The sequence below is a fragment of the Shimia aestuarii genome, assembly GCF_900114635.1.
Classification (GTDB): domain Bacteria; phylum Pseudomonadota; class Alphaproteobacteria; order Rhodobacterales; family Rhodobacteraceae; genus Shimia; species Shimia aestuarii.
This window is the reverse complement of record NZ_FOTQ01000001.1, coordinates 832,148-886,540: the sequence shown is the minus strand read 5'-3', so window position 1 is coordinate 886,540 and position 54,393 is coordinate 832,148. Positions and strand designations below refer to the sequence as shown.

58 protein-coding genes, 1 other RNA gene and 1 pseudogene (2 of these 60 only partly in view) are annotated in these 54,393 nt (G+C 62.5%); 19 read left to right on the top strand and 41 right to left on the bottom strand.

Annotated features, from left to right (window positions below; genetic code table 11):
* The 18 genes from BMZ35_RS04515 to BMZ35_RS04430 form a co-directional block, all read right to left on the bottom strand.
* Positions 1–202: the start of a thiolase family protein gene (locus BMZ35_RS04515; protein WP_165609973.1), read on the bottom strand. Its footprint begins 968 nt before the window's first position; only the first 202 of its 1,170 coding nucleotides appear in the window; its start codon is at positions 200–202; its stop codon lies off the left edge, out of view.
* Entirely contained in the window at positions 183–1,667 is a 1,485-nt protein-coding gene (locus BMZ35_RS04510) for an AMP-binding protein (RefSeq protein WP_093091280.1), read from the bottom strand. Before BMZ35_RS04510 ends, BMZ35_RS04515 begins: the two co-directional genes overlap by 20 nt.
* A 37-nt stretch (positions 1,668–1,704) precedes the next feature.
* Positions 1,705–2,241, bottom strand: coding sequence for a biotin transporter BioY (locus tag BMZ35_RS04505; RefSeq protein ID WP_093091278.1), 537 nt, complete (start codon positions 2,239–2,241; stop codon positions 1,705–1,707).
* Between the two features lie 88 nt (positions 2,242–2,329).
* Complete coding sequence (locus tag BMZ35_RS04500; RefSeq protein WP_093091276.1) at positions 2,330–2,926, bottom strand: energy-coupling factor transporter transmembrane component T family protein; 597 nt, start codon at positions 2,924–2,926, stop codon at positions 2,330–2,332.
* On the bottom strand, positions 2,926–3,600 hold the full coding sequence (locus BMZ35_RS04495) for an energy-coupling factor ABC transporter ATP-binding protein (protein WP_093091274.1): 675 nt from the start codon (positions 3,598–3,600) through the stop codon (positions 2,926–2,928). Before BMZ35_RS04495 ends, BMZ35_RS04500 begins: the two co-directional genes overlap by 1 nt.
* A 141-nt stretch (positions 3,601–3,741) precedes the next feature.
* Positions 3,742–5,142 carry a TRAP transporter large permease gene (locus tag BMZ35_RS04490; RefSeq protein ID WP_093091272.1) on the bottom strand — a complete coding sequence of 467 codons (1,401 nt, stop codon included), beginning with the start codon at positions 5,140–5,142 and terminating at the stop codon, positions 3,742–3,744.
* 3 nt (positions 5,143–5,145) lie between these two features.
* The gene (locus BMZ35_RS04485) at positions 5,146–5,787 is read right to left on the bottom strand and encodes a TRAP transporter small permease subunit (RefSeq protein WP_093092556.1); all 642 of its coding nucleotides are present in this window, start codon (positions 5,785–5,787) and stop codon (positions 5,146–5,148) included.
* Positions 5,788–5,990: 203 nt separating this feature from the next.
* Positions 5,991–7,001: a C4-dicarboxylate TRAP transporter substrate-binding protein gene (locus BMZ35_RS04480; RefSeq protein ID WP_093091270.1), complete on the bottom strand. Its 1,011-nt coding sequence runs from the start codon at positions 6,999–7,001 to the stop codon at positions 5,991–5,993.
* 98 nt (positions 7,002–7,099) lie between these two features.
* Positions 7,100–7,735: an urease accessory protein UreG gene (ureG, locus tag BMZ35_RS04475; RefSeq protein WP_093091268.1), complete on the bottom strand. Its 636-nt coding sequence runs from the start codon at positions 7,733–7,735 to the stop codon at positions 7,100–7,102.
* A complete protein-coding gene (locus BMZ35_RS04470; RefSeq protein WP_242654693.1) occupies positions 7,732–8,400 on the bottom strand; it encodes an urease accessory protein UreF in 669 nt (222 codons plus the stop codon). Before BMZ35_RS04470 ends, ureG begins: the two co-directional genes overlap by 4 nt.
* The gene (gene ureE, locus BMZ35_RS04465) at positions 8,366–8,836 is read right to left on the bottom strand and encodes an urease accessory protein UreE (RefSeq protein ID WP_093091264.1); all 471 of its coding nucleotides are present in this window, start codon (positions 8,834–8,836) and stop codon (positions 8,366–8,368) included. The genes BMZ35_RS04470 and ureE overlap by 35 nt, the downstream gene beginning before the upstream one ends.
* Positions 8,837–8,858: 22 nt before the next feature.
* Positions 8,859–9,083, bottom strand: a complete 225-nt coding sequence (locus BMZ35_RS04460) for a DUF1127 domain-containing protein (protein ID WP_093091262.1) — start codon at positions 9,081–9,083, stop codon at positions 8,859–8,861.
* Positions 9,084–9,205: 122 nt separating this feature from the next.
* The gene (gene ureC / locus BMZ35_RS04455; RefSeq protein WP_093091260.1) at positions 9,206–10,918 is read right to left on the bottom strand and encodes an urease subunit alpha; all 1,713 of its coding nucleotides are present in this window, start codon (positions 10,916–10,918) and stop codon (positions 9,206–9,208) included.
* A gap of 46 nt (positions 10,919–10,964) precedes the next feature.
* Positions 10,965–11,459, bottom strand: a complete 495-nt coding sequence (locus tag BMZ35_RS04450; RefSeq protein WP_093091258.1) for a hypothetical protein — start codon at positions 11,457–11,459, stop codon at positions 10,965–10,967.
* A gap of 23 nt (positions 11,460–11,482) precedes the next feature.
* The gene (locus tag BMZ35_RS04445) at positions 11,483–11,791 is read right to left on the bottom strand and encodes an urease subunit beta (protein WP_093091256.1); all 309 of its coding nucleotides are present in this window, start codon (positions 11,789–11,791) and stop codon (positions 11,483–11,485) included.
* Positions 11,788–11,973, bottom strand: coding sequence for a hypothetical protein (locus BMZ35_RS04440; RefSeq protein WP_093091254.1), 186 nt, complete (start codon positions 11,971–11,973; stop codon positions 11,788–11,790). The genes BMZ35_RS04445 and BMZ35_RS04440 overlap by 4 nt, the downstream gene beginning before the upstream one ends.
* Positions 11,970–12,272: an urease subunit gamma gene (locus BMZ35_RS04435; protein WP_093091252.1), complete on the bottom strand. Its 303-nt coding sequence runs from the start codon at positions 12,270–12,272 to the stop codon at positions 11,970–11,972. Before BMZ35_RS04435 ends, BMZ35_RS04440 begins: the two co-directional genes overlap by 4 nt.
* Position 12,273: 1 nt before the next feature.
* Complete coding sequence (locus BMZ35_RS04430) at positions 12,274–13,083, bottom strand: urease accessory protein UreD (protein WP_242654692.1); 810 nt, start codon at positions 13,081–13,083, stop codon at positions 12,274–12,276.
* Positions 13,084–13,451: 368 nt separating this feature from the next.
* Between BMZ35_RS04430 and rpe the strand changes: the two genes are divergently transcribed.
* Positions 13,452–14,141: a ribulose-phosphate 3-epimerase gene (gene rpe / locus BMZ35_RS04425; protein WP_093091248.1), complete on the top strand. Its 690-nt coding sequence runs from the start codon at positions 13,452–13,454 to the stop codon at positions 14,139–14,141.
* Between the two features lie 23 nt (positions 14,142–14,164).
* Here rpe and BMZ35_RS04420 read toward each other — a convergent pair whose 3' ends face one another.
* Positions 14,165–14,668, bottom strand: coding sequence for an SH3 domain-containing protein (locus tag BMZ35_RS04420; protein WP_093091246.1), 504 nt, complete (start codon positions 14,666–14,668; stop codon positions 14,165–14,167).
* Positions 14,669–14,784: 116 nt separating this feature from the next.
* Between BMZ35_RS04420 and BMZ35_RS04415 the strand changes: the two genes are divergently transcribed.
* The 5 genes from BMZ35_RS04415 to BMZ35_RS04395 are packed head-to-tail and all read left to right on the top strand — an operon-like array spanning position 14,785 to position 20,031.
* Positions 14,785–15,771 carry a 2-hydroxyacid dehydrogenase gene (locus BMZ35_RS04415; protein WP_093091244.1) on the top strand — a complete coding sequence of 329 codons (987 nt, stop codon included), beginning with the start codon at positions 14,785–14,787 and terminating at the stop codon, positions 15,769–15,771.
* A 17-nt stretch (positions 15,772–15,788) separates the two neighbouring features.
* A complete protein-coding gene (gene thpR / locus BMZ35_RS04410; RefSeq protein WP_093091242.1) occupies positions 15,789–16,352 on the top strand; it encodes an RNA 2',3'-cyclic phosphodiesterase in 564 nt (187 codons plus the stop codon).
* 42 nt (positions 16,353–16,394) lie between these two features.
* Positions 16,395–18,164 (top strand): gamma-glutamyltransferase, encoded by a 1,770-nt coding sequence (ggt, locus tag BMZ35_RS04405; protein WP_093091240.1) that lies wholly within the window; start codon positions 16,395–16,397, stop codon positions 18,162–18,164.
* Positions 18,165–18,221: 57 nt separating this feature from the next.
* Entirely contained in the window at positions 18,222–19,619 is a 1,398-nt protein-coding gene (locus BMZ35_RS04400; RefSeq protein ID WP_093091238.1) for an FAD-binding oxidoreductase, read from the top strand.
* A 7-nt stretch (positions 19,620–19,626) separates the two neighbouring features.
* Complete coding sequence (locus BMZ35_RS04395; RefSeq protein ID WP_093091236.1) at positions 19,627–20,031, top strand: DUF1801 domain-containing protein; 405 nt, start codon at positions 19,627–19,629, stop codon at positions 20,029–20,031.
* Positions 20,032–20,049: 18 nt separating this feature from the next.
* Here BMZ35_RS04395 and panB read toward each other — a convergent pair whose 3' ends face one another.
* A complete protein-coding gene (panB, locus tag BMZ35_RS04390) occupies positions 20,050–20,859 on the bottom strand; it encodes a 3-methyl-2-oxobutanoate hydroxymethyltransferase (RefSeq protein ID WP_093091234.1) in 810 nt (269 codons plus the stop codon).
* Positions 20,856–21,701 (bottom strand): pantoate--beta-alanine ligase, encoded by an 846-nt coding sequence (gene panC, locus BMZ35_RS04385; protein WP_093091232.1) that lies wholly within the window; start codon positions 21,699–21,701, stop codon positions 20,856–20,858. The genes panB and panC overlap by 4 nt, the downstream gene beginning before the upstream one ends.
* Positions 21,702–21,934: 233 nt before the next feature.
* Here panC and BMZ35_RS04380 point away from each other — a divergent pair, with 233 nt between their 5' ends.
* Positions 21,935–22,945 (top strand): hypothetical protein, encoded by a 1,011-nt coding sequence (locus tag BMZ35_RS04380; RefSeq protein WP_131814326.1) that lies wholly within the window; start codon positions 21,935–21,937, stop codon positions 22,943–22,945.
* A gap of 134 nt (positions 22,946–23,079) precedes the next feature.
* Complete coding sequence (locus tag BMZ35_RS04375) at positions 23,080–25,587, top strand: GcvT family protein (RefSeq protein WP_093091228.1); 2,508 nt, start codon at positions 23,080–23,082, stop codon at positions 25,585–25,587.
* A gap of 47 nt (positions 25,588–25,634) precedes the next feature.
* On the opposite strand, the gene BMZ35_RS21080 is transcribed toward BMZ35_RS04375, so the two are convergent.
* The 8 genes from BMZ35_RS21080 to BMZ35_RS04345 form a co-directional block, all read right to left on the bottom strand.
* A complete protein-coding gene (locus tag BMZ35_RS21080; protein ID WP_242654691.1) occupies positions 25,635–25,862 on the bottom strand; it encodes an EF-hand domain-containing protein in 228 nt (75 codons plus the stop codon).
* The gene (locus tag BMZ35_RS21075) at positions 25,849–26,070 is read right to left on the bottom strand and encodes a hypothetical protein (protein WP_242654690.1); all 222 of its coding nucleotides are present in this window, start codon (positions 26,068–26,070) and stop codon (positions 25,849–25,851) included. The genes BMZ35_RS21080 and BMZ35_RS21075 overlap by 14 nt, the downstream gene beginning before the upstream one ends.
* Before the next feature lie 97 nt (positions 26,071–26,167).
* Positions 26,168–26,428 carry an EF-hand domain-containing protein gene (locus tag BMZ35_RS21290; RefSeq protein ID WP_423227749.1) on the bottom strand — a complete coding sequence of 87 codons (261 nt, stop codon included), beginning with the start codon at positions 26,426–26,428 and terminating at the stop codon, positions 26,168–26,170.
* Between the two features lie 12 nt (positions 26,429–26,440).
* A complete protein-coding gene (locus BMZ35_RS20860; protein ID WP_165610000.1) occupies positions 26,441–26,593 on the bottom strand; it encodes a hypothetical protein in 153 nt (50 codons plus the stop codon).
* 40 nt (positions 26,594–26,633) lie between these two features.
* Positions 26,634–26,972, bottom strand: a complete 339-nt coding sequence (locus BMZ35_RS04360; protein ID WP_093091224.1) for a carboxymuconolactone decarboxylase family protein — start codon at positions 26,970–26,972, stop codon at positions 26,634–26,636.
* 113 nt (positions 26,973–27,085) lie between these two features.
* A complete protein-coding gene (locus BMZ35_RS04355; RefSeq protein ID WP_093091222.1) occupies positions 27,086–27,748 on the bottom strand; it encodes a DUF938 domain-containing protein in 663 nt (220 codons plus the stop codon).
* Positions 27,748–28,824, bottom strand: coding sequence for an NAD(P)/FAD-dependent oxidoreductase (locus tag BMZ35_RS04350; protein ID WP_093091220.1), 1,077 nt, complete (start codon positions 28,822–28,824; stop codon positions 27,748–27,750). The genes BMZ35_RS04355 and BMZ35_RS04350 overlap by 1 nt, the downstream gene beginning before the upstream one ends.
* 188 nt (positions 28,825–29,012) lie before the next feature.
* Positions 29,013–29,594 (bottom strand): VOC family protein, encoded by a 582-nt coding sequence (locus tag BMZ35_RS04345; RefSeq protein WP_093091218.1) that lies wholly within the window; start codon positions 29,592–29,594, stop codon positions 29,013–29,015.
* 332 nt (positions 29,595–29,926) lie between these two features.
* Here BMZ35_RS04345 and BMZ35_RS04340 point away from each other — a divergent pair, with 332 nt between their 5' ends.
* From BMZ35_RS04340 to BMZ35_RS04330, 3 genes are all read left to right on the top strand, one after another.
* Complete coding sequence (locus BMZ35_RS04340; RefSeq protein ID WP_093091216.1) at positions 29,927–30,376, top strand: hypothetical protein; 450 nt, start codon at positions 29,927–29,929, stop codon at positions 30,374–30,376.
* Between the two features lie 3 nt (positions 30,377–30,379).
* Complete coding sequence (locus BMZ35_RS04335) at positions 30,380–31,618, top strand: HlyD family secretion protein (protein ID WP_093091214.1); 1,239 nt, start codon at positions 30,380–30,382, stop codon at positions 31,616–31,618.
* Positions 31,619–31,733: 115 nt separating this feature from the next.
* A complete protein-coding gene (locus BMZ35_RS04330; protein ID WP_131814325.1) occupies positions 31,734–33,230 on the top strand; it encodes an amidase family protein in 1,497 nt (498 codons plus the stop codon).
* A 53-nt stretch (positions 33,231–33,283) separates the two neighbouring features.
* Here BMZ35_RS04330 and BMZ35_RS04325 read toward each other — a convergent pair whose 3' ends face one another.
* Genes BMZ35_RS04325 through BMZ35_RS04310 form a run of 4 tightly spaced genes read right to left on the bottom strand, consistent with a single transcriptional unit; the run spans position 33,284 to position 37,926 of the window.
* Positions 33,284–34,357: a BMP family ABC transporter substrate-binding protein gene (locus BMZ35_RS04325; RefSeq protein WP_093091210.1), complete on the bottom strand. Its 1,074-nt coding sequence runs from the start codon at positions 34,355–34,357 to the stop codon at positions 33,284–33,286.
* Between the two features lie 43 nt (positions 34,358–34,400).
* Positions 34,401–35,321: an ABC transporter permease gene (locus tag BMZ35_RS04320; protein ID WP_093091208.1), complete on the bottom strand. Its 921-nt coding sequence runs from the start codon at positions 35,319–35,321 to the stop codon at positions 34,401–34,403.
* Entirely contained in the window at positions 35,321–36,400 is a 1,080-nt protein-coding gene (locus BMZ35_RS04315) for an ABC transporter permease (protein ID WP_093091206.1), read from the bottom strand. The genes BMZ35_RS04320 and BMZ35_RS04315 overlap by 1 nt, the downstream gene beginning before the upstream one ends.
* Entirely contained in the window at positions 36,397–37,926 is a 1,530-nt protein-coding gene (locus tag BMZ35_RS04310) for an ABC transporter ATP-binding protein (RefSeq protein WP_093091204.1), read from the bottom strand. Before BMZ35_RS04310 ends, BMZ35_RS04315 begins: the two co-directional genes overlap by 4 nt.
* Before the next feature lie 475 nt (positions 37,927–38,401).
* Between BMZ35_RS04310 and dnaE the strand changes: the two genes are divergently transcribed.
* Entirely contained in the window at positions 38,402–41,920 is a 3,519-nt protein-coding gene (gene dnaE / locus BMZ35_RS04305) for a DNA polymerase III subunit alpha (protein ID WP_093091202.1), read from the top strand.
* Between the two features lie 255 nt (positions 41,921–42,175).
* Here dnaE and BMZ35_RS04300 read toward each other — a convergent pair.
* Positions 42,176–42,955 (bottom strand): annotated as a pseudogene (locus tag BMZ35_RS04300) (pseudouridine synthase); the annotation flags it as partial.
* A gap of 78 nt (positions 42,956–43,033) precedes the next feature.
* Here BMZ35_RS04300 and BMZ35_RS04295 point away from each other — a divergent pair.
* Positions 43,034–43,489, top strand: coding sequence for a nucleoside deaminase (locus BMZ35_RS04295; RefSeq protein WP_093091198.1), 456 nt, complete (start codon positions 43,034–43,036; stop codon positions 43,487–43,489).
* A 17-nt stretch (positions 43,490–43,506) separates the two neighbouring features.
* On the opposite strand, the gene BMZ35_RS04290 is transcribed toward BMZ35_RS04295, so the two are convergent.
* Genes BMZ35_RS04290 through BMZ35_RS04265 form a run of 6 tightly spaced genes read right to left on the bottom strand, consistent with a single transcriptional unit; the run spans position 43,507 to position 49,265 of the window.
* Positions 43,507–44,682 carry a M24 family metallopeptidase gene (locus tag BMZ35_RS04290; RefSeq protein WP_093091196.1) on the bottom strand — a complete coding sequence of 392 codons (1,176 nt, stop codon included), beginning with the start codon at positions 44,680–44,682 and terminating at the stop codon, positions 43,507–43,509.
* Positions 44,682–45,656, bottom strand: a complete 975-nt coding sequence (locus tag BMZ35_RS04285) for a nuclear transport factor 2 family protein (protein ID WP_131814324.1) — start codon at positions 45,654–45,656, stop codon at positions 44,682–44,684. Before BMZ35_RS04285 ends, BMZ35_RS04290 begins: the two co-directional genes overlap by 1 nt.
* The gene (locus tag BMZ35_RS04280; protein ID WP_093091192.1) at positions 45,653–46,624 is read right to left on the bottom strand and encodes an adenylate/guanylate cyclase domain-containing protein; all 972 of its coding nucleotides are present in this window, start codon (positions 46,622–46,624) and stop codon (positions 45,653–45,655) included. The genes BMZ35_RS04285 and BMZ35_RS04280 overlap by 4 nt, the downstream gene beginning before the upstream one ends.
* Positions 46,621–47,595: an adenylate/guanylate cyclase domain-containing protein gene (locus BMZ35_RS04275; protein ID WP_093091190.1), complete on the bottom strand. Its 975-nt coding sequence runs from the start codon at positions 47,593–47,595 to the stop codon at positions 46,621–46,623. Before BMZ35_RS04275 ends, BMZ35_RS04280 begins: the two co-directional genes overlap by 4 nt.
* Positions 47,592–48,566 carry an adenylate/guanylate cyclase domain-containing protein gene (locus BMZ35_RS04270; RefSeq protein ID WP_093091188.1) on the bottom strand — a complete coding sequence of 325 codons (975 nt, stop codon included), beginning with the start codon at positions 48,564–48,566 and terminating at the stop codon, positions 47,592–47,594. Before BMZ35_RS04270 ends, BMZ35_RS04275 begins: the two co-directional genes overlap by 4 nt.
* Before the next feature lie 6 nt (positions 48,567–48,572).
* Entirely contained in the window at positions 48,573–49,265 is a 693-nt protein-coding gene (locus tag BMZ35_RS04265; RefSeq protein WP_093091186.1) for a metal-dependent hydrolase, read from the bottom strand.
* A 71-nt stretch (positions 49,266–49,336) separates the two neighbouring features.
* Here BMZ35_RS04265 and BMZ35_RS04260 point away from each other — a divergent pair, with 71 nt between their 5' ends.
* The 6 genes from BMZ35_RS04260 (at position 49,337) to rnpB (ending at position 54,014) form a co-directional block, all read left to right on the top strand.
* Entirely contained in the window at positions 49,337–49,987 is a 651-nt protein-coding gene (locus BMZ35_RS04260; RefSeq protein WP_093091184.1) for a ceramidase domain-containing protein, read from the top strand.
* 199 nt (positions 49,988–50,186) lie between these two features.
* On the top strand, positions 50,187–50,474 hold the full coding sequence (gatC, locus tag BMZ35_RS04255; RefSeq protein ID WP_093091182.1) for an Asp-tRNA(Asn)/Glu-tRNA(Gln) amidotransferase subunit GatC: 288 nt from the start codon (positions 50,187–50,189) through the stop codon (positions 50,472–50,474).
* Positions 50,474–51,961 carry an Asp-tRNA(Asn)/Glu-tRNA(Gln) amidotransferase subunit GatA gene (gatA, locus tag BMZ35_RS04250; protein WP_093091180.1) on the top strand — a complete coding sequence of 496 codons (1,488 nt, stop codon included), beginning with the start codon at positions 50,474–50,476 and terminating at the stop codon, positions 51,959–51,961. Before gatC ends, gatA begins: the two co-directional genes overlap by 1 nt.
* A gap of 43 nt (positions 51,962–52,004) precedes the next feature.
* Positions 52,005–52,868, top strand: coding sequence for a hypothetical protein (locus tag BMZ35_RS04245; RefSeq protein WP_093091178.1), 864 nt, complete (start codon positions 52,005–52,007; stop codon positions 52,866–52,868).
* A 4-nt stretch (positions 52,869–52,872) separates the two neighbouring features.
* Entirely contained in the window at positions 52,873–53,532 is a 660-nt protein-coding gene (locus BMZ35_RS04240) for an N-acetylmuramoyl-L-alanine amidase (RefSeq protein WP_242654689.1), read from the top strand.
* An 89-nt stretch (positions 53,533–53,621) separates the two neighbouring features.
* Positions 53,622–54,014: RNase P RNA component class A (rnpB, locus tag BMZ35_RS04235), an RNA gene on the top strand.
* 27 nt (positions 54,015–54,041) lie between these two features.
* Here rnpB and BMZ35_RS04230 read toward each other — a convergent pair.
* Positions 54,042–54,393, bottom strand: partial view of an alpha/beta hydrolase gene (locus BMZ35_RS04230; RefSeq protein WP_165609999.1) — the end only. 668 nt of this gene lie beyond the right edge of the window; only the last 352 of its 1,020 coding nucleotides appear in the window; its start codon lies off the right edge, out of view; it ends in the stop codon at positions 54,042–54,044.

Below are 54,393 nucleotides of genomic sequence, written 5' to 3'. Positions count from 1 at the left end.
TTCCGCCCGGACCGGCCGCGTTGCCAAGGATCACGTCGTCAATCTCGTTGGCGCCGATCCCGGCGTCTTCGATCACGGCGCGCAAGACCGGGGCGGCGATGTCTTCAATCTCCAGGCCGGAAAACATGCCCCCGGCCCGGCCGATGGCGCTGCGCCGGGCGGCGATGATGACGGGTTGGCGATCAGGCGGACAGGCGGACAAGGCGGTCGTCCTTTTTGTCGATCCAATCCAGCAGAGTCTGGCGGGCAATCTTGCCGCTGCTGGTCTGCGGCCAGCTTTCAATCCGGTAGAATTGTCGCGGCAGCTTGTAGCGCGGCAGGCTGAGCGCGAGGCGGGCGCGGATTTCATCGAGCGGTGTTGTTCCGTCGAAAATGGCGATCACCTCCTGTCCGCGCGTGGGATGGGTGTGGCCAAGGACAACCGCGTCCTGGATGCCGGGCACGTCGGCAAGCGCCGTTTCGATTTCCTGAGGATAGACATTGTAGCCCGAGGTGATGACCATGCCGCCTTCGCGCCCGAGAATGGAAAGGCTGCCGTCATAGTTCAGGCGACCAATGTCACCGACAGTGGCCCAGGGACCCTCGCGGCGGAACCCGCTGTTGCGTCCGCCCCAGAGATAACCGTCGATCGCGAGGTCGCCGCGCACGAAGATTGTGCCGGGGGTGCCTTGGGGGACTTCCTCACCGTCTTTGCGCAGGGAAAGGGACACATGCGGAAACGGGTGGCCGACGCTGTCGGGGGGCGCCGAGGAACTGGTGCGGCCATGGGTGTTGAGGCTGACGAAGCCAAGCTCGGATGCGCCGTAATATTCATGCACACGGGCGCGGGGAAAGGTGCTGCGAGCCCTGTCCAGAAGGGCGGGCGGCAACTTGGCACCGGCCGTCGTGATCTCGACGATCTGGTCCTGTGGGGTGCCTCGGGTCAGCGCATCAAGCAGGGTCGGGACAGACACGATGCGGCGCACATTGGTCATGGCGCGATGGGCGCCGCCGAGGTCGAAGCGGGTAATGCCGTGGAATGCCGCGCCAAGGTCGAGCGTTTCGGCCAAAGCATAAAGAGTGATGCCATGGGCCAGCGGACCGGGTGCAAACGTATGGCTTTGATCGGTGAGGGCAAAAGCGACGCGGCTGGCGTCCAGAGAGGCTCGCCATGAGTGGCGCGCGCGAGCAAATGCCTTGGGGCGGGACGTGGTGCCGGATGTGAAACCGACTAGGAAGATGTCGGCGGGATCACCCCAAGGGAGCGGTTCGGGTGCGGCATTGAGAAAGTGGGCGAGGTCCGGCGTATCGACGCGGATGACGGGGATGTTGAGCCGCTCGGCCGCTGTGATCAGGCCGGTTTGTGATGCAAGGCAGAACAGCGCATCGGGCGGGAGCTTGACCAGCATCTGGTGATGCAGGTCTTCGGGCCATTGCGGGTCAAGCAGGGCGACGGCGTGGGGGGTGGACATGGCTGCGGTGAGCAACACTGACGCGCTGGGATGGTTGCCCGCGGCGAAGGCGTAGAGACGTCCCTCTAGGGGCAATGCGGGCGCGGGACGGGTGCGTTTGGGCAAAGCGACAAGCGCGCCATGCAAACAGGCAATGCGGGTGTGCAGGTCGCCGTATGTCAGGCTGCTGCCGGAAATGTCGATCGCCAGCGCATCGGGGCGCTGGCGGGCGTGCATTTCTATCGCGTTGCGAAGCGGCAAGCGGTGTCCCTTGTCACAGGTTCGGATAGGCGCGGCGCAGGCCGCGGGCCACGATCGTGGCCAAAACCACCTTTACCAGATCACCCGGGATATAGGCCACCATGATCGTGAGTGACTTCATCAGGCCGAGTTTGCCGACAAAGGCCATCCACGGGATGCCGACGGCATACATCAGGACAAGCCCGCCAAGCGCAATCGAGACGGCCATGGGCACAAAGCCTGCGTTGGGTGCCTTGGCGACAAGAATGCCGATGACCGCAGCGCAGATGGGCCAGGACAGAATGAACCCGCCAGAGGTGCCGAGGATCACGCCGATCCCGCCACGCCCGCCTGCCAGAAGGGGCAAGCCGGCTGCAACAAGGGCAACGAACAGGAGCAGCGCCAACCCGCCCCGGCGCGGACCGGCCACGGCCCCGGCCAGCATGACGCCAAGCGATTGCGCGGTGATCGGAGGCAGCGCAAGCCCGGCAAAGCTGATCGGGGGCATGAGGCCGAGCGCTGCGGTCAGCGCCGCAAAAAGGGCGATGTAGACGATGCTTTTGGTGTCCATCGGGGTGTCCTCGTGACTTTGTTCGTTTGCGCGGCTGGTAGAAAGCGGTCCTTGGCCCTGCAAGCGAGGGGGCAGAAATCGCGGCAAACTAGGGACGATATCCTCGGGATTCGATGGCATCCGAAATATCGTCCGCCATCTTGATGGTGCGGATCGCCACGGGCATGGCAACGGCCAGCACCGAACGCTCCAGTCCGCGCGCCTTTTGCGCCTCGCGCACCTCCTGTGCGATCTGGGCCAGAACCGGGATGAACCGCAGGGCCAGAGAGATCGCGAGGCCGACCTTGGCGGGGTTGACGCCCAGCGGGCGGAGAAAGCCCAAGGCCCAGGTCATGGTTTCGATCATATCGCTGGAGCGGGTGGTCAGCGTCACGAGGCTGGCCAGCAGGATCAGCGCGGCGAGGCGCAGCACCACATAGGCGGCAAGCGCTATCCCCGAGAACCACCATTGCAGGGCAAAGAACAGGGCGAAGATCCACAGGAGCGGGCGGATCTGTTGCCATGCCTGCTTCAGTGTCAACTGGGCCACCGGGTAGAGCAATAGAACGCCGCAGAGTGCGCCGACCGTGATGGGCAGGCTTTCATTCAGGAACAGGGCCGTCGCGCCGATCATCAGGACCAGCATCTTGGGGCCGGGGGAGAGGCGATGCAGGGGCGAGGTGCCGGGCGAATAGAGGTCCAGCATCAGCTCATCCGGTTTACGTAGAAGGGGATTGCCTTGCCGGGCACGTCATCCGCGACAATACCGCCTTCATCGAAGACGATGACGCGGTCGTAGTCCCCGAGCAGGTCAAGATCATGGCTTGCGATGATCACGGTCTGGTCGAGCGCGTCGATGGCACGGGTGATGCGGCGCTTGTTGCGCAGGTCGAGCAGGGTGGTGGGTTCATCAAGCACGACATAGGCGGGGTCCATCACCAGCACGCCGGAGATGGCCAGAAGCTGTTTCTGCCCCCCCGACAGGAGATGCGCCGGGTGCTCGCGCAGGTCGAGCATGTCATAGCGGGTCAGGATTTCCGTAGTCTTCGCGGCAATGGTATCCTTGGTAAAACCAAGGTTCTTCATGCCGAAGGCGAGGTCTTCTTCAACGACGGGAAATACGATCTGGTTGTCGGGGTTCTGAAAGACGAAACCGACCTTGCGGCGCACGTCCTTGCCGTGGCTCCTGGTGTCCAGACCGTCCACTTTCACGGTGCCTTCGCTGGGCAGGAGCAGGCCATTCAGCAGGCGGGCAAAGCTGGATTTGCCCGAACCATTGGCCCCGACGATGGCGATGCGGCGCTCGGACAGGGTGAGCGAGATGTCCCGCAGCACGGTCCGCTGGCCATAGGCAAGGCTGACATTGGTGATCTCGATCATGGGCGGTTCCCGTGGCTGGCCTTGGGCGCTCTTAACGCAAATCGCGGGGCGGTTGAAGATGCCATGGCAGGGGCGCCGACGCCCCGTAAAAGGCGCGTCGGTATCACGTCGGCAAAACGTCGGTATTGCGTCGGTGCGGAGTCAGGCGAGGCTGGGCAGCCACAAGACGATCGCCGGGAACGCCACCAGAAGGGCGATCGTGATCGCATCGGCGATGAAGAACGGGGTGACGCCCTTGAACACATCCTGCACCGAAAGATCATCACGCACGCCCGCCACCACGAAACAGTTCAACCCAATTGGTGGGGTGATCAGGCAGAACTCGGCCATTTTCACCACGAGGATGCCAAACCAGATCGCGCACATGGGTCCGGACATGCCAAATGTGCTGTCCGCCGCCGAGACGAACTCGCCCCCGTTGAGCGCCATGACTGCCGGATAGACCACGGGCAGGGTCAGCAACAACATCCCGATAGCGTCCATGAACATGCCCAGCACCGCATAGGCGAGCAGGATCATGACGAGGGTCAGCATAGGGGATTGGTCGAGCCCGGTGATGAAATCGGAGAACGCGCCGGGGAGGTCGGCAAAGCCGAGGAAGCGGACATAGATCAGCACGCCCCAGATGATCGTGAAGATCATCACCGCCAGTTTCGCGGTCTCCAGCAGGGCGTCGCGGAATTGCCTCCAGCGCATGCCCTTCCAGACGGCCATTAGGAAGACCACGAAGGCGCCGAGCGCACCGCCTTCGGTTGGCGTGCCCCAGGCATCGCCGCCAAACGGGTTGTAGATGAAGAAAATGATGATGAAGACGACGAAGAAGATCGGCATCGCGGGGGGGAGCGCGCGGAAACGCTCACCCCAAGTGAAACCGCGCACCGGTGGGCCGAATTTCGGCAGGGTCATGGCCAGGGTGACGATCAGCAATCCGTAGATCAGCGCCGAGAAAGCGCCGGGGATGAAGCCTGCCAGCAGGAGCTTGCCTACGTCCTGTTCGACGATAATGGCGTAGATCACGAGGATCGCCGAAGGCGGGATCAGGCTGGCGAGCGTGCCGCCGGCAGCAACGACGCCTGCGGCAAAGCGTTTGTCGTAACCGATCTTGAGCATTTCCGGGATGGCGATGCGCGCGAACACGGCCGAGGTTGCGACCGATGCGCCGGACACTGCAGCAAAGCCTGCGGTGGCAAAGACGGTCGACACCGCAAGCCCCCCCGGAAGCCAGCCCACCCATTTCTTGGAGGCTTCAAACAGGGCCTTCGTGAGGCCCGCGTAATAGGCGAGATAGCCGATCAGGATGAACGTGGGGATCAGGGACAGCGCCTGTGAGGAGACCTTGGAATGGGGAACCTGCCCGGCGGTTTTCACGGCGACGGTGAGGGCCCAGCCGAAATCCTCGGGGTCGTAGCCCTTCTTGGCCCAAAAGATCCAGATAAGTCCCAGCAACCCCGCCATGCCCGCGGCAAAGGCGACGCGCATGCCAAGGACGACGAAGAGCACCATGACGCCGGAAACGATCAGGCCGATCTCGATAGGTTCCATGGATCAGCCTCTCTCGCCGTTGGTGTCTTCAAGAATTGCAGCTTCGTCGGCAGCCTGCTGCGCAGCGGATTTGATCAGCGGGATCGCCACGGGTTCGGACAGGCCGAGCACGAAGGCACGGCCATAGCCCCAGAGCTGCAATGCAAAGCGCAGGCAGAGAATCGAAAAGGCAACCGGGACAAGCAGCTTCGCCGGCCAGAGCGGCAGGGCGATGTCGATCGAACTGTCGCGGCTCCACCACGGAGCAGCAAAATCGAAGCTGCGCTGAAAATGCGACCAGCTGCCCCAGACGAGCAGGATCATCAGGATCAGCGCGGCAAGGGTGGTGATGAACTCGGCGGCCCAGAGCGCACGGCCCGAAAGCCGCCCGATCAGGATGTCCATGCGGATATGGGTGCCGTCTCGCTGGGTATAGGCGATGCCCATGAAGGCGATGAGGGGCATGAGCTGTTCGATCCAGTCCACATATCCCGGCACCGGCGCGTTTAACGCGTTGCGGCCCGATACGGAGACCACGGCGAAGACCATGATCGCGAAAACCGCGAGGCCGGAGATCAGCGCCAGAAATCGTTCGATCCGGTAGAGGTTTTGGTCGAGCCGGCTGAGCAGGCTGTCATTTTCCAGAACGGATGCCCCAGTGGCCATGTCTGTCTCCGCGATGTGGTCAAGTCGCGCGCCTGCGGCGCCCATGTCTTGCGCCCCGTTGGGGCGCGGTTGGCGAGGCGCTGCCTCGCGCTCCGGGGTATTTGGGGAAAAAGAAAAGTCCTTGTCCCGGAGAATACCCGAACCGCGTGGCTGTTGTCGGCAGGGGAGGGCGAGGGATTGGCTTCGCCCTCCTTGATGCGTGTTTACATGCGCTGTTTCTTCAGTGTGTCCATGACGAGGTCATAGAGTTCCTGGGCGGGAAGGCCCTGAGCGCTCATGTCTGCGATCCATTGTTCGCGGATCGGGTCGGCGGCGATTTCGCGGAACTTCGCGAGCTCGGCCTCGTCGATCATGACCTTCTGCACGCCTTTTTCCTCGAGCACGCCATCCCATTTCTTCAACAAGGCGCCGTAGTTTTCGAGATAGTGGGCGATGGCTTCGTCAACCGAGCTGTCCAGTGCGGCGCGGTGATCGTCCGAAAGAGCCTCGTAAGCGTCGACATTCACGACGACAGGGCAGTTCACCGTGCCGGGGTTGAGGTTCGCCGTCCACCATTCGGCCTGGTCGATGGTGCGGAACGACAGGTGGGCGTGCTGGGCAAAGGCCACCGTGTCGACCACGCCGGATTCCATTGCCTGGTAGGCTTCGGTGGCGGTCACCGAGGTGGGAACGGCGCCAACGGCCTTGAACGCGTTGCCGATCCCGCCGGTGGCCCGCACGCGCATGCCGTCCATCTTGGCCAGCGTGTCGCGCGGCTCACCCGTGCCGACAATGTTGTACTGTGGCATTGGCGAGGTCATCAGCAGCTTGGCATTCCAGCGGGCCAGATCGGCCTGGGCGGCGGGGTGGGCATAGACCGCGTGGCTGACGGCCACTTCCTCTTCCAGCGTGTTGACGCCGAGGAACGGCAGTTCGAGCACGGTGATGGTGGGGTTCTTGTCGCGGTGATACCCGGCGCAGAACTGGGCCATTTCAAAGGCACCGATCGAGATGCCGTCGAGGTTCTCGCGGTTTTTGCTGAGGCCACCATAGCTGACGTTCATAGTGAATTCGCCGCCGGTTTTCTCGCTGACCAGTTCGGCGAGCTTTTCGACATGTTCGGTAAAGGCGCGGCGTTTGCCCCAGACCGAGACGTTCCATTCGGTTGCCATGGCTTCTGTTGCAAAGCCAAGTGCCAGCGCCGCCACGGCGGCGCGTCCAAAGAGTTTAGTCATCTTTCCTCCCTATGCGCAGCTTTTTTGCCGCGTCCGGAGGAAGCCTAGCCCAGAGTTCGCGGGTCTGGGTATCCGTATTTTTGGGTATGTTGCTAAGTTCAGGTGGCCGAGTTCATGAGGGCGGGGATGCCGCCGATCTCTCCGATCAGCGGCAACAGTGTTTCGACGCCCTTGCCATGACGCAGGGCCGTGAAGACAAAGGGGCGTCCGGCGCGCATGCGCGTGGCGTCGCGCTCCATCACCTCGAGCGAGGCGCCCACGTGGGGGGCGAGGTCGGTCTTGTTGATGATGAGCACGTCGGAACGGGTGATTGCCGGGCCGCCCTTGCGGGGGATTTCCTCGCCTGCGGCGACGTCGATCACGTAGAGCGTCATGTCGGCAAGTTCCGGGCTGAACGTGGCGGAGAGGTTGTCGCCGCCGCTTTCGATCAGCACCACGTCAAGGTCGGGAAAAGCGTCATTCAGTTCCGCGATGGCGGCGAGGTTGATGCTGGCGTCTTCACGGATGGCGGTGTGCGGGCATCCGCCGGTTTCCACACCCTTGATCCGCTCAAGCGGTAAAACCTGCTGGCGCATCAGTTCCTCGGCATCTTCGCGGGTGTAGATATCGTTGGTTACCACGGCGATGGAGAGTTTGTCCCGCAGGGCGCGGCAGAGGTTGGCGGTCAGGGTGGTCTTGCCGGCACCGACGGGGCCGCCGATTCCGATGCGCAGGGGGCCGTTCAGAGCAGTCATGAGCGGAAAAGCCTTGAATATTGGGTTTCATGGTTCATCGACGCGACGTCGGTGGCAAAAGCCGAAGCGGCGATGGCGTCGAGCGGTTCGGTGATCGCCTGATCCGATACGGACTGGCAAAGGGGCGCAAGATCGTGCAGCGCCTGTTGGCCGGCGGTTTGGCCAAGGGGCACAAGGCGGATCGCTGCGGATGTCAGGTTGGCGGCGAAGGCGTGCAGGAACAGGCGCGCCGTTTCAGGCAGGGGCAGGTTTTGCAGGCTGGCCGCGCGGCCCACCGCGACCGGGTAGGTCAAGGCGGATAAATCCTGTTTGAATACGGTCGCAGTGGTTTGGGCAAACGCGGCGCCCTGTTGATCGGTTTCCAGAAGGCGTTCGGCGCTGGGTGCGAGGGCGCGGGCGAACTCATCCAGACCTTGCAGGCTGTCTTCGTCCGTTGCCTCGTAGGCGGCGGTAAGCAGGATCACGTCATTGCGTCCCGCGCCATGTTCGACAACATCCGACAGCCAGTCACGGAAACTGTCGGCATCCTGCACCATGCCGGTCTGCACGGCCCATTCCAGGCCGTGCGAATAGGTGTAGGCCCCAACCGGATAAGTGGGAGCCAGCCATTGCGCGAGGATGAGGACCGGATCAATGGTCATGGGAATGCGAGTGATCATGGCCATGCGTGCGCCCATGGCCATAGGCCCCGCCTTCGGGCGTGAAGGGCTCGGTCACGTCCGTGACCGTGGCGCCGAGCAATTCGAGCATCTCGCGTATGACGTGATCGGGCTGGATCAGCAGGCGACCGGCTTCGATCTGGCAGGGCGTGTGCCGGTTGCCGACGTGCCATGCTATGCGGGTGAGATCGGGGGCGGTGATCTGCAGGAGCGGTTCCGGTGCGGCCCGTACTTCGACTTCGCGCCCATCCGTGAGAATCAGAACGCCGCCATGATCGAGCGAAGTGGTCTTGGGGAGGTCGACGAGAATCCGCTCCCCGTCAGCCAGCACAAGAGTCTTGCGCCGCAGGAAACGGTCCTCGTAAGTCAGCGCGACATGCCCGGTGGCCGGGCCGTGTGTGTGGCTGTGGTAGCGTTGGGCGGTCGGCAGGGAGATCGTCATGCGACGGTCCCCCTTGCCGGGATCAGAGATACATGTAGTCGCGGAAGACGTGACGTACGATGTCTTCGCGGGCAAGCCCGAGCCGTGCCAGCTCGGCATCGCTCATGTCGTTGAGGCGCTGCACGGTTTTTGCGCGGCTGTTGGCCTCGCCCAGTTTCACAAGAAAGTTGCCGATAGCCACGAACGGCTTTGCCAGAACCTTGCCAAGCGAAATGTGTGCGTATGTGTTGGTTGCGATATGTGCCATTTGGACCCTCGAATTGGTTCAAGTCGTTGGTCCTCCCTTGTTCGTGAATATGGGTCATCATTGTTGACGTGTGTAGGTCATCTTTGGTCATGGCCGGATTGCGCTGCTCGCAAGGCTTTGGCTCAGAACATGAAGTAGCGCTGTGCCATGGGCAGCACCTCGGCGGGCTGGCAGGTGAGTAGCTCGCCATTGGCGCGGACTTCGTAGGTCTCGGGGTTGACCTCGATTTCCGGCGTGGCGTCGTTGAGTTTGAGAGCGGATTTTCCGATTGCACGAGTGTTGCGCACGGCCACCGTGGTCTTGGCGAGGCCCAGTGTCGTGGCGATACCTGAGCTTTGGGCCGCTTCGGACACGAAGGTTACGGCGGAGTTTTCAACCGACCGGCCATAGGCGCCGAACATGGGGCGGGAATAGACGGGCTGTGGCGTGGGGATCGAAGCGTTGGGATCGCCCATCTGGGCCATGGCGATGGTTCCGCCCAGAAGCACCATGTCCGGTTTCACACCAAAGAAGGCGGGGCTCCAGAGAACGAGGTCGGCGCGCTTGCCTTCTTCGACAGAGCCGATTTCGTGGCCGATCCCATGCGCGATGGCCGGGTTTATCGTGTATTTCGCGATGTAACGGCGCACGCGGAAATTGTCGTTGTTGCCGGTTTCTTCGGGCAGCGCGCCGCGTTGTTTCTTCATCTTGTCGGCGGTTTGCCATGTACGGATGAGGACTTCACCCACCCGGCCCATTGCCTGGCTGTCGGACGCGATGATCGAAAAGGCACCCATGTCATGCAGGATGTCTTCGGCGGCGATGGTTTCGCGGCGGATGCGGCTTTCGGCAAAGGCGACGTCCTCGGGAATGGATTTGTCGAGATGATGACAGACCATGAGCATGTCGAGATGTTCATCGACGGTGTTCACGGTAAAGGGGCGTGTGGGGTTGGTCGAAGAGGGCAGGACATGCTCTTCGCCGCAAATCCTGATGATGTCAGGGGCGTGGCCGCCACCGGCGCCCTCGGTGTGGAAGGCATGGATCGTGCGCCCTTTCATGGCGGCGACGGTGTTTTCGACAAATCCGCTTTCGTTGAGCGTGTCGGTGTGGATCATCACCTGCTCTTCCATGGCGTCGGCCACCGAGAGGCAGCAGTCGATCGCGCCAGGTGTCGTTCCCCAGTCCTCGTGCAATTTCAGGCTGCAGGCCCCGCCCAGCACCTGTTCTTCGAGCGCAGCAGGAAGCGAGGCGTTGCCTTTTCCGGCAAAGGCGAGATTCATCGGGAACGCGTCCGCCGCCTGCAACATGCGCCCCATGTGCCATGGACCGGGTGTACAGGTGGTCGCCAAGGTGCCATGGGCCGGGCCGGTGCCGCCACCCAGCATGGTGGTAAGACCGGAATGCAGCGCGTCTTCGATCTGTTGTGGGCAGATGAAGTGGATATGGCTGTCAAATCCCCCGGCGGTGAGGATTTTGCCTTCGCCCGCGATGGCCTCGGTGCCGGGACCGACGATGATGTCGACGCCCGGTTGCGTATCCGGGTTGCCGGCCTTGCCGATCCGGGCGATGCGCCCGTCCCTGAGGCCCACATCCGCCTTGTAGATGCCGGTGTGGTCCACGATCAGCGCATTGGTGATCACCGTGTCGACGGCCCCCTCGGCACGTGTTGTCTGGGCCTGCCCCATGCCGTCGCGGATGACCTTGCCGCCGCCGAACTTGACCTCTTCGCCATAGGGGCCGGTCAGGTCGCGTTCGACCTCGATGATCAGGTCGGTATCGGCCAGCCGCAGCCTGTCGCCGGTCGTGGGGCCGAACATGGCGGCATAGTCGGAGCGGGAGATGGTGGCAGGCATGCGGAGGTCTCTTGGAGCAAGGGGAAGCGGGCGGTCCGTTTCGGAATCAGGAGTTGTCGGATGATTTGCCCGGCATGGCGGGCGGCCTGGATGGCTGGCGTGGGCGGCGGCGCGGCGCTGGTTGCGCTTCTTGAGATGGTGCGCTCGAGGTTTTTGCGGCGACGGCCGTCGGTTTCGCTTTTTCTGCAACCTTGGTTTTGGGCGTGCTTTTGGCGGGGGACGGTGCAATTGGGGTCTTTGCAACAACCTTTGAAGTCACTGCCGGTCCCGTGACCGGCTTGGGCGCAGGTTTTGGCGTCGCGGTTTTTTCGACTTTGGGCGCGACAGGAGCCTTGGCTTTGGGCTTTCTGGCGGTGCTGCGGCGGGGTCCGATCTTGGCCTTTACGGCCTTCGGCTTGGGGGTTGGCACCGGCTCGGCGGTCGCGCCAAGGAGCGCGCGACCCATGGCATAGGTAAACCGCATCTGGCGTTCCATCAGCCGGGACGCCAATAGATAACCGGTGAGCGAAACAGTTACGGGAGTGGTCAGAAATTCGGTCATTTCAGTCTCCTGAAGGATTTGGGTCAGGGGAGCGCACCCATGACCTTTTGGTTGAAGCCAAAGACTTTGCGTGCCCCCGACAGGGGGATGAGCGGGACTTCGCGGCGCTGGCCCGGTTCAAAGCGCACCGCCGTACCTGCGGCGATGTCGAGCCGTTTGCCCATGGCCGCGTCGCGATCAAAATCAAGTGCGGGATTGGTCTCGGCAAAATGGTAGTGGCTGCCAACCTGCACCGGGCGATCGCCTGTGTTGGCGACCATGAGAACTGTCACTTCGGCACCTGCATTGAGTTCAAGGTCCCCTGCTGCGGGCAGGAGTTCGCCCGGGATCATCGCCGAACCCAGATCAAACGGGCCAGGCAGGCCAGAGCTACAGTGCCGACGACGATCGGGGCCCAGGCCGGATCTGAGGCGTGGGGATGCAGGTGTGCGCCTTCGTGGGCCAGTACGGGGGTGGTCAACAGGGCGGCAGCGGGGGCAATCAGGTATTTCATCTTGGTCTCCTGTGCTTTCATCGTATCGGATCGTGGACGGTCACCAACTTGGTGCCGTCGGGAAAAGTGGCTTCGACCTGAACCTCGGGGATCATGTCGGCGATACCCTCCATGCATTGTTCGCGGGTGATTACGTGTGCGCCGGCCTGCATCAGATCGGCCACCGACCGGCCATCGCGCGCGCCCTCGACCACGGCATCGGTAATCAGCGCAATGGCCTCGGGGTGATTGAGGCGTACGCCGCGCGCAAGACGTTTGCGCGCCACTTCCGCAGCCATCGCAATCAGCAGTTTGTCCTTTTCTCGGGGGGACAGTTGCATGTCAGAGCATCCATGTTCGGGGAAGGTCGGCACCCCGAAGGGCGCGCAGGACAGGTATCAGGATCTGGCGCAGCGCATGGCCGTCCGGCGCCAGGAGGCGGGCAAAGAGCAGACCTTCGCGGATCAGGCTGGCACCACAGCTGGCGGGGAGCATGCCGCGCAGCTTGTCAAGGTAGCTCTCTGCATTCGGAGCCGCCAGAAGGACCGCAGCCGTGGCGCGCGCGCCTCCTGCGATGGCTGGGCGGTCAAGATGGGCCTGTACGTCGCCGCTCAGGCGCACTCGGTCGGCGAATACCAGCTGGTCGCCCTGATAAACGGTGATGTGATCCTGCAGGGTCGCATTGCGAAGGGTCTCGCCCATCGCGGTACGCCCGAAAATCATCGGCTCGACCATCAGCAGGCGGGCGTCCCGTGCCATGTGAATATCGAGACTGCGCCTCAAGGCACTCCCGTCAAACAGAATGGTTTCCTGCGGAAGCCAGTCGATCCGGGCGCCTTCGTCGAGCGTCAGGCGGGTTTGAATGCGACCGGGACGGGTATCGATGCTGCGATAGGCGCGCTCTGCTGCCTGGGTCGTGAGGGTCAATGCTGTTCCGGCTCCGGCGGTCGCAACGGTTTCAAAAACGTCGCCGCCCGTGACACCACCCGAAGTATTGAGAAGAACCGCCTCGAGCACCGCATCGCGGCGCCGCGGAAAAAGAACCCGACAGGACCCGGACAGGCGAAAATCGTCCAGCACCGTCTGCGCGCCGCGACGTTTGGCCTTGATCAGGGCGGACCCGATGGCGCGGGGCTGCGGCGGATTGGGCAACGGCGCAGGGGCTATCTGGGCAAGGGCGGGAATGAGCGGACTCCTTCGTGTCTTGTCGCGACCTTGGCAGCGGCCTGTAACAGTTCGAAGATAGGGTGCCGGATTATTGGGCTTTACCGGCCGCCTCGGGTGAAAATTTGGGCTTGCGGTGTGAAAGAGGTGAAAATCTGTGCGGATTTGAAACAGGGTCTCGGGCAAAGGTGTTGGAATTGACGTTGCACTTTTGCCAGACGCTCCCCATTTTCCCGGCAAAGGTCGAATCGTGGTGCATATCCACGGTCCGGCAGAACCCAAGACGCCGTTTTCCATTGTGGAGGACGGTCCGGAACTGAAACAGCATTCCGGCGCCAGACCGCAAGGAGACTCGCATGTCCTTTGACCGCAAAATCAAGATCGCCCCGTCGATCCTCTCTGCCGATTTCGCCAATTTCGGTCAGGAGATTCGTGCCATCGAAGATCAGGGCGCTGATTGGGTGCATGTTGACGTGATGGACGGGCATTTCGTTCCCAACCTGACTTTTGGGCCGCCCGCCGTGAAAGCGTTCCGTCCGCATGTGAAGACCTTCATGGACGTACATCTGATGATTGCGCCTGTTGATCCTTATATCGAAGCCTATGCCGAGGCGGGCGCCGACATGATAACGGCCCATGTCGAAGCCGGGCCGCATATCCACCGCACCGTGCAGGCGATCAAAGCGCAAGGTGTGAAGGCGGGGGTATCGCTGAACCCCGGCACACCGTTGGAGAGCGTCGAGCATGTGCTGGATCTTGTGGACATGGTTCTGATCATGACCGTGAACCCGGGTTTCGGTGGGCAGAAGTTCATCCATTCCGGTGTCGAAAAGACGCGCCGGTTGCGCCAGATGATCGGGGACCGCGAAATTCACATCCAGATCGACGGTGGCGTGACGACGGAAACAGCGCCGCTCGTGGCGGAAGCGGGGGCGGATGTGCTCGTCGCCGGGTCAGCTGTGTTCAAATGCGGCAGTGTCGACGCGCCCGAAGTCTACGGTGAAAACATCCGCGCCCTTCGGGCGGCAGCGGAAGCCGCGCAATAGGTGCGGCCCTCTTCATCCCGGGATCAGTCGCGCAGCTCGTCCGGAGTTACACCCCAGAGATGGGCTTTTTGCGCCCAGCCCTTGTATCCGGCGGCATTGAGATAGCACCAGTCGGGGCCGCATTCGCCAAGTCGTGCCACCACCCCGAGTTCGAGATGCGCCACTGCGGGCGTGTTGGCTTCGGGGCGCATCGCCAGCGGCAGCATGTCGTGCTCGACGATTACGGTGCGCGCGCCGGACAGGAGCGAGTAATGCACCCATCCGCCGGCCCCTTCGATGTCGCGCACGCGGCGCCAATGCCCGTATTCTGCGGTAATCTCCAAAGGCATGTTCTTGCGCTTGAACACCCAGTCGATTCGATGGGTAAGCGACGGGCCACGCCTGACGTTGGCCTTGGACGCCTTGAGCGACACGAAGCGCGGCAAAGGCAGGTTCGTCACCGGACCGCGCGCGGTTTCGGCAACCACGGCCCCGGCCACGGCCAGCACCCCGGCCGCCACGATGCAAAAAAGCGTTTTTCTCCCCATGACGAGTATCTTGCCTGATTTTCTGCTCTGATTTCTTCGCGGGTTCTTGTGCCCCGTCGGTGTGTGTTGCACTGTGGCAGCAACGCACCGAATTGCAAAGCACTGGGAGGCCCTGAATGCCAAAGCAACGTCTAAGTGTTGTCGTTACGCGACGCTTGCCCGAAGCCGTGGAGACAAGACTGTCCGAGTTGTTTGACGTCAAGTTACGAGATGACGACACGCCGATGTCGCGCGAGGAACTTGTCGCGGCGATGAAGGACGCCGACGTGCTGGTGCCGACGCTGTCTGACAAAATCGACAGGTCCCTGATTGCGCAGGCCGGGGACCGTTTGAAGCTGATCGCCAACTATGGCGCCGGTGTTGATCACATTGACGTGGCCACGGCGCGTCAGCGCGGTGTGCTGGTGTCAAACACGCCAGGTGTGTCGGCCGATGACACGGCGGATATGGCGCTGGCGCTGATTCTGGGGGTCACGCGGCGTATCCCGGAAGGTTTGCAGCGAATGCATAGCGGAACCTGGGATGGCTGGGCACCGACCGCGCTTTTGGGAGGTCGCATCAGCGGCAAACGGCTTGGCATTCTGGGCATGGGCCGGATCGGCACGGCTGTGGCGCGGCGCGCACAGGCGTTCGGGATGCAGATTCATTATCACAATCGTCGCCGCCTGCGTCCCGAGATCGAAGAGAAACACGACGCTACCTATTGGGAAAGCCTCGATCAGATGCTGGCCCGGATGGACGTGGTGTCGGTCAACTGCCCGCATACGCCGTCAACCTTTCACCTGTTGAATGCGCGCCGTCTCAAGCTGATGAAACCCGGTGCGGTGATCGTGAACACCTCGCGCGGCGAAGTGATCGATGAGAACGCCATGGTGCGGATGCTCAAGGCAGGAGAACTCGCCGGGGCAGGGTTGGACGTCTACGAACACGGTAACGAGGTCAATCCCGATCTGCGCGAGATGCCCAATGTGGTGATGTTGCCCCATATCAGTTCGGCGACGATCGAAGGCCGGATCGAGATGGGCGAGAAAGTCATCATCAACATCAAGACCTTTGACGACGGTCACCGTCCGCCGGATCTCGTGGTTCCGGCCATGCTCTGACCCCACTGGTTGGGGCGATGCGCGCTTTTGTGGCCATCGATCTGAGCGACCCCACGGGCGCGGAGATCGCGGCGCTGCAGGCGCGCGTACCGGTGGGGCGGGCAACTCCGGTCGACAACCTGCACCTGACGCTTGCGTTTCTCGGGGAGCAGCCGGTCGCGGTGCTGGAAGAACTGCACGAGGCCCTTGCCGAGATTTCGTTGCCGGGGTTTTCCCTGAAACTTGCGGGGTTGGAAGTGTTGGGCGGGCGGCGTGCGAAGGTCTTGTGCCTGCGTGCGTACCCTGACCCGGCGTTGATTGCGTTGCACGATGCCGTGCGCAGTGCCGCGCGTCGCGTCGGCATCATGCCCGAACGGCGCAGGTTTCACCCGCATGTCACGATATCCCGGTTCGGAGGCGGGCTGGGCGCACAGGAAATGGCGCGGTTGGGTGCTTTCCTTGAAGGCATGGGGGATTGGGCCCTGCCGAATTGTGCCGTCAGCCATTTCAGCCTGTTCGAATCGATCCTGACCCCCGAGCGGGCCATTCACCAACCAATGGCGACCTATCCCTTGGCGGGTTTGTTCATTCCCGGTCGCTGACCTAAGCTTCTTCCGGAGTGTATTTTCGGAGAGGGGATTCGCATGAAACAGTGGTTGTTGGCCCTGGCGCTGGGCTCTGCGCTGGCGGTGCCGGGCATGGCGCAAGAGACCGCCGATGCCGTCGCGCCCGAAAAGGCGACCGAACTCGGGGGGATTGTTCCGGCGCAATTGCAGGCCTCGCTTGAGGCCAAGACCGCCGGGGCCCCGGTTGTTGCCCCGGAATGGATGGTCGTCGCCGCGCATCCTTTGGCCGTGCGGGCGGGGTCCGACATCCTGCGCGAAGGGGGCACGGCGGCGGACGCGATGGTGGCCGTTCAGGCGGTTCTCGGACTGGTGGAACCGCAAAGCTCGGGTCTGGGAGGGGGGGCCTTTCTGGTCTGGTACGATGCGCAATCAGGTGAGGTAACAACGCTGGATGGGCGGGAAACGGCGCCGCTCTCTGCAACGCCGCGCCTGTTTCAAGACGAAGCCGGGCAACCATTGAAGTTCTTTGACGCGGTTGTCGGCGGGCGCAGTGTTGGTGTGCCGGGCACGCCGATGTTGTTGGAAGAGGCGCATCGGCGATGGGGGCGCGCGCAGTGGCCGGACCTGTTCCGCTCGGCGATCACATTGGCCGAGGATGGTTTCACCGTTTCGCCGCGCATGGCAATGTCCGTTGCACGGGATGCGGCGCTTCTTGCCAGCCATCCGGCGACAGCAGCGTATTTCCTGCCAAATGGAACTCCGATCGAGGCCGGCGACAGGCTGGTGAACAAGTCGTATGCCGATACGTTGCGGGCGCTGGCGGGGCAGGGCGCGGAGCCGTTCTATACAGGCGATATCGCGGCAGACATCGTTTCGGCCGTGCGGACCGCCAAGTCTCCGGGGCAGTTGCGCGCCATTGATCTTGCGCTTTACCGGGTCAAGCAACGGCCCGCTGTTTGTATTGAATATCGCGCGCATGATGTCTGTGGCATGGGACCGCCGTCGTCGGGCGGGCTGACGGTTGGGCAGATACTCGGGCTTGTGGCACCGTATGATATTGCTGGCATGGGGCCCGACAACCCACAGACATGGCGCCTTATCGGGGATGCGTCACGCTTGGCTTTTGCGGATCGCGGGCGCTACATGGCGGACAGCGACTATGTCCCGGTTCCGGTCAAGGGGCTGCTGGCCAAAGCCTATCTGGACGAGCGCGCCACGCTTCTGGCCGGGGACACCGCGCTTGCCGAAGTCACACCGGGGCAACCCGAGTTTGATCATGCGCTGAACTGGGCGGATGACGATGCGATAGAGCTTCCGTCGACGTCGCATATTTCGATCGTCGATCGCTATGGCAATGCGCTTAGCATGACGACCACCATCGAAAACGGTTTCGGCAGCCGGGTGATGGTGCGCGGGTTCCTGTTGAACAACGAACTGACTGATTTCTCATTTCGCTCGCATGTGAATGGGGTTCCGGTTGCCAACCAGGTTGCTCCGGGCAAGCGGCCCCGATCCTCGATGGCGCCGACCATCGTGCTCAAGCAAGGCAAACTGGTTCTGGTCGTCGGCTCGCCCGGAGGTAGCCGGATCATAGGCTACGTGGCCAAGACAATTATCGCGGTTCTTGACTGGGGGCTGGACGCGCAACAGGCGGTGGCATTGCCGCATCTGGTCAACCGGTTCGGCGCCTACGACGTCGAGCAGGCCGATCTTGTCGAACCATTGGAAAAGCTTGGGTATTCAGTTTCGCAGCGCGACCTCAATTCGGGTCTGCATGTAATTTCCGTGGGCCGCTATTTGCTTGGCGGAGCCGATCCCCGGCGCGAGGGGCTGGCCTATGGTGAATAAGGCTGTTTAAGTGCTGGCGAATGATATTGGCCCGCGGGGCTGAGGGGGAGGAAGCGTATGGGAAAAGTTGTTGACTTGCCGCGCAACGAAGAGGGAATCTCGGCTGCTCTGGGTATTCTCAAGCAGCAGTTTGGCGAGAAGTTCCAATCGGGCCAGTCGGTGCGCGAACAACACGGGCACACGACGACCTGGATCAGGAACCAGGCGCCGGACGCGGTGGTTTTCGTGCGCTCGACCGAGGAAGTCTCGGATGTGGTCAAGGTCTGTGCAGCGCACAGGGTTCCGGTGATTGCCTATGGTACGGGAACTTCCTTGGAAGGACACGTGAATGCCCCGGCGGGTGGTGTGTGCATCGATCTTACGGAAATGAACCAGATCGTTGCCGTTCACGCCGAGGACCTCGATTGCGTGGTGCAGCCCGGTGTGACGCGCGAACAACTCAATACCTATTTGCGCGATCAGGGGCTGTTCTTTCCGATTGATCCGGGTGCCAATGCGTCGCTGGGTGGAATGGCCTCGACACGGGCGAGCGGCACGAATGCGGTGCGCTATGGTACGATGAAGGACAACGTTCTGGCGCTGGAAGTGGTATTGCCATCCGGCGAAGTCATCCGCACCGCCAGCCGCGCTAAGAAATCGAGCGCGGGGTATGATCTGACGCGGTTGATGGTTGGGGCCGAGGGAACGCTCGGCATCATCACCGAGATTACGCTGAAGCTTCAGGGCATTCCCGAGGCGATGTCCTCTGCGCGCTGTTCTTTTGAAACGGTGGATGATGCCTGTCAGGCGGTCATGGCCACGATTCAGTATGGCATTCCGGTGGCCCGGATCGAGTTGCTGGACGCGATGAGCGTGGGGGCCGCCAACGCCTATTCAAAGCTCGACCTGCCCGAGACGCCGCTCTTGCTGCTGGAGTTCCACGGATCGGAGAACAGCGTTTCCGAGCAGGCCGAGATGTTCGGCAGCATTGCCGAAGAGTTCGGCGGTTCCGGGTTCGATTGGACGGCGCGACCCGAAGATCGCACGAAGCTCTGGCAGGCGCGGCATGACATGTACTGGGCGTCCATGGGATTGCGCCCGGGCGCGAAGGGTATTTCGACGGATGTCTGCGTGCCGATCTCGCGGCTGGCGGAATGCGTAACGGCGGCGCAGGAAAAGGCAAAGGAATTGAACCTGTTGGCGCCAATCGTGGGGCATGTTGGGGATGGGAACTTTCATGCCCTGCCGCTTGTCGACATGGAGGATGCCGACGAGGTTGAGCGCGCCGACGCGTTTGTGTCCTGGCTCAACGATCTGGCGATTTCGATGGATGGCACCTGCACCGGGGAACATGGGATCGGACAGGGCAAGAAGCCCTATTTGTTGCGCGAACTTGGTGGTGCTGTCGATGTGATGGTGGCTGTGAAACAGGCGATTGACCCGGACAATATCATGAACCCCGGCAAGATCATCTGATCAGGATATGGCGCCAGTCCCGCCCATTGCCGATCCCAAGGTCGCCGCCGCTTTCGAAGCATTTGCGCCTGACGAACGGGAGATGCTCCTGCTACTGCGTCGCCTGATTTTGGAGGTGGCGGCAGAGACCCAGGGTGTTGGGCGGATTGAGGAAACGTTGAAATGGGGGCAGCCAGCCTATCTGACGCCTGAGACGAAATCAGGGTCGACGATCAGGCTCGGAGTGCCCAAAAGCGGCGGCATTGCCATCTATGCTCACTGCCAGTCTAGCATCATCTCGGATTTTGATGCGGTGTTTCCGGGTGATTTCACGCTGGATGGCAATCGGGCCGTGCTGCTTCCAACGGATGCTGATTTGCCGTTGGATGCCTTGCGGATGTTGATCCGAAGCGGCCTGACCTATCACCTGTGACAGATCAGACCGGTTTTTTCAGCGATAGACCTCGTCTTCGCCGGGGAAGGTGCGGTCCTTGACCTCTTCGGCATATTGGCTGACGGCGCGGTCGATGGCGGGGCCGAGATCGCCGTAGACCTTGACGAATTTCGGGGTCCATTCGTTGAGCCCCAGCATGTCTTCCAGAACGAGGATTTGTCCGTCGCATTCTGCGCTGGCGCCGATGCCGATGGTGGGGACGGCGACCTGTTTGGTGATGCGGGCGGCAAGCGGTTCGACCATGCCTTCCAGCACGATGGCAAACGCGCCGGCTTCGGTTACGGCCTTGGCGTCGGCTTCGTGCGCGGGCCAGTCATCTTCGTCGCGCCCTTGGGTCTTGAAACCGCCCATGACGTTGCTCGACTGGGGCGTGAGACCGATATGGGCCATGACCGGGATGCCGCGTTCGGTAAGGAAGCGAATGGTGTCGGCCATGCGTGCACCCCCCTCGAGCTTGACCGCGCCACAGCCGGTCTCTTTCATGATGCGCGCGGCATTGCGGAAGGCGACCGAGGGGCTTTCCTCGTAGGTGCCAAAGGGCATGTCCACCACGATCAGCGCCTTCTGGGTGCCTCGGACAACGGCCTTGCCATGCATGATCATCAGGTCCAGTGACACGCCCAGCGTGCTTTCCATGCCGTGCATCACCATGCCGAGGCTGTCCCCGACAAGGATGAAGTCGGCATATTTGTCGACGATGGCCGCCGTATGCGCGTGGTACGAGGTCAGCGACACGATGGGTTCACCGCCCTTGCGCGCGGCGATCTGGGGCACGGTGGTGCGGCGGATAGGAGTTTGTTTGCTCATGGTGCGACAACCCTTTGATCAAGCAACAGGATCTCTCCGAAAGCGACGGAAAGCATGATGGCGGTCGGCCCGGTCAGAGAGCCGGACACCGGATCGAGTGTTTCGGCTGCGACGATGTCGAGGCCCTTGATTTCTGCGCGCGGCTCGGTGCCGATGGTGTCCCGGATCAAACCGTCGAGCGCGTTAACCGTTGTGCCGTTGCGGGCCGCTTGTTCAGCGGCATCCAATGAGCGGGACAGGACAAGCGCGGCCTGGCGGTCGGTCGGGGACAGGCGCACATTGCGCGAGGACATGGCCAGCCCGTCCGCTTCGCGCACGGTTTTGCCTCCGATGATGGCCAAGGGCATATGCAAATCGGCCACCATGCGTTTGATCACCTGCAGTTGTTGGTAGTCTTTTTCTCCGAAACAGGCGACGTCCGGTTGAACGATATTGAAGAGGCGGCTGACCACCGTGGTGACGCCCCGGAAATGGCCCGGACGCACCTTGCCATGCAGCATATTCGCAAGGCGAGTGGTTTCGACAATGGTTTCATCACCCGGGGGATACATCGCGTCGACCTCGGGAAGGAAGACGACATCGACGCCCGCCTCTTCCAGCAACGCGAGGTCGCGTTCTTCGTCGCGCGGATAGGCGTCAAGGTCGGCGGCCTCACCGAACTGAGCAGGGTTGACGAAAATGGACACCGCGACCTTGTCCGCGTTCTCCTGCGCCAGTCTGACCAAGGAAATATGGCCCTCGTGCAGAAATCCCATTGTCGGCACCAGCCCGATACTGTGGCCTGCCCGGCGCAGTTCACCAAGCGCGGCACGGCATTCAGGGATCGTGCGGCAGATTTTCATATCACCCGTCTCCTCCTAGGGTGGGTCAGGGATTTAACGTCTGCGCTGCGTTGCAGCAAGGATTTTGTTGCAATGCGGCGCTGGCCGGAAAAATGCCGCTTTTCCGTCAACAGGGCGCCATTGCCTTCGGTTCAATCTGCCAACAGTTGTGTTGATGGAGTTTTATTATTAAATTGCAGTATCTTGCCCCTTTTGTGCTGGTCGCTGCGAGCGCCACAGTCGGACTGGATTACATGGTCCAGTCGAAGAACCTCTCAGAAGACGGAGGTATGCTGTCGGCGCCGACCTATATCGGAACGGTTTCCGACCGGTTCGGTTCGGTGCGGCAGGAAGTGACGGATGCCCGAGAGACCCGGTCCACCGAGACCGCGCGACTGGAGAAATTGCGTGCGCCGTTGAATACCTATCTGCCTGCGGCGCCCGCGGGCTGGGCACGGTTTTCATGGACCGACGAGTTGGCCACCCCGCTGGAGCTTCTGAAGCAGCAAGACGATATTGCCGGCGCCCTGCTTGAAGAGATGCAGCATACAAATGTGCAGATGGCCATGTTGGGCCAGTCGGGCAAGGATCTGCGCGCCCGCCAGCAACAGGAAGAATACCAGTTTTACAGCAAGGCTGAGGCGCTGATTTCGATTCGGGTGCGCTATGCGGAACCCAGAGAAGTGGTCTCGCAGACGGAATTCGAAGCGGCCCTTGAGGATGCGGCAGACCCGGCCAAAGCCCTGTCGAACCCGATTGCGGCGCAGCGCAACATGGCCAAGGTTCAGGAAGGCGCCATGCAGATGGCCATGCGCAACATGGCCGGTGTGTCGATGGTGGAATGGACACCTTTTGCCCGGGTTCAGGGCGTGACGTTCGCGCAAGGGGTCAACATTGCAGAAGACCCGAGCCCGGTTGTCCGCCTGAAGGCCGATCTGGGGGCGGGAATCACGCTCAAGGTACGGGCATTGGCCGACAAGCAAACCATTGTCGAACTGCTGCAGGCGATTGACTATGACACGCTGAATGCGCTGCAACCGGTTCAGATGGCCGGTATCGGCAAGGGGGGGGTGACGCTGATCGCGGCGGATGAGACGGCCAAACAGGCGGTCCAACCTGCCACCGCTCAGGCCCCCAAGCCGGTTGTCGCGGAAGAGCCCACCGAAGTTGCCGAAAAGCCCAAGGTGCGGCGCGCGGCAGGGTTTGGCGGCAGCAGTTGTACGATGGTCGGTCAGATGAAACGCTGCCGGATCGGCACCGACTGAGATGCACACCTGAAAATCCGTGCGATTCCGGCCTGACAGGTCGGTTTCGCGCGTTTTTGCGTCGGGTGGATCGTGCGGATTGCGTCACGTTTTGCCAGAGTGTGGCAAGTTCACATTTTGGGAGTCGTTGCGACATGAAAACGAATGTCAAAGCGCTGGTTGTCGGCGGTGGTGCCGTCGGAACCTCGATCGCCTATCACCTGGCCAAGGCCGGGTGGGAAGATGTCATGCTCATCGAGCGGGACGAACTGACCTCCGGTTCGACCTGGCACGCAGCGGGTCTGCTGCCGCTTTTCAACATGTCCTACGCGACGACCCACATTCACCAGTACTCGGTGGACTTCTACAAGACGCTGGAAGAGGAAACCGGGCTGAATGCCGGGTTTGCAGTAGTGGGCAACCTGCGCATGGCGCAGACGCAGGAGCGCATGGACGAATACATGCTCTATGCCTCGACCGCCGAAACCTGTGGCGTGAAATATGAATGGCTGACCCCGGCGCAGATCAAGGAACGCTGGCCGCTGATTCACACCGACGATCTGAAGGGTGCGATCTATCACACCGAGGATGGCTATATTAACCCTGCTGACGTGACGCAGGCGATGGCCAAGGGCGCCCGTCAGCGCGGTGTCGAGATCGTGCGCAAGATGCAGGCAGATGCCTTCCACTGGACCGGGACCCACTGGGAAGTTACCTGCACCAAGATGGTCGAAAAGGGCGGCAACCTTGTAGAGAGCGACGAGAAGGTCGTGATCACGGCGGAGCATGTCGTGACCGCATCCGGTAACCATGCACAGCGCACGGCCAAGATGCTGGGCATCAAGATGCCCGCCATCCCGGTTGAGCACACGTTCATCGTCATGGACAAGGACCCCGAGCTGGTCAAATGGCGCGAAGCGGGCAACCCCGAGCACCCGGTCGTGCGCGACGCGGATAACGAATCCTATGCGCGTGAAGAGCGGGGCGGCTGGATTCTGGGCATCTACGAGCACGGTGCGCCTGCACGTTTCGAACACGGTGTGCCCGACAGCTTCCGCGCCGACCTGTTCCCGCTCGATCTGGACCGGATCGCGGAACAGTACATGGCCATGGCCGAGCGCGTGCCTTCCTGCGCCGAAAGTGGCCTGAAGGACGATTTCAACGGCCCGATCTGTTACACGCCCGATGGCAACCCGCTGGTCGGCCCGGCACCGGGCCTGCGCAACATGTGGCTTGCCGAAGGGTTCTCGTTCGGGATCACCGCTGCGGGTGGAACCGGCTATTACCTTGCCCAGATGATGGTGGACGGTGAGGCCGAGATCGACATGGCGTCTCTCGACCCCAAGCGGTATTCGTCGAACTGGATGACCACCGAGTTCGCGGCGCGCAAGAACGAAGAGTGCTATGAGCACGTCTATATCCTCCATCACCCGGACGAAGAGCGTGAAGCCTGCCGTCCGCTACGCACCGCCCCGGCCTATGACCGGCAAAAAGCGCGTGGCGCCCAGTTCGGCTGGGTCAATGGCTGGGAACGTCCCAACTATTACGGGCCGTTGGACGCGCCCTCGACCTTCGACAAGGATGCCCGCAGCTTCCGCCGTGGCGGCTGGTGGCAATATGCCGTCGAAGAAGCGAAGGCGATCCGCGAAGGTGTCGGCCTGATCGACGCCACGGCATTCACCAAGCACGTGGTCAAGGGCCCCGGAGCCACCCAGTTCCTGGACTGGTTCACCTGCAACAAGCTGCCCAAGGTGGGCCGTATCAACCTGACCTATGCGCTGACCAGCGCGGGCACCACGCGTACGGAATACACCATCGTGCGCAATGGCGAGAACAACTACTACCTCGTCTCTGCCGGTGCCTGGACCGAGTATGACGCCGATTACCTGCGCAAGGCGGCCGAGGACAAGATGGAGGAGTTCGGCTATATCGAGATCCAGGACGTGACCACGCAATGGGGCGTCTTTGCCATCGCCGGACCCAAGACGCGCGACGTGCTGAAAGAGGTGATCAACGACGCCGATCCAGCGACAGCGCTCAGCAACAAGCGTTTCCCGTGGCTGTCGGCGCGCCAGATCGAGCTGGGCATGTGCCCGGTCAACGCGATCCGCGTGGCCTATACCGGTGAACTCGGTTGGGAACTGCATCACCCGATCGAGATGCAGAACTACCTTTGGGACCTGCTGAACAAGGCGGGCGAGAAGCACGGTATGAAGCTGGTTGGGGCGCGGGCGCAGAACTGGCTGCGTCAGGAGAAATCCTACCGTGCCTTCGGCACCGAACTGGGCCGCGATGCGACCCCTGCCGAGGCCGATCTGCCGCGGTTCATCGACCTGTCCAAGGAGTTCCACGGCAAGGCCGAGATGGAAGCCAAGGGCATCCGCGCCAAGTGCTGCACGCTTTTGATCGACGGACCGGACGATGCCGATCCGTGGGGCCGCGAGGCGCTTTACACCCCCGAAGGCACCCGTGTCGGGCGCCTGACCTCGGGCGGTTACTCGGTGGCTTTCGAGAAATCCATCGGTATGGGCTATGTCACCCCAGATCTGGCGGTCGAGGGCACCAAGCTCAAGGTCAAGATGCAGGACAAGCTGTGGGATGCGGTCGTGACCTGCGACAGCCCCTATGACCCCAAGAACGAAACCATCCGCAAGGATGGTTGAGCCAAGGTCAAGAGACACTAAGGAAAGGGGCCCATGTGGCCCCTTTTTCAGTTCTTCCTGAAATCCTCGACCGAGACCGCACCGTCGTCGTTGCGGTCAATCTTGGCGAACCATGCTGGCACGGCATCCATGAACTCCTGCCGGGAGACCTGTCCGTCGCCGTCGACATCGGTCACATCCCGCAACATGCCGTTGGCCGGATTATTCTGCCCCTTGCCTTGTCCCATGCCGTTTTCAGCCATGTCATTGGCGCGAGCTTCGTTAAAAAAGATCATGCTCTTCAGCGTCCAGCACGCCGTTCTCGTCCGCATCGAAGGTCAGAAAGATATCCGCACGTCGCTCGGTGGCTTCGGCAAGCGTGACATGGCCATCACCATTCAAGTCCCAGTTTTCGACAAAATGAGCACCGGGCCCGCCCGGTTCGGCATTGGCCAGTGTTGCGGAAATCAAGACCACGGATATGAAGAGGGCGTGTGGGCGCATGAGGCGATCCTTTTCCAGAATTACATTCCTTTTACGGAATGTAAGCCGGCTTCCGGCGGGGTCAGATTGCCGCAGTGTTTTCCGTGGCAGAATCCGATCAGAAATCGCCCTTTTCCAGAATGCCGTTCTTGTTACCATCGTGCGCATTGAACCATTCCCTGAGAGCAGTTTCGAACTCTTCTCGCGTCACCTTCCCGTCAAGGTTCTGATCGAACCCTTCGCGGGCAAGGCCATGTACGGCGCGTTTGGCAATCGGATTACCCGATGCTTCGGCGGCTGCAGCGCGGGCTTTGTCGAATTCGGTATACTCCGCGCTGTTGAGCGCGCCGTCACCATCCGCGTCGAAGGCGTCAAAAATATTGCGCCGCAGTTACTCCAGTTCGGCCCAGGTCACTCCGCCATCCGCGTCAAGATCCCAGTCTTCCAGAAAACCGGCATCGGCCGCCATGGCGAGGCTGGCTGTCATGGCAATGGCCGCAAGGGGCGGGAAAACGTGTTTCATGAGTGCGATATCCTGATCCATTCGTGTTTTCCCGTGACCTCACGGGGGCAATCGCCGGCTGTCAGCCCGCAGAAAGCTCGTCAAAGCATTCCAGCGCCTTGGCGGCATACATCATCGACGGACCACCGCCCATCTGGATGGTCATGGCCAGAACGTCCCCCACTTCTTCGCGGGTGGCGCCAGCCTTGAGCAGCGCGTCACAATGCAGAACGATGCAGGCTTCGCAGCGCATGGCCACGGCGATCCCAAGTGCGACGAATTCCTTGGTCTTGAAATCCAGCGTTCCGCCTTCCTTGACGGCCTTGCCCAGAGCGCCGAAGGCGCGGGTGGTGTCGGGGATGGTCTTGTTCAGACCGCGCAGTTGGTTGCGCGTGTCGTTCAGCTTGTCGTTCCAGCTCATGATCTACTCCGTAACAGGTTGTTTGAGGGTCTCAGATCATGGATTCGGAATGTGAACTTTGATCCTGATCAGATAGGATGAAAGTTCCGTCGCGTCGTTTCGGTGGCGCGTGTTCAGGCCCCCGCCTTGCGCCAGCACAGGGCCAGGTTGTTGGCGGGCATCTCGACCACGTCGGCCACATCCAGCCAAGCGTCGACGCCCCAGTCCAGCACGTCGAAATCGCTCTTGTAGCCAATTTCCGGGTCCTGTGCCTGCAGGCTGGCATGGAAGGCGGCGTCGCCTGCACTGGTCAGTTCATCGCCACGCATAAATGGGCCGTACACGATCAATACCCCGCCCGGCGCCAGCGCCTTGGCTGCTTCGCGGATCACGGTCTGCGCCTCAGCGGTGCTGATCAGGTGAAGCAGATTCACCAGGAGGATCAGGTCATATCCAGTGTTGTGCGCGCTCCAACCCGCGTCGGTGGCATCCAGTTCGATCGCTGGAGCCACGTTGGCAAGAGCCGCATCCCGCACATATGCGTCGATGCTGGCGCGTCGGGTGCGGTCGATATCTGTCGGCTGCCAGCGGATGTCCGGTATGGCATGCGCAAGGGTCACGACATGTTGTCCCGTACCGCTCGCAAGTTCGAGCGCCTTGCCCTGTTTGGGCGCCTTTTCGCGGACAAGCGCCACGATGAACTCGGCATTCCGGTCGGCGGAAGGAGCGAAGAGTTTGCCGTCACCGTCAGGTGTGGCGACGGAGGCGGTGTCGGGCAGGTTGAGGCGACGCGGCATCAGGCGAACCTTTTCGGGGTGAGTGCGGCACAGGTGCCGGCGTCAAGCTCGGAGGGGCGCCCGGCGACGAGGTCGGCGACATGAAGCGAGGCCGCTGGCGCGGTCTGGAAGCCGTACCCGCCCTGACCGGCAATCCAGAAGAAGGCCGGGTCATCGGTGGCGGGGCCAAGCACGAGGTTTCGATCGGGCGAGAAGGTGCGCAGCCCGGCCCAGCTGGCTTCGAGCCGTGTGACCTCTTCCGTAACGTGTTCCTGATAGCGGGCCAGCCCCTCGGCCAGCACCATGTCGTCGGGCCAGGCGTCAAATGGCTCCATCGGGTCTTCTTCGGCGGGCGAGACCAGAAGGCTGCCGGCGTCGGGCTTGGCGTACCAGTTTTCATGGATGTCGAGGATCATCGGCCAAGTGGATATGTCATGCCCGCCGGGGGCGGGAATGCGCGCCATTGAGCGGCGGAGGGGGGTGAAACCAAGGGGGGCGACGCCGGCAAGCCGGGCGATCTGGTCCACCCATGCGCCTGCGGCGTTGAACAGCATGCGGGCGGAGCGGGTTTCGCCGCCGGAGGTCACGTCCCAGCCGGTTTGAGTGCGGGTGATGGCCGTGACCTCCTGACCAGTGAGGACGGCACCGCCATTCTCGCGCACGGTGCGGGCGAAGGTCTGGATCTGGCGGTCGGTGTCGATGTCATAGGCCGCTTCATGATAGGCGACGTAGCCCACGGTTTCCGGGTTCAGGATCGGCACCATTTGCAGGGCCTGCTCAATGGGTATGGGGTCGGCGTGGAAATGTTTGCAGGCTTGCGCAAAGGCGTCGGCCTCGTCCGGGCGGGCGGTGAACATCAGGCCTCGCGGACTTAGGAACCCGCCATGCGCCGTGGCGTGATACTCGGCGCTGGCCTTGCTGAGCGCGATGGTGCTGGGCAGGCCGTAATTGGATTCAAACAGCGCTGCAGTCCGCCCCGAGGCGTGGTAGCCAAGCGCAGATTCCCGTTCAAGAACAACGGTTTCGCCCAATTCAGAGAGGCGCGCGCCTGCGGAGGTTCCGGCGATGCCGCCGCCGATTACCAGAAAGTCGATCATGTTCAGTCCCGTATCAGAGATGGGTGGCGCAGGGGCCGCGATTCCGGGGACGTTGACACGGATTTCTCCGGGGGAAAAGGGGGCCTTGCCCCCGCCGCAGCAAGCTGCGACTCCCCCAGGGGTATTTCCCGAAAAAGAAAGTACGGGGTGCGCGCGCAGATAGCGGAGCGTGCTCCTTAACCCTCTGTTCAGTAAGGATGTTTCGCGCCCCGGTCGTCGCTAAGAGAACCCTGGCGTTCCAGCACCAGTTCTTCGATCGCGTCGGCCAGATGCGGTTCGGCGATGTTGTAATCGCCGGCGGCGACGCGTTTCTTGTGGGCGCGGATCATCACGTCGGCATGGGTGCAGCCGACGGGAGGTTCGAACTTGTAACTCGCCAGTTCGATCATGAGACCCAGCGGGTCTTTGAAATAGACCGAATCCATGAAGCCGCGATCCTTGATCCCGGTGTGTTTGATGCCGCGATCATCCAGTCTTTTCAAGGACATGAGCAGGCTCGCGCGGCTCACGTTGAAAGCGATGTGATGCACGCAGCCCGGTTCGGTTGGAGTGCGGCGCGGGTCGGGCTTGCGGTCTTCATTGGTGAAGATGGTGATCAGCCGCCCGTCGCCGGGATCAAAGTAGAGGTGGCCTTCGCGCGGATTGTCGAGATTGGGTTGGTCGAAGATGAAGGGCATGCCAAGCACGCCCTCCCAGAAGTCGATGGAGGTTTGCCGGTCGGCGCCGGTGAGGGTGATGTGGTGGACGCCCTGGGCCTGGATCTTGCGCATGGTTGTGGTCTCCTTTGACCCGAGTATAGGGCGCGCGGCGCGGTGCGGGTACGGGTGTTGGTGCACGAGCGGTGTGCAGATATGGAGAATCAGGGTTAACGCTCTGATCTGCCTGGAAAACCCGTTTCGGTATCACGTCGGTATTGCGTCGGTATTACATCGGTATCGGCGGCGGGGAATGCGGCTTTAACGCGGCGCCCGCTGGATTAAGGGCGCATTCGTGCGATTCGAAATGCCGAAACTCTGAAAATGCGCTTGAGTTTTTCACGGCGCCGGGCGCACAGTTATGCACGTTTTCAGGACCGATTGCATTTTTCCAGCGAGGGGAAACCATGAGCGAAACTTCTGTCAGCGGCGCGGGCGCAGCCGCGATCAACCCCGCCGCGCCCGAGCATCTGCCAAGCTATATTGTTGCCGCTGATGGCAGCGATTTCCTGTTTACGGTGATGACGGTTTTCACGGTGTTGCTGATCCTCGGAATCGGGATTCTGTACCTCACCCTGCATGCCATGCCCGAGAAGTTGGCGCACAAGAGCAACCACACGCAGATGCAGGTGGTCGGCATTCTCGCTCTGTTGGCGCTGTTCACGCATAACAACCTTTTCTGGGTCATCGCGCTTTTGGTGGCGGCGTTCCGGCCACCGGATTTCATGACACCTCTCACGTCGATTGCGGACTCGCTTGCGTCCATGGCCGGCAAGAAGGATGCGCCCGACGAGGACGTCGAGGCGCCGTCTGTGCCTGAGGGCGCAGCGTTGAAACCTGCGGACGGGGGGCACTGAACCATGCTGGAAACCCTGATTTGCGCCGTCTTCACCCTTTTGCCCGACTACCTTTATCGCCGCTATGTGCAGGGCAAGAGGATCGGGCACGAGATTACCTTTTTCACCGTGTGGTACGAGCTGCGCTGGGGGTTGGTGACCTGTTTCATGGCGGCGGTGTCGGTGATCACGCTGCTGTTCTATTACCATCCTTCGACAAGCGTCGTGACGTCGTATTTCCGCACCGTGACGATCCTTCCGCAGGTGGGCGGACGCGTCGCAGAGGTCTATGTGGTCAACAACCAGGACGTGGCCGCGGGCGAGGTTCTGTTCAAGCTGGATGACGCCAGCCAGCAGGCCGCCGTCGAGGCGGCAGAGCGCCGGGTCGAAGAGGCCGAAGCGGCCATCGAGGTGTCCAAGGCCGAATTGGTGGCGGCAGAGGCAACGGTGGAACAGGCCCGGGCGGCCTATGAGCTGGTTGAAGATGATTATCTGCGCAACAAGGAGTTGCTGGACCGCAATTCGCCCGCCGCAAACCCGGCCGAGGTACAGCGGCAGGCCAATCGGCTGGCTGAGCGCGAGGGGCAATTACATGTCGCCGAAGCCAATCTGGGTGCCGTGGTCGAGAATATCGACGTGCTGTTGCCCGCGCAGAAAGCGAGCGCGGTGGCCGCGCTTGAGCAGGCCCGGAGCGAGTTGGACAAGACGGTGGTGACGGCAGGTGTCGCGGGGCGGCTGGAGCAATTCGTGCTTCAACCCGGAGACTATGTGAACCCGATCCTGCGCCCGGCGGGCATTCTTGTGCCGTCCGGTCTGGGGCATGCCCGTTTCGAGGCGGCGTTCAACCAGTTGGCCATCGGCGTGGTCAAGCCCGGCATGATTGCCGAGATGGGCTGTGCGGCGAAACCCTTTACCATCGTGCCAATGGTGGTTGTCGGGGTGCAGGACGTGGTCCCGTCGGGGCAGTTCCGGCCAACGGACGAGTTGCGCGATCCGGCGTTCAGCCTGCGGCAGGGGTCGATCCTTGCCTTCATGGAGCCGCTCTACGAGGGTGGAAGCGATCACCTGCCTCCGGGCAGCAACTGTATCGCCATGGCCTATACGTCGAACCACGACCGGCTGGCCCATGACGACAGCCTTGGCACCGGGCAGCGGATCTTCCTGCACGTGATAGACACGATCGGGGTGGTGCATGCCGCCGGGTTGCGGCTCAGGATGCTGTTGCTGCCGGTGACGTCGCTGGTGTTCTCGGGCGGGCATTGATCGGGGGGGCTGGCCTCATCGGGCCATATTTTGCTCAATCCGGCGCAGAAGGCGGCGGTTGGCTTGGCTTCCTGCTCAGGGAATGGGATAATAACCCATTTTCCAGGAGGTTAAGGTGTTTTCCCGACGCAGTTTTCTTTGTTCCGTCGCCGCGGTCGGAGTGACCGCAGCGACATCCACACGGACCTTTGCGAGCAACGCGGATATCCGGCAGTTGATGATGTCGACGGATGGTCTGGGTCTTGCCAAGCTTGTGAAAGCCGGAGAGGTCACACCGCGCGAGTTGGTGGAGGCTTCGGTCGACGCCGCGCTGGCGCTTGATGCGCGGCTGAACGCGATCACGACCCCGATGTATGGTCAGGCGCTCTCGAAGGCGGATGGGATGCGTCGGCAAGGGCCGTTCGCGGGTGTGCCTTTCGTGGTGAAAGACAATCTGGATGTTGCCGGGCAATACACGACCCACGGGTCGCGCGTTTACAGTGACAATCTGCAGACCCGCTCGGCGCCACTTGCGCTGGTGCAGGAGGCGGCGGGGTTCAACCTGATCGGCAAGACCAACATGCCCGAGGTGGGCGCGCTTCCGGTGACGGAAGGGCAATTGCTCGGCCCCTGTCACAACCCCTGGTCGCTTGGACATTCGTCCGGGGGATCGAGCGGTGGGTCGGCGGCGGCGGTTGCCGCCGGGATCGTGCCGGTGGCGCACGCGAGCGACGGAGGCGGGTCGATCCGTATCCCGGCCGCCTGTTGCGGGGTTTTCGGGCTCAAACCCAGCCGACGCCGGATGGTCTGGGGGGCGAGCGACCAGACGACCTATGCTGTGGACAACTGCGTGAGCCGGTCCGTGCGTGACAGCGCGATGTTGTTTGCGCTGGGACAGGACCGGTCTCCAACTGCGCCCCATGCGCCGGTTCCGTTTGTGGCAGGACCGTCGGACAGGCGTTTGCGGATCGGATTTGACCTGAAGAATTTTTACGGGGAGTTGCCGGACCCCGAGGTGCAGCAGGCCATCGAGGAGACCGCAAAGCTCTGCGAGAGTCTCGGGCATGAGGTGTTTGAAACCCAAAGCCCGGTGGACGCGGAATTCGAGCTGCGATTCAACCAGATTTTCGGGTTCCGCATGGTTGGTCTTGCCGATGCCGCAGCGGCACGGGCGGGTCGTTCGCCGGAAGAGACCGGGATGCTGGATGTCTTCGTGCGGCAATGGGCCGACTTCGCCCGGAACTTCTCGCCCGAAGATGAGGCGCGGGCCAGTCAGTACATGGTGGATCTCGGCCGGACCTATGCCGAGTGGATGGCGGATATGGATGTGTTCCTGTCTCCGGTCATGGCCGGGGTGGCGCCACCGTTGGGCTGGCTCTTTGATCCCGAAGTGCCCTTTGAAGAGATGTTCGCACGGATCGCGGCCTTCGGATCCTATACCCCGATTCAGAATACTCTGGGCCTTCCCGGCATGTCGGTGCCAGCCGGCACGAACGCGCAGGGATTGCCGATCGGAAGCCATTTCGTGGCCCCGGCCGGACGCGAGGACGTTCTGTTCGAGCTGGCCTATGAGCTTGAGGCAGCGCGCCCATGGTGGGGGCAATGGGCGCCGGTGTCGATCGCGGGTCTGTAACAAGAAAGGCCCGCCGGGATGGCGGGCCTTTCGCTTTTGATCCGGAGATCAGATCAGTTCGGGATTTCCGCGTCGATGCCTTCGACGTAGAAGTTCATGCCCGCCAGCGTGCCGTCATCGGCGGTTTCGCCGTCTGCCAGCCATGCCGAGCCGTCCTGCTTGTTCAGCGGACCGGTGAAGGCGTGGTAGGAGCCGTCTGCCAGCGCGTCCTTGAGGGCGAGGGCCTCGGCCTTCACATCCGCCGGAACCGCGTCGGAGATCTCACCGATGCCGACCATGCCAGCGCCGATGCCGTCCCATGTGTTCACGCTTTCCCAAGTGCCATCCATCACGGCCTTGGTGCGCGCAACGTAATACGGTGCCCAGTTGTCGATGATCGAGGAAACGCGCGGGAAGGGCGCGTATTCACCCATGTCGGATGCCTGACCGAAGGTGATCACGTTGCCGGCGGCCTGAGCGGCGGCCTGCGGTGCGGTCGAGTCGGTGTGCTGCAGGATCACGTCGGCGCCCTGTTCGATCAGCGCCTTGGCGGCGTCGGCTTCTTTCGCAGGGTCAAACCAGGTGTAGGCCCAGATGATCTTGAACTGGACGTCCGGGTTCACCTTCTTGGCGTGGATATAGGCCGAGTTGATGCCGCGAATGACTTCGGGGATCGGGAAGGAGGCAATGTAGCCGACCACGTTCGACTTGGTCATCTTGCCTGCGATGTGGCCCTGAACGGCGCGACCTTCATAGAAACGGGCCGAGTAGACCGACACGTTGTCGGCGGTTTTATAGCCGGTGGCGTGTTCGAATTTCACCTTGGGGAATTTCTTAGCCACGTTGATCGTCGGGTCCATGTAGCCAAACGAGGTGGTGAAGATCAGGTCGGCGCCCTGAAGCGCCATCTGCGTGATCACGCGCTCGGCGTCGGCACCTTCGGGCACGTTCTCGACATAGGTGGTTTCCACCGCGTCGCCGAAGGCCTCGACAACGGCTTTGCGGCCCTGATCGTGTTCATAGGTCCAGCCGCCATCGCCGACGGGGCCAACATAGACAAAGCCGACCTTGGTCTTGTCTGCGGCCATGGCGGTGGTCGCCAGACCCAGCGCGACAGCGGCGCTTGTCAGGAGTTTCGTGAATTTCATAAGGAGATCTCCCCGGTTGTTGTAAGCAGTTTTTGTTTTGGCCTCATTGAGAGGCGTGGAAGGTGCGGCCAAGCGAGGCGGGTGCGCGGCTTTTGTCGGCCGACATAATGACCAGCACCAGGATGGTGATGAGATACGGAGACATTGCCAAGTATTCCACAGGAATCGCAATACCTGCCGCCTGCAAATTGAGTTGTAGCACGTTGATGCCGCCGAAAAGATAGGCGCCCAGCAGCACGCGCCACGGTTTCCAGCTTGCGAACACGACTAGCGCGAGAGCGATCCAGCCGATACCCGCGGTCATGCCTTCGGTCCACTGGGGCACGCGGATCAGCGAGATATAGGCCCCGCCAAGCCCGGCACAGGCCCCGCCGAACATGATGGCGAGGATGCGCACGCGGATCACGTTGTAACCAAGCGCGTGGGCGGCATCGTGGCTTTCGCCCACCGCGCGCAGCACGAGGCCACCGCGCGAGAATTTCAGGAAGGCCCAGACGGCGGCGCAAAGCGCGATGCCGATATAGAGCACCGGGTCATGGGAAAAGAGAATCGGGCCGATGACCGGGATGTCGGAAATCACCGGCAGGTCGAGCTTGGCCATGGCGGGCGGCTTGATGCCGACATAGGACTGGCCCATGAGGGCCGAGAGGCCGAGGCCGAAGAGGGTGAGGGCGAGGCCCGAGGCCACCTGATTGGCCAGCGCGAACTGGGTCAGGAAGGCAAAAAGAAGCGACAGGAGCGCGCCGCCGATGATGGCGGCGATCAGGCCGAGGAAGGGTGAGCCGGTTTCCACCGAGATGGCAAAGCCCGAGATCGCGCCGACGATCATCATGCCTTCGACACCGAGGTTCAGCACGCCGGCCTTTTCGACCACGAGTTCGCCGATGGCCGCCAGAAGGAGGGGCGTGGCCGCGACCATGAGGGAGGCAATCAGCAGGACGGGGTTGATGGCGGAAAGGTCCATTATGCGGCTCCCTTTGCAGCGAATTTCACGCGGTAGTTGGTGAGCAGGTCCAGAGCCAGCAGGAAGAACAGCAACATCCCCTGGAAGACCTGGATCGCGGCGGAGGGCAGGCCGAGATTGCCCTGGGCGATTTCACCGCCGATATAGGTCAGCGCCATGAGCAGCCCTGCCAGCAGGATGCCCACGGGATGCAGGCGGCCAAGGAAGGCGACGATGATGGCGGTGAAGCCGTAGCCGACGTTGAAGTCGATGCTGATCTGACCCGAGGGGCCGGAAACTTCGAAGAGACCCGCCATGCCCGCCAGCGCGCCCGAGGTGCCGAGGCAGAACAGGATCAGGCGGGTCGGATTCACGCCCGAGAAGCGTGCCGCGCGGGGGGCTTCGCCCGTGAGGCGGATGTTGAAGCCGAGGATGTGACGGTTCAGGAGCACATAGGCAAAGATCACCGCGATGAAGGCAAAGGCCATGCCCCAGTGCAGCCCCGCGGCCTCGTTGATCCAGCTTGTTGCCGAGGGGTAGTCATTGAGGTTGCGCGAGCCGGGAAAGCCGTGCCCTTCGGGGTTCTTCAGGAGGCCCAGCGACATCGAGGCCAGGAGTTGCTCGGCCACGTAGACCAGCATCAGCGAGACAAGAATTTCGTTGGTGCCGAATTTGACCTTCAGAAGTGCCGGGATCATGGCCCATGCCCAGCCGCCAAGCGCGCCTGCGAGGATCATCAGGGGGAAGATCAGGATGCTTTCGGTGGGATAGAAGGCAAGGCCCACCCCGGCGCCGCAGATTGCACCAATGATGTATTGGCCCTCGGCCCCGATGTTCCAGATACCGGCCTTGAAGCCCAGAGAGAGGCCAATGGCGATGAGCACCAGCGGCGCGGCTTTGACCAGCAGTTGCGGGCGATAATAGAAGGCGTATTCACCCAGCACCGGATCCCAGAAGATCGTGCGGATCGCCTCGAACGGGTTCTTGCCGAGCGCGGCGAACAGCAAGCCGCCGGCGATCATGGTGATCACTACGGCAATCAGCGGGGTCGCCATCGACAGGGTACGCGAGGGCATGGGGCGTTTTTCGAGCTTGATCATGCGTCTTCTCCCACTTGCGCGACTTCCATGCCGTGGGCGCCGCCCATCATCAGGCCAATCTCGTCAATGGTGAGACCCGCCGCCGGGCGGATGTCGGAGAGGCGGCCTTCGTTCAGGGCGCCGAAGCGGTCGGAGATTTCCATGAGTTCGTCGAGATCCTGCGAAATGACCACGATGGCCGCGCCATTGGCGGCAAGGTCCAGAAGCGCCTGCCGGATGGCAGCCGCGGCGGCGGCGTCCACGCCCCATGTGGGCTGGTTCACGATGAGGACTTCGGGGCGCTGCAGCACCTCGCGCCCGATCACGAATTTCTGCAGGTTGCCCCCCGAAAGCGCGCGGGCCGCGACATGGGGGCCGGGGGTGCGTACGTCGAAATCCTTGATGATCTTCTCGGCGAAGGCGGTGGTGCCGGACCAGTTGACAAAACCCTTGCCGGTCAGCTTTTCGCGGATGGCCCCGGTGAGGAGCGCATTTTCGGTCAGGCTCATGTCAGGAGCGGCGGCGTGGCCGAGACGTTCTTCGGGGGCGGCGAGGATGCCCATCCTGCGGCGCGCGTTGGGGCCGAGATTGGCGACCTCCTTGCCGTTGACCTTGACCGCGTCTTTCCACGTCAGGGTTTCACCGGAGAGCGCGGCGAGCAATTCGTCCTGTCCGTTCCCGGCGACCCCGCCGATGCCAAGGATTTCCCCGGCGCGAACGGTGAAGTGGATGTTCTTGAGCTTGGTGCCAAAGGGTGTCGCCGGTTCCAGCGAGAGGCCGGAGACATCGAGCACGACCTCGCCGGTTTTCTCGGTCGTGCGGGTCGGGGTCTGGAGCGTGTCACCCACCATCATTTCGGCCATGTCGCGGGCCGAGGTTTCCGCAGGCACGCATTCGCCCACGTTCTTGCCCAGCCGCAGGATCGTGGCGTGGTCACAGAGTGCGCGGATTTCTTCGAGCTTGTGCGAGATGTAGAGGATCGAGGTGCCTTCCTCTTTCAGCTTGTTCAGGGTCTTGAACAGGATATCGACCTCTTGCGGGGTCAGAACCGAGGTTGGTTCGTCCATGATCAGGAGCTTGGGATCCTGCAGCAGGCAGCGGATGATCTCGACCCGCTGGCGTTCGCCTGCCGAGAGATCGCCCACGGTGCGGTTGGGATCGAGCGGCAGGCCGTAGGTTTCGGATACCTTGCGAATGCGGCGGGCAAGATCGCCCATCGGGGGCGGGTCTTCCATGCCAAGCGCCACGTTTTCGGACACTTTCAGCGCGTCGAACAGCGAGAAATGCTGGAACACCATGGCAACCCCGGCGGCGCGGGCGGCCTTGGGTTCGGCGGGGGTGAAGGGCTGACCCTTCCATGTCATCGTGCCGCTGTCGGGTTTGACGAGACCGTAGATCATCTTGACCAGTGTCGATTTCCCGGCACCGTTTTCGCCGAGCAGCGCGTGCACCTCGCTTTCGCCGATATCAAAGGACACGTTGTCGTTCGCGACGACCCCCGGATAGGCCTTGGTCAGCCCGGAGATGCTCAGCAAAGGTGCAGTCATGGTCACGTCCCTTCTTGGCCGTCTTGTGCGGCCGCTTGTCCCGACGGTTCTGGCGCGTCGTTGTCTGTCATTTGGCGGCCTAACCCTAGGGAGGGGAAGGGCGTTTCTGCAAGAGAAACTTGGACTTAGACGGCGGCGCAAAAAGGGTTGACGGCGCCGCCGGATGCGCAGAATAAGGGGAAATCCCTGTGAAATTAATGGGTAAACAATTGCAATTTTCAATGAATTGTTGAAAGTGTTGCACCTCTGGCGTGGTTATTATTTGAGCAGGTTTCGCGGATTGAGGAGGCTTGGGGCGCTGCCCCCGTCGTGTTCAAGCGCGTGGGCTCCACCCGTTCACGCCTGAAACGGTCTATTGGATCGTTTCCCTAACGGCGCTCACCGCCCGGGGTACTTCCGGAAAAAGAAAGAGCAGGGTGCGCGATTGGCGGGATCGGGGATTTCATCGCTCGGGCGGCTAGGATAGCCTGTCGCCATGAGTAGCGAACCCCGATTCATTCACCTGAGAACCCATACCGAATACTCCTTGTTGGAGGGCGCGGTGCGGGTCAAGAAATTGCCCGCGCTTTGCGAGAAGATGGGCATGCCCGCGGTGGCGATCACCGACACAAACAGCCTTTTTGCGGCGCTGGAGTTTTCGGTCACGGCCAGCGGTGCGGGCATTCAGCCGATCATTGGCTGCCAAGTGGATGTGACCATGCCCAACCCGGATCAGTCGGGGCGGGCGCAGCCGCCCGCACCGGCGCCGGTTGTTCTGTTGAGCCAGCGCGAAGAGGGCTATGAAAACCTCATGAAACTGTCCTCGTGTCTTTATGTGGACAAGGGCGGGCAGTTGCCGCAGGTCTCGATGGAGGAGCTGGAGGCGCATTCGGCGGGGCTGATCTGTTTGACCGGCGGGCCGGAGGGGCCGGTCGGGCGGATGCTGCAGCAAGGCCAGCGCGAGGCGGCCGAGGCGCTTATGGGGCGCTTCAAGACGATCTTTGGCGACCGGCTTTATGTCGAATTGCAGCGCCATCCCGGCGAAACCGGACAGCCCGAAGCGGAGCGTCTGACCGAGCGGGGCTTTGTCGAGATGGCTTACGCGATGGACATCCCGCTGGTTGCGACAAATGACGTCTATTTCCCCGAAACCGGCATGTACGAGGCGCATGATGCGCTGATCTGTATTTCGGAAGGGGCTTATGTTGACCAGCAGGAGGGGCGGCGGCGTCTGACGCCGCAGCATTACTTCAAGAGCCAGCAGGAGATGGTGACGCTGTTTGCCGACCTGCCCGAGGCGATTGAAAACACGGTCGAGATTGCCAAGCGCTGTGCCTTCATGGCCTATCGGCGTGATCCGATCCTGCCGAAGTTTGCCGACGACGAGGTGGCTGAGCTGCGCCGCATGGCCAACGCGGGATTGCAGGACCGGCTGGCGGTGATCCCGCATGCGGTGAGCGTCGAGGAATACCAGGAACGGCTGGATTTCGAGCTGGGCATCATCGAGGGGATGGGGTTTCCGGGTTACTTCCTTATCGTGGCCGACTTTATCCAGTGGGCCAAGGACAATGACATCCCGGTGGGGCCGGGGCGGGGCTCGGGGGCGGGGTCGCTGGTGGCTTATGCGCTGACCATCACCGACCTTGATCCGCTGCGCTACAGCCTTCTTTTTGAACGGTTCTTGAACCCGGAACGGGTGTCGATGCCGGACTTTGACATCGACTTCTGCATGGATCGCCGGGAAGAAGTGATCCGGTACGTGCAGGAGAAATACGGCCGTGACAAGGTGGGGCAGATCATCACCTTTGGTGCGCTTTTGTCCAAGGCGGCGGTGCGCGATATCGGACGGGTTTTGCAGATGCCTTATGGGCAGGTGGACCGGCTTTCCAAGCTGATCCCGGTCGAGGGCGTCAAGCCGATGTCGATCTCGGATGCCTTGAAGGAAGAGCCACGTTTGCGCGAGGAGGCGCGCAACGAAGAGGTCGTGGACCGCCTGTTGAAATACGGGATGCAGGTCGAGGGGCTGTTGCGCAATGCCTCGACCCACGCGGCGGGCGTGGTGATCGGGGATCGGCCACTGGATGCGCTGGTGCCGCTTTATCAGGATCCGCGTTCGGACATGCCCGCGACGCAGTTCAACATGAAATGGGTCGAGCAGGCCGGGTTGGTGAAGTTCGACTTTCTGGGTCTGAAAACGCTGACCGTGATCCAGAACGCGATTGAGCAGATCCACTCCAGCGGGCGGCCATTGCATGTCGCCGCGGATGGGACGCAGCTTTATGAACCGGCAGAGGGGGCGGAGAACCAGATCAACGCTATTCCGCTGGATGATGAGCCGACCTACAAGCTTTATGCCTCGGCCAAGACGGTGGCGGTGTTCCAAGTGGAATCGACGGGGATGATGGATGCGCTCAAGCGCATGAAACCGACCTGTATCGAGGATATCGTGGCGCTGGTGGCCTTGTATCGTCCGGGGCCGATGGAGAACATTCCGACCTATTGCGAGGTCAAGAACGGGCTGCGCGAGATTGAATCCGTGCATCCGTTGATCGACCATATTCTTGAGGAAACTCAAGGGATTATCGTTTACCAGGAACAGGTGATGCAGATTGCGCAGGTCATGGCGGGTTACAGCCTTGGCGGCGCGGACCTGTTGCGCCGGGCGATGGGTAAGAAGATCAAGGAGGCGATGGACGCCGAACGGCCCAAGTTCGAAAAGGGTGCGGGCGAAAACGGGGTTGATGCCAAGAAGGCGTCCGAGGTGTTCGACCTTCTTGAGAAGTTCGCCAACTATGGTTTCAACAAATCGCACGCGGCGGCCTATGCGGTGGTCTCGTATCAGACGGCATGGCTCAAGGCGAACCATCCGGTCGAGTTCATGGCCGGGGTGATGAACTGCGATATTCACCTGACGGACAAGCTGGCAGTTTACTTCGAAGAGGTAAAGAAACAGTTGAAGCTCCCGTACGTACCGCCCTGCGTGAACCGCTCGGACGCGACGTTCAAGGTGGTGGACGGTGCGCTGGTCTATGCGCTGGGCGCGCTCAAGAACGTGGGTGTCGAGGCGATGAAGCTGGTGGTTGAGGGGCGCAAGGTGGATGGCGTCGAAAAGCCGTTTGCCACGCTTTTCGACTTTGCCCGCCGGGTGGACCTGAAGAAGGTGGGCAAGCGGCCCTTGGAGATGCTGGCGCGGTCGGGGGCGTTTGATCAGCTTGATCCGAACCGGCGGCGGGTGTTGGAGAGTCTGGATTCGCTGGTGGGATATTCGGCGGCGATTTTTGAGCAGAAGGCCAGCAATCAGGTGTCCTTGTTCGGCGAGGCGGGGGATGATCTGCCCGAGCCGCGCCTGTCGCCCGTGGGCGATTGGCTGCCTGCCGAGAAGCTTGATGAAGAAGCCAAGGCCATCGGATTTTTCCTTTCAGGTCATCCACTTGAGGATTACATGCCCGCGCTCAAACGCAAGCAGGTGATGACGCTGGATGACCTCACCGAGAAGGCGCGGGGCGGGGCGATGATTGCCAAGCTCGCGGGCCGTGTGTCGGGGCGACAGGAGCGGAAATCGGCCAAGGGCAACCGCTTTGCCTTTGCCCAGCTGAGCGACCCGACGGGGGCTTATGAGGTCACGATTTTCAGCGATACGCTGGAGAAATGCCGCGAGTATCTGGAGACCGGGTCGAAGGTTGTGGTCACGGTTGAGGCGACGATGGAGAGCGATCAGCTCAAGCTTCTGGCGCGGTCCTTTGCGCCGGTGGATACGATCGTGGCGGATGCCGGGGCGGCGGGGTTGCGCATTTTTCTTGAGGATATGCAGGCGGTTGCGCCCGTGGCCAACGTGCTGCAGGGGGCGGCGGAGAGCCTTCGGGGGACGCCGCGCGGGCCGGTTGTGTTGTGCCTGATGGACCCGGCGCTGCCCGGTGAGGTGGAGATGGACCTCAATGCCGAGTTTCCGGTCAATCCGCAGATCAAGGGTGCGCTGAAATCGCTCGAAGGGGTGATGACGGTCGAAGAGTATTAACGCGCACAGGCGAATCGAAGGTTAACGGCCTTGTTTTGCTGGATTTGCGCGTCGGTATCACGTCGGTATTGCATCGGTAACGCGTCGGTATGGGCCGGGGCGCGGGCAAAAAACGCCGAGTGTTAAGGCGGCGGGCGCAAGGGTTTGTTAGGGATTGGCGGGCATCAGCCCGGAATCGAGGCGTGGCATTGCCAGCCCGTGCGGGCGGTCTGGCGATGGCGCGGCGGCCTGCGGCCTTGATTCCGCGCTATGGGGTTAGCGACGACGCCGCACCGGTTTCTTGCGGGTCTCGGGGGGCTTGGCGCCATCCAGGCCAAGCTGATCGCGGACAATGCGGCGGCGGACTTCTTCCACCTCACCGGGTTTCAGGTCGCCCAGCTGGAACGGGCCATAAGACACGCGGATCAGGCGGTTCACGGTGAGGCCGATCGCCTCCATCGCGCGGCGGATCTCGCGGTTCTTGCCTTCGCGCAAGCCAATCGTCGCCCATGCGTTCGCGCCCTGTTGCCGGTCGAGCGTGATGTCCATCGGCTGAAAATGCTCACGGTCCACGACGATCCCCTCGCGCAAGGGGGCAAAAGTCTCGTCGGTGGGGCGGCCATTGATGCGCACTCGGTATTTGCGCAGCCAGCCGGTCGAGGGCAGTTCCAGCTTGCGTTTGACGCCGCCATCATTGGTCAGGAGCAGCAAGCCTTCGGAATTGAGGTCGAGCCGCCCGACAGTCATGACGCGGGGCAGGGTGTCGGGCAGGTGATCAAAGATCGTGTCCCGGCCCTTTTCGTCCTTGTTGGAGGTCACGAGGCCCGCGGGCTTGTGATAGAGCCAGATGCGTTCGGGATCGGGCTCGCCCACGGGTTTACCGTCGACGGTGATCCGGTCCTTGGCGGTCACATTGAGCGCGGGGCTAGAGAGTTTCTTGCCGTTCACGGAAACCCGACCCGCTTCGATCATGCGTTCGGCCTCGCGGCGGGAGGCGACGCCCGCGCGGGCGAGGACTTTGGCGATACGGTCCCCGGCGGGGCTGTCGGATTTGGGTGTTTTCTGGATCATGCCTTTCCCTCTAGCGGGGTTTGGGGGATTGCGAAAGGGGCCAAGGCGGGGCAGTGAGGGGACATGACGTTCAAGAGCCATATGGATCAGGCGCTGGCCGAGGCGCGCGCGGCCGCCGAACGCGGCGAGGTGCCGGTGGGCGCAGTTGTCGTGTCGCCCGACGGCAAGGTTGTTGCGGCAGCGGGCAACCGGACGCGGGAATGGAACGATCCGACGGCCCATGCCGAGATTGTCGCCATGCGCGCGGCGTGCAGGGTGCTGGGCAGCGAGCGTTTGCCCGGTCATGATTTGTACGTGACGCTGGAGCCCTGTCCGATGTGCGCCAGCGCGATCAGCCAGGCGCGGATTGCGCGGGTGTATTATGGTGCAGCGGACCCCAAGTCGGGCGGCGTGGCACAGGGGCCGCGCGTGTTTGCCCATCCCCAGAGCCATCACGTGCCCGAGGTCTATGACGGGATTGGCGCGGTTGAGGCCGAAGAGTTGCTGAAGGCGTTTTTCGCGGCGCGGCGCCCGGGCTAGGGCCGCGCCGGTGGTGTTCAGGCCGGAACGACAAATATCTCGCGTGGGACATTGGCGAGCGGCTGACCACCTTCGGGGGTGATGACGAAGCTTTCGGTGATCGCGACACCCCAATCCGGGGTCCAGAGGCCGGGCATCAGGTGGAAGGTCATGTTTTCTTCGAGTGGCGTCGTATCGCCGGGCCGCAGGCTGATGGTGCGTTCGCCCCAGTCGGGCGGGTAGCTGAGGCCGATCGGATAGCCGGTGCGGTTGCCTTTGACATAGCCCGCGCGCGCAAAGCTTTCGTAAACGCAGGCCGCGACCTCTTCGCTGGTCACGCCGGGTTTGGCCGCGGCGAAGGTATCGGTGATGGCGGACAGAACGGCGTCTTCGGCGCGGCGGATATCGGCGGGAGGTTCGCCAAGATAGAGCGTGCGGCTGATCGGGCAGTGGTAGCGGTGATAGCAGCCCGAAATTTCGAAATAGGTGGCTTCGCCCGGTGTCAGGGGGCGGTCATTCCACGTGATATGCGAGGCCGAAGCTTCGGTGCCCGAGGGGGCAATCGGGGCAATGGCCGCATAGTCCCCGGCGATGCCGGGCAGGCCCGCGACTCCGGCGGCCTGAACCTCGGCCACAAGTTCATGTTTGGGCCGGCCTGCACGAAAGCCCGCGCGCAGGGTGGCGTGCATATGTTCGCTGAGTTGCCCGGCCTTGCGCATCATGGCCAGCTCGGCCGGGCTTTTGACGGTGCGCTGCCAGTTCACGAGGCTGGTGGCGTCGGTGATCTGGTCTTGTCCAAAGGCGTCGAGCAGCGCCGCGTGTGACTTGGCCGAATAGTAGTAATTGTCCATCTCGACCCCGAGGGCGCGGGTCCAGCCGCGGTCGCGCAGGTGGGCCACCAGCGCCTCGTAGGGGTGGTGGTCGGGGTGCTGGACGTGTTCCTCGGGCCAGTCGAGCAGGTGATCGGCCTCCATCCACGTGGTCTGGGCCGCGCCGGGGCGGTCCTGAGTGCGGCCCCACCAGAGGGGGTCGCCCGATTTGTGCAGGACGACGGCCTGGGGGACATAGAAGCTCCAGCCGTCATACCCGGTCAGCCACGCCATGTTCGAAGGATCGGCCACGATCAGTGTGTCGATGCCCCGGGTGGCCATGGCGGTGCGGGTCTTGGCAAGGCGGTCGGCGTATTCTTTGGGCGTGAAATCGCTGGCGGGCATCAGGTGTCCTTTTCTCTGGGACGCAGTTGATAGGTGAGGTGATCGCCGTCCAGCCCCTTGAGCGGGTGCGTGGACGGGTCCGTGAAACGGTAATCCGCGCCGGTTCCCGCAATCAAGCGTGTTGCGTCGGAGAGGCGGATTTCGCCGGGGCGAGCAAGATCGGCGATGCGCGCGGCCTTGTTGACCACGGTGCCGAAGAAGTCGTTCCTCGAGCGGATCACCTCGCCGGTGTGGATGCCGATGCGCACGGCGATCTGCGGCTCGGTTTCATGGGCCGCGACGCGGGCCTGAAGGGCCAGCGCGGCGTTGAGCGCGCCGCGCGCGGATGGGAAGGCGGACATGGTGCCATCGCCCAGAGACTTGACCAGTTCGCCGTTCTGCGCGGCGATCACGGCGGTGACGTCCTGCATGTGGCGGGCGAGCGCCTGCATCCAGACCCGATCCCCGACCAGCGCCGCAAGAGAGGTCGAGTCGGCAATGTCGGTGAACATGATCGAGGCCAGACCCTCGTCACCAAAGTCGAACTCTTCGGCCTGTGCCGCGTCAAGCAGGGATTGGATGGCCGAGTGTTCGAGCCCCAGTTTTTCGAGGTTCGAGGTGGCCTCGGAAATGTGGTGCTGGATCATTTTCCAGCCGCCCTGTTCCAGCACGAAGACAAAGGTGGCCCGGTGCGTGCCGGTGGCGCCCGTGGTCGCGAAGTGGAACCGGCTTTTATAAAAGGCCCAGCCGGTGTCGCCGTTTTCAAAGGCGGTGATCTCGACCTCGGTTTCGGTGAAGTCGGGCACCTCGGCGAGATGGGCGGCGATGCCGTCGCGCACGATGGCCCCGTGCCACGCCTCGCCCTCGGCCGTGCCGACATAGAGCAGCGCGTCATTCTGGCTGAGGTAATGGGGCAGGTCGGTGACGTCATGGTTGCGGATCGCGCTGGTAAAGCGGCGCACGATGGCCTCGATCTCGGGGGAGGGGCGGATCATGCGGACCACTCCAAGGCATGTGTGACATGGTCGCCGTCGAACCCTTTGAGCCGTGCGCTGCGCGGAGCGGAAAAGGCAAAGCCGCTGGCCCCACCCACCATGGCACGGGTGATGTCAGAGACCCGGATTTCGCCCGATCCGGCGGTGGCGGTGATGCGGGCAGCCTTGTTCACGACATTGCCAAAGAAATCGTCATCCGATTGCACGACGTCACCTGTATGGATGCCGATGCGCAATTGAAGGTAGGGTTCGCTGGCTTGCTCGGTCATGGCACGTTGGATGTCGACGGCGGCGGCAAGGGCCGCCTTGGCCGAGGAAAAGCTCGACAGGGTACCGTCGCCCAAGGATTTGACGAACTGTCCGTCATGGGTTTCGATAATGCCACGCAGGTGGTTGAAATGCTCGGCGACGCGCGCGGACCAGACCCTGTCGCCAAGCGCGTTGGCCAAGGTCGAACTGTCGACGACGTCGGTGAACATGACCGAAGCCAGGCCTTCGCGCTGGCCAAGGGCAAAGCCCTGTTGGGCCGCTTCGGTCAGGGCCTGTATCGCCTTGTGTTCATTGCCGGTAATGAGCGCGTTTGAGACCGGCACCGAGGCGTGGCGCTGAATGATCTTCCAGCTGCCATCCTCGAGCGTGAAAACGAGCGTGGTGCGGAAGGTGACAGGTTGATCGGGGCGGTTTTCGAACCAGAAGCGGTGCGCAAAGAAGGACCAACCCGCGCCGTTGCTTTCAAAGGCCTCGGCGGCAAGCTCTTCCTTGCGGATCAGCTCGGGCACTTCGTGAAAATGATCGCCGATGGCCTGTCGCACGGCGGTGCCAAGCCAATGCTCATCCTCGGCAGAGCCGACAAAGCGCAGATGTGCCCCGCTGGACAAAAAGTTCTGCAATTCGCTGGGATGGCGGGTGACAATCGCGTCATACCAGCGCCGCGACACGGCCAGTAGTTCGGGGGAGGGGCGGATCATGTGGACCACTCCAGCCGATAGACAAGGTGCTCTCCCTCAAACCCCTTGAGCGCAACCGAGGCAGGCGCGTCGAAGGCGAGCCCGGACCTATCCCCGACCATGGTGCGGGTCGCGTCCGAGACCCGGATTTCGCGCGCTCCGGCAGAGGCCGCAATGCGGGCGGCCTTGTTGACGACCGACCCGAAGAAATCGGCCTCGGTCTGTACAACGGGGCCCGAATGGATGCCGACCCGAAGCGTGATCGACGGTCCGTCAGACTGTTCCACGGCTGTCTGGATCGCGCGCGCGGCCTGCAGGGCGGCGGTGGGTGCGGCGAAACTGGACATGGTGCCGTCGCCGAGCGATTTCACGAATTGCCCGCCGCCCTGTTCGATGATCCTGCGCAGCGTGTCGAAGTGTCGGGCAATTTCTGCGGACCAGAGCCTGTCGCCCATCACAGAAGCAATGCGCGCGGAGTTCACGATGTCGGTGAACATCACCGTGGCAAAGCCTTCGCGTTGATCCAGCGCAAACCCCTCTTGCGCGGCGGCCACGAGATCGGCAATCGCGGACTGGTCAGCGCCGGTGAAATCTGCGTTGGGGTAGGGCACCGAACCATGCCGATGGATTATTCTCCATGTTCCATGCTCCAAGGTGAACACCAACGTATTGCGAACGAAAAACACCTCGCTTGGATCATTCAGAAAACTGACTTCGTGGGTAAAGATGGCCCAGCCGACGGTGCCGCATTCATAGGCCGCCCCAAAGATTTCGTCCTGGCGCGCAAAATCCGGAACCGCCCCGAAGAAATCGGCCACCCCGTCGCGCACGGCGCGGCCCGTCCAAAGTTCGTCTTCATCCGTGCCGACAAAGGTGAGATGGGGGCTTTCGGACATGAGGTTGCCAATTTCGCGGGCCCGGCGGTTCGGGACGGCGTCAAACCAGCGGCGCGCCACCGCGAGCAATTCCGGCGAAGGGCGAACGTCGCTCATGCCTGCCAGTCCAGTTGATAAAGCGTATGGTCTCCCTCCAACCCCTTGAGCGCCACCGAGGTGGAGGGGCCAAAGGAGAACTCCGACGCGCCGCCCACCATGATGCGGGTGGCATCCGAGAGGAGAATACTGCCCGGTGCGGCCAGAGCGGCGATGCGGGCGGCCTTGTTCACAACGGTGCCGAACATGTCGCCATCGCGTTCGACAAGGTCCCCGGTGTGCAACCCGATGCGGATTTGCAGCTTGGGTTCGCTGGTCGCCGCATTCATGGCCTGTTGCAGACCCGAGGCCGCGAGCAGGCCCGCGCGGGACGAGGGAAAAGAGGCCATGGTACCGTCCCCCAGCGTCTTGATCAGGGTGCCGCCATGGTCTGTGATCACGTTGCTCACCTGATCCACATGGGCGTTCACGGCGGCCGTCCAGCGCGCGTCACCGATGGTTTGGGCGATCGTGGTGCTGTCGGCAATATCGGTGAACATGATCGTGGCAATCCCCGTTTGCGCAAGGGTGGCAGGGGCGGAGAGGGCCGCGTCAACAAGGTCTTCAAAGCCCTCGGCCTCGTAGCCAAGCGCCTGCATGTTCGCCACCGGGTTCGAGTTCATCACCAGCACAATGCGCCAGACGCCTTTTTCCAGTGCCAGCACAAAGACCGAGCGGAACTTGACCGATTTGCCGGTGTCGCGGGCAAAGGTGTCTCCGTGCCACTCGACCCAGCCAATGTCGCCACAGGAAAAGCCGCGGAATTCCGTGCTGGACCAGTCAAAGCGCGGGATTTCATCCATGTAATGCGGCAGGGTGCGTTTGAGCGCCGCCCCGCGCCAGATTTCATTGTCTGCCGAGCCAACATAAGAGAGCGCCGGATCATTCGACAAAAGGTTGACCACCGTCTCCTTGTCGCCCCGCGCATAAGCGCGCAGCCACCTTTCCACGATGGGGCCAAGCTCGGCCGACGGGGTGATCCCGGCGCACATTGTCCCTTAGACCTCGATGGCCTGCATCACCTCGGGTTCGATCACGTCGACTCCGGGCAGGCCCGCCTTGAGCGCCTCGGCGTCCTGTTCAAGGATCGGGAAGGTCTTGTAATGGCAGGGGATCACCGTCTTGAAGTTGAAATAGCGTTTGGCCGCATAGGCCGTGCCCTTCATGTCCATGGTGAAATGCCCGCCCGCCGACAGGATGCCGATCTCGGGTTTGTAATAATCCCCCATCCAGTCCATGTCGGCCATGATGTCGGTATCGCCCGAGATATAGACCGTCTTGCCTTCGGCCATGAGCATATAGCCCACCTCGGACCCGGCAGCCTTGGGGCCGTCGTCGGTGGCAAAGGTCGAACTGTGCGAGGCCGGCACCATCGCAAGCTGCACCCCGCCAAGGTCGACCGTGCCGCCCTTGTTGAAGCCGACCGTGTCGAGGTGTTCATGCTCGTTCCAATAGGACATCAGGTCATACTGGCCGACGATCGGCACGCCCAGTTTGCGCGCCAGCGGCAGCATGTCGGCCACGTGGTCGAAATGCGCATGGGTCAGGATCAGGTGGGTGGCGCCGGCGACGGCGGCGTCGTGGCTCTCTTCGGGCAGGACCGGGTTGCCGGTGAGCCATGGGTCGATCAGCAGCACCTTGTCACCGGTTTCGATGCGAAAGGATCCGTGGCCAAGCCAGATGATTTGCATGAAGACTCTCCCTATGTCTGAAATGGATTGAATTCAGACTAGCACGGGTTTGCGGCGAGGGAAGAGAACAGATGGACTGGACGCGCGCGGTGGACGGATATTGCGAACGGGCGGACCCGGGCTATTGGGCCGAGCCGGTCAACGCAGTCACCAATGCCGCGTTCCTGATCGCGGCGCTGATCATGTGGCGCCGGGTGCAGGGTGCGGGGATGGGCGCGGCGCGGTTGCTTTGTGGCGTGCTGGCAGTGATCGGGATCGGCAGCTACCTGTTTCACACCCATGCACAGGTCTGGGCCGGTGTGGCGGATGTGCTGCCGATCGCGGTCTATGTGCTGATCTACATTACGCTGGCGAATCGCGCCTATTGGGGCATGCGCTGGCCGCTGGCTCTGGGGACAACGGCGCTTTTCTTTCCCTACGCCGCGCTCACCGTCCCGCTGTTCCGGCAATTGCCCTTCCTTGACGTCTCTGCCGGATACTGGCCGATCCCGCTCCTGATCGCGGCCTATGCCTTGCTTCTGCGCCACCGCCTGCCGGACGTGGCGCGCGGGCTGGCCATTGGGTCCTCGCTCCTCGCGCTGTCACTGACCTTCCGCAGCCTTGATGATACCCTTTGCGGCGCGATCCCGATTGGCACCCACTTCCTGTGGCATATCCTCAATGCCGTGATGCTGGGCTGGATGATCGAGGTCTACCGTCGCCACGTGATCCGGGTTCGCTGATCACGCCCTTCATTTTGCCAAAAATACTCAGGAACAGGCTCAGCTTGCTGAGCCGGGCCCAACGCCTCAACGGGCATCTTTGATGCACTTTGAGGGGGCGGGAGCGCCTTGGCCCAAGGAAAGCTGGCCAACCGCTTGCACCGCGCGGGGCAGGGCGGTAAAGGCTGACTCGCACGTTTCAACCGGAGAGACCTCGCTCATGTCGATTGACAAGGACACCGCCGCGCGCGTTGCCAAGCTGGCGCGCATCAAGGTCGAAGAAGACGCCCTGCCCGCGCTGGCGCAGGAGTTCAACACCATCCTGGGCTTTATCGAACAGCTCAACGAGGTGGATGTCGAGGGCGTCGAGCCGATGACCTCGGTCACGCCGATGCGGTTGAAGCGGCGCGAAGACGTGGTCACGGATGGCAATCAGCAGGACAAGATCCTGTCCAACGCCCCGGACGCACGTGAAGGCTTTTTTGCAGTTCCGAAGGTGGTTGAGTGATGAGCGATCTGAACAAGCTGGGGCTGGCTGAAGCCCGTGACAAACTGCGCGCCAAGGAAGTGACCTCGGTCGAGCTGACGCAAGCCTGTCTGGACGCCATCGAAGGCGCCGGTGCTCTGAACGCTTTTGTGCACAACACACCTGATCTCGCGCTGGAACAGGCCAAGGCGGCCGATGCGCGCATTGCCCAGGGCGACGCGCCCAACATGTGCGGCCTGCCGCTGGGCATCAAGGACCTGTTCTGCACCAAGGGCGTACCGTCGCAGGCCGCTTCGGGCATTCTTGAAGGCTTTGTGCCCGAATACGAATCCACCATCACCCAGAACCTGTTTGACGCAGGCGCGGTGATGCTGGGCAAGCTCAACATGGACGAATTCGCGATGGGGTCGTCCAACGAAACTTCGGTTTATGGCAATGCGGTCAGCCCGTGGCGCCGGGGCAATGAAGACACGCCGCTGACGCCGGGCGGCTCCTCGGGCGGTTCGGCCAGCGCGGTTGCAGCAGACCTCTGCCTTGCCGCCACCGGCACCGACACGGGCGGCTCGATCCGTCAGCCTGCTGCCTTTACCGGCATCACCGGCATCAAGCCGACCTATGGGCGTTGTTCGCGCTGGGGTGTGGTGGCCTTTGCCTCCTCGCTCGATCAGGCCGGGCCGATGACCAAGAACGTGCGCGACGCGGCGATCATGCTGGAAACCATGTGCTCGCATGACCCCAAAGATTCCACGAGCGCCGATATTCCGGTGCCGAATTTCGAGGCCATGCTCACCGGCGACATTCGCGGCAAGAAAATCGGTATCCCGAAAGAATACCACATGGACGGCATGCCCGCCGAGATCGACGCACTCTGGGCCGAGGGGCGTGACATGCTCAAGGCGGCCGGGGCCGAGATCGTCGACATCTCGCTGCCGCACACGAAATACGCGCTGCCTGCCTATTACGTGATTGCGCCGGCCGAGGCGTCGTCGAACCTCGCGCGCTATGACGGCGTGCGCTATGGCCACCGCGCAACGCTGGCGGCGGGCGATGGCATCACCGAGATGTACGAGAAAACCCGCGCCGAAGGCTTTGGCCATGAGGTGCAGCGCCGCGTGATGGTCGGCACCTATGTGCTCTCGGCGGGCTTTTACGACGCCTATTACAACCGCGCCCGCAAGGTGCGCGCGCTGATCAAGAAAGACTTTGACGACGTGTTCGCCGCCGGGATCGACGCGATCCTGACTCCGGCGACGCCGTCGGCGGCCTTTGGTCTGGGCGAGATGACCGACGAAGATCCGGTCAAGATGTATCTCAACGACGTCTTCACCGTGACGGTCAACCTTGCCGGGCTGCCGGGGATTGCCGTGCCGACCGGGCTTGATGCACAGGGTCTTCCGCTGGGTCTGCAACTGATCGGGCGTCCATGGGAAGAGGGCGATTTGTTGAATACTGCCTACGCGCTGGAGCAGGCGGCCGGATTTGTGGCCAAGCCTGCGAAATGGTGGTAAAACCCCTGCCAAGCAATAAAAAGCAAGGCAGATAGGGCAGAAAATGAAGCGGATCCTCCTCATCGGATGTGCGCTGACGGGATTGGCGGCATGCCAGCCGCAGATTCCCGACAGCGCGGCAGGCGTTGGTTTTGACAACGCGGTGAACTCGCCGCAGGCGCGGGCCCGCCGCGAGTCGCAGCTCTCCGGTCCGGCCGTGCCGCCGCCACAGGCCGTGAGCCAGGAAACCATTCCCGAAGCGCCACGTGTTGCTGCCGCCCCGGTGGCGCCAGCCGCAGCGCCCATGGCCACAACGGCCACGGCCCGCGCGCCTGCACCAACTCCGACCCCGACCCCGGTGCCGACCGCCACCGCGGCGAGCGCGGCGCCGCTGTCGGCGACGCGCACCACCAGCTCGGAAGCCAGCGACATCGCGCGCGAGACCGAGGCCGCGCTTGCGGCCGCCAGTGCCAATTCCGGCGAACGCCCGCTCGAGGCCAGCCCGTCGAACCCGGCCCCGGCGGTGATCTCGAACCCGGGCATCTCCAACGAGAACGATTTTGCCGCCGTGGGACAGCGCCGCTCGATCGAGGCCGATGCCGCCCTGCGCCAGCAGAACAAGGCCAATTACACGGTGATTGCCCCCACCGCCGTGCCGGAACGCACCGGTAATACCGGCCCGAATATCGTGGCCTATGCGCTTTCGACCACCAACCCCAAGGGCACGCGCGCCTATCAGCGGATCGGCTTTAGCTCGGCGTCACGCTATGAAAAGAACTGTGCCAAATACGCCCGCGACGACCTGGCCCAAAGCGCGTTCCTGTCCAAGGGCGGCCCCAAGGTCGACCGGCTGGGTCTGGACCCGGACGGAGATGGCTATGCCTGTGACTGGGATCCGGCCCCCTTCCGCAAGGCGGCGCGGAACTGACCCCGTGACGGGGATCATCGCGCATCCTTCCCCCAATTGCGGGCCGCGCCGCGACGGGCTGCGGCCCGAATTCGTGGTGCTGCACTACACGGCGATGAACAGCGCCGAGGCGGCGTTGGACCGGCTGTGTGATCCGGGGCCCGAGGTCTCGGCCCATTACCTGATCTGCGAGAAGGGCCGCGTCTTCCAACTGGTGCCCGAAGACATGCGCGCCTGGCACGCGGGCGCAGGCCGCTGGCAGGGCAAGGACGATATCAACTCCCGCTCGATCGGCATCGAACTGGCCAATCGCGGCACCCATCCGTTTTCCGAGCCACAAATGGCGGCGTTGGAAACCCTGCTCCCCGGCATCATGAAACGCTGGGAGATCCCGCCTCCGGGGGTGATCGGCCATTCCGACATGGCGCCGGGGCGCAAATTCGACCCCGGACCCCGGTTTGACTGGCAGCGCCTCGCGCGTCAGGGGCTGTCGGTCTGGCCAAAAACGGCACATGGCACCGCGCAGGCGCTGGATTGGGCGGCGCTGGCCACCGCCTTCGGCTATCCGATGGACGACGCCGCGGCCACGCTGGCCGCATTCCGCGCCCGGTTCCGCCCCTGGGGGAGCGGCCCTGTTGCCGAGGCGGATGCGCGCGTCCTTGAAGGGCTTCTTTCCACGTCCTGATCTTCATTTTGCCAAAAATACTCAAATCCGGGGCTGCCACGCGCGCAAATGTTGACGGGCCGCGCTCCACCGCCTACATGCAACCCCGCGCAGAGGGCCGGATGGCCGCGGGGGCTTTGGCCCGCGAGGAAAGTCCGGACTCCACAAGGCAACGGTGCCGGGTAACGCCCGGCCGGAGCGATCCGAGGGAAAGCGCCACAGAAAACAGACCGCCTTTCATGTCCCTCGCGGGACATGATGGGTAAGGGTGAAACGGTGGGGTAAGAGCCCACCGCGCTTCTGGCAACAGCGGCGGCACGGCAAGCCCCACCGGGAGCAATGCCAAATAGGGACCGCGCGTGAGCGATCACAGGGGCGCCTTGCCCCGAGCAGGTCCGGGTTGGCAGCTAGAGGGCATCCGGTAACGGGTGCCCAAGATGAATGGTCATCGGCGGCGGGGCGACCCGCCGTGACAGAATCCGGCTTACAGGCCCTCTGCGCGTATTCTTGGCAATCGGCTGCCGACCGGATCACTCACTGAGATTGGCGTCGAGAAAGTGGATGATCCGTGCGCTGAGCGGCATGCGCGAACCGTCATCGCCCAAGGAAACCGCGTTATGCGGGTAAAAATGCGCGAATCCCGGGATCCAGTTCAGCGAATAGTCGATTCCGGCCGCTTTCATCAGGGAGACGATTCCCGGCAATTGGCCCAGTTGCAGGTGCTCGTCGAACTGGGAATAGGCAAGCAGAGTGGGGGGCAGGTCATCAAACCCGGCAACCGCGTCGTGATCATAAAGGATATCCGGACCCGAAAGCGGAAAGATCGCCGCCAGTGGAGCACGCATCCCCAATGCGACGTTCAGCGTGATCCCGGCCCCAGCG

What these genes read in the sequence shown, in the direction of transcription:
- BMZ35_RS04375 (WP_093091228.1), top strand. Translation starts at nt 23,080, where the DNA reads ATGAAAACGAATGTCAAAGCGCTGGTTGTCGGCGGTGGTGCCGTCGGA.
- BMZ35_RS04485 (WP_093092556.1), bottom strand. Translation starts at nt 5,787, where the DNA reads ATGGCCACTGGGGCATCCGTTCTGGAAAATGACAGCCTGCTCAGCCGG.
- ureE (WP_093091264.1), bottom strand. Translation starts at nt 8,836, where the DNA reads ATGACGATCTCCCTGCCGACCGCCCAACGCTACCACAGCCACACACAC.
- BMZ35_RS04335 (WP_093091214.1), top strand. Translation starts at nt 30,380, where the DNA reads ATGCTGGAAACCCTGATTTGCGCCGTCTTCACCCTTTTGCCCGACTAC.
- BMZ35_RS04340 (WP_093091216.1), top strand. Translation starts at nt 29,927, where the DNA reads ATGAGCGAAACTTCTGTCAGCGGCGCGGGCGCAGCCGCGATCAACCCC.
- BMZ35_RS04315 (WP_093091206.1), bottom strand. Translation starts at nt 36,400, where the DNA reads ATGATCAAGCTCGAAAAACGCCCCATGCCCTCGCGTACCCTGTCGATG.
- BMZ35_RS04400 (WP_093091238.1), top strand. Translation starts at nt 18,222, where the DNA reads ATGGGAAAAGTTGTTGACTTGCCGCGCAACGAAGAGGGAATCTCGGCT.
- panB (WP_093091234.1), bottom strand. Translation starts at nt 20,859, where the DNA reads ATGAGCAAACAAACTCCTATCCGCCGCACCACCGTGCCCCAGATCGCC.
- gatA (WP_093091180.1), top strand. Translation starts at nt 50,474, where the DNA reads ATGAGCGATCTGAACAAGCTGGGGCTGGCTGAAGCCCGTGACAAACTG.
- BMZ35_RS04265 (WP_093091186.1), bottom strand. Translation starts at nt 49,265, where the DNA reads ATGCAAATCATCTGGCTTGGCCACGGATCCTTTCGCATCGAAACCGGT.
- BMZ35_RS04360 (WP_093091224.1), bottom strand. Translation starts at nt 26,972, where the DNA reads ATGAGCTGGAACGACAAGCTGAACGACACGCGCAACCAACTGCGCGGT.
- BMZ35_RS04290 (WP_093091196.1), bottom strand. Translation starts at nt 44,682, where the DNA reads ATGCCCGCCAGCGATTTCACGCCCAAAGAATACGCCGACCGCCTTGCC.
- BMZ35_RS21080 (WP_242654691.1), bottom strand. Translation starts at nt 25,862, where the DNA reads ATGATCTTTTTTAACGAAGCTCGCGCCAATGACATGGCTGAAAACGGC.
- BMZ35_RS04440 (WP_093091254.1), bottom strand. Translation starts at nt 11,973, where the DNA reads ATGAAAGCACAGGAGACCAAGATGAAATACCTGATTGCCCCCGCTGCC.
- BMZ35_RS04320 (WP_093091208.1), bottom strand. Translation starts at nt 35,321, where the DNA reads ATGGACCTTTCCGCCATCAACCCCGTCCTGCTGATTGCCTCCCTCATG.
- BMZ35_RS04380 (WP_131814326.1), top strand. Translation starts at nt 21,935, where the DNA reads ATGGTCCAGTCGAAGAACCTCTCAGAAGACGGAGGTATGCTGTCGGCG.
- BMZ35_RS04460 (WP_093091262.1), bottom strand. Translation starts at nt 9,083, where the DNA reads ATGGCACATATCGCAACCAACACATACGCACACATTTCGCTTGGCAAG.
- BMZ35_RS04275 (WP_093091190.1), bottom strand. Translation starts at nt 47,595, where the DNA reads ATGAGCGACGTTCGCCCTTCGCCGGAATTGCTCGCGGTGGCGCGCCGC.
- ureC (WP_093091260.1), bottom strand. Translation starts at nt 10,918, where the DNA reads ATGCCTGCCACCATCTCCCGCTCCGACTATGCCGCCATGTTCGGCCCC.
- ureG (WP_093091268.1), bottom strand. Translation starts at nt 7,735, where the DNA reads ATGACTGCTCTGAACGGCCCCCTGCGCATCGGAATCGGCGGCCCCGTC.
- BMZ35_RS04420 (WP_093091246.1), bottom strand. Translation starts at nt 14,668, where the DNA reads ATGGGGAGAAAAACGCTTTTTTGCATCGTGGCGGCCGGGGTGCTGGCC.
- BMZ35_RS04270 (WP_093091188.1), bottom strand. Translation starts at nt 48,566, where the DNA reads ATGTGCGCCGGGATCACCCCGTCGGCCGAGCTTGGCCCCATCGTGGAA.
- BMZ35_RS04355 (WP_093091222.1), bottom strand. Translation starts at nt 27,748, where the DNA reads ATGCCGCGTCGCCTCAACCTGCCCGACACCGCCTCCGTCGCCACACCT.
- BMZ35_RS04450 (WP_093091258.1), bottom strand. Translation starts at nt 11,459, where the DNA reads ATGACCGAATTTCTGACCACTCCCGTAACTGTTTCGCTCACCGGTTAT.
- BMZ35_RS04480 (WP_093091270.1), bottom strand. Translation starts at nt 7,001, where the DNA reads ATGACTAAACTCTTTGGACGCGCCGCCGTGGCGGCGCTGGCACTTGGC.
- panC (WP_093091232.1), bottom strand. Translation starts at nt 21,701, where the DNA reads ATGAAAATCTGCCGCACGATCCCTGAATGCCGTGCCGCGCTTGGTGAA.
- thpR (WP_093091242.1), top strand. Translation starts at nt 15,789, where the DNA reads ATGCGCGCTTTTGTGGCCATCGATCTGAGCGACCCCACGGGCGCGGAG.
- ggt (WP_093091240.1), top strand. Translation starts at nt 16,395, where the DNA reads ATGAAACAGTGGTTGTTGGCCCTGGCGCTGGGCTCTGCGCTGGCGGTG.
- BMZ35_RS04490 (WP_093091272.1), bottom strand. Translation starts at nt 5,142, where the DNA reads ATGGAACCTATCGAGATCGGCCTGATCGTTTCCGGCGTCATGGTGCTC.
- BMZ35_RS04395 (WP_093091236.1), top strand. Translation starts at nt 19,627, where the DNA reads ATGGCGCCAGTCCCGCCCATTGCCGATCCCAAGGTCGCCGCCGCTTTC.
- BMZ35_RS04445 (WP_093091256.1), bottom strand. Translation starts at nt 11,791, where the DNA reads ATGATCCCGGGCGAACTCCTGCCCGCAGCAGGGGACCTTGAACTCAAT.
- BMZ35_RS04470 (WP_242654693.1), bottom strand. Translation starts at nt 8,400, where the DNA reads ATGGCCATGATCACTCGCATTCCCATGACCATTGATCCGGTCCTCATC.
- BMZ35_RS04310 (WP_093091204.1), bottom strand. Translation starts at nt 37,926, where the DNA reads ATGACTGCACCTTTGCTGAGCATCTCCGGGCTGACCAAGGCCTATCCG.
- BMZ35_RS04345 (WP_093091218.1), bottom strand. Translation starts at nt 29,594, where the DNA reads ATGCGCAAGATCCAGGCCCAGGGCGTCCACCACATCACCCTCACCGGC.
- BMZ35_RS04505 (WP_093091278.1), bottom strand. Translation starts at nt 2,241, where the DNA reads ATGGACACCAAAAGCATCGTCTACATCGCCCTTTTTGCGGCGCTGACC.
- BMZ35_RS04245 (WP_093091178.1), top strand. Translation starts at nt 52,005, where the DNA reads ATGAAGCGGATCCTCCTCATCGGATGTGCGCTGACGGGATTGGCGGCA.
- BMZ35_RS04280 (WP_093091192.1), bottom strand. Translation starts at nt 46,624, where the DNA reads ATGATCCGCCCCTCCCCCGAACTACTGGCCGTGTCGCGGCGCTGGTAT.
- BMZ35_RS21075 (WP_242654690.1), bottom strand. Translation starts at nt 26,070, where the DNA reads ATGCGCCCACACGCCCTCTTCATATCCGTGGTCTTGATTTCCGCAACA.
- BMZ35_RS04285 (WP_131814324.1), bottom strand. Translation starts at nt 45,656, where the DNA reads ATGATCCGCCCCTCCCCCGAGATCGAGGCCATCGTGCGCCGCTTTACC.
- BMZ35_RS04295 (WP_093091198.1), top strand. Translation starts at nt 43,034, where the DNA reads ATGACGTTCAAGAGCCATATGGATCAGGCGCTGGCCGAGGCGCGCGCG.
- BMZ35_RS04500 (WP_093091276.1), bottom strand. Translation starts at nt 2,926, where the DNA reads ATGCTGGACCTCTATTCGCCCGGCACCTCGCCCCTGCATCGCCTCTCC.
- BMZ35_RS04495 (WP_093091274.1), bottom strand. Translation starts at nt 3,600, where the DNA reads ATGATCGAGATCACCAATGTCAGCCTTGCCTATGGCCAGCGGACCGTG.
- rpe (WP_093091248.1), top strand. Translation starts at nt 13,452, where the DNA reads ATGTCCTTTGACCGCAAAATCAAGATCGCCCCGTCGATCCTCTCTGCC.
- BMZ35_RS04415 (WP_093091244.1), top strand. Translation starts at nt 14,785, where the DNA reads ATGCCAAAGCAACGTCTAAGTGTTGTCGTTACGCGACGCTTGCCCGAA.
- BMZ35_RS20860 (WP_165610000.1), bottom strand. Translation starts at nt 26,593, where the DNA reads ATGGATCAGGATATCGCACTCATGAAACACGTTTTCCCGCCCCTTGCG.
- BMZ35_RS04435 (WP_093091252.1), bottom strand. Translation starts at nt 12,272, where the DNA reads ATGCAACTGTCCCCCCGAGAAAAGGACAAACTGCTGATTGCGATGGCT.
- BMZ35_RS04510 (WP_093091280.1), bottom strand. Translation starts at nt 1,667, where the DNA reads ATGCACGCCCGCCAGCGCCCCGATGCGCTGGCGATCGACATTTCCGGC.
- BMZ35_RS04260 (WP_093091184.1), top strand. Translation starts at nt 49,337, where the DNA reads ATGGACTGGACGCGCGCGGTGGACGGATATTGCGAACGGGCGGACCCG.
- BMZ35_RS04325 (WP_093091210.1), bottom strand. Translation starts at nt 34,357, where the DNA reads ATGAAATTCACGAAACTCCTGACAAGCGCCGCTGTCGCGCTGGGTCTG.
- gatC (WP_093091182.1), top strand. Translation starts at nt 50,187, where the DNA reads ATGTCGATTGACAAGGACACCGCCGCGCGCGTTGCCAAGCTGGCGCGC.
- dnaE (WP_093091202.1), top strand. Translation starts at nt 38,402, where the DNA reads ATGAGTAGCGAACCCCGATTCATTCACCTGAGAACCCATACCGAATAC.
- BMZ35_RS04350 (WP_093091220.1), bottom strand. Translation starts at nt 28,824, where the DNA reads ATGATCGACTTTCTGGTAATCGGCGGCGGCATCGCCGGAACCTCCGCA.